This is a genomic window from Bacillus cereus group sp. N31, assembly GCF_016483245.1.
In the GTDB taxonomy this organism is placed as follows: Bacteria; Bacillota; Bacilli; order Bacillales; family Bacillaceae_G; genus Bacillus_A; species Bacillus_A toyonensis.
The window spans coordinates 1-57,671 of sequence record NZ_JAEHCH010000022.1 but is presented as its reverse complement, the minus strand read 5'-3'; the positions used below and the strand labels follow the sequence as shown (position 1 = coordinate 57,671).

Below are 57,671 nucleotides of genomic sequence, written 5' to 3'. Positions count from 1 at the left end.
GACTTGAAGAAGATTTTATAGGTAAAGACGTTGAGCTATATATGCCGAATTCGCGTATAAAAGAAGTATTGCAAACGGGAGAGGTACAATTAAACGAAGAACAAAATATTTACGGAATCACGATTGTGACGAATCGTGTTCCTTTATATGTAAAAGGAGAAATAGTTGGCGCGATTGCAACATTTCGTGATAAAACAGAGATTAGAAAACTAGCAGAGGAACTAACTGGTATTAGGCTATATGCGGAAGCATTACGGGCACAATCTCATGAGTTTATGAATAAAATGCATGTCGTATTAGGGCTTACACATATGAAACAATATGAAGAATTACAAAAGTATATAAGTGGCATGGTATCAGAGCATCAATATGAAATTGGTGGAGTTATGAAAAGAATAAAAAGTCCAGTATTTGCTGGTTTTTTACTAGGTAAACTTAGCTATGCTAGGGAGAAAAATATTAAGTTAATTATAAGTGAAGATTCTTACTTGCCGGAAATATATGATGAAAGTATTACTCATGAACTTATTACGATTGTAGGGAACTTAATAGATAATGCATTAGAGGCAGTGATACATTGCAAAAAGAAACAAGTTGAAATTGGGGTACAATATCAGAATACATTAACTATTACAGTGCAAGATACGGGGAAAGGTATAGAAGAAGACGAAGTGGATGCATTATTTACAAAAGGTTATTCCACAAAAGGGGATAATCGCGGTTATGGTTTGTATCTTGTAAAAGAAAGTATACAGCGAATAAATGGGGAGATTCACATTTCCTCCTTATTAGGAGAGGGAACAACGATAACAATTGAAATACCTAAAGGTAGGGATGAGAAGCAAATATGATTAAAGTTTTAATTGTAGAAGATGACCCGATGGTAGCAATGTTAAATACACATTATTTAGAGCAAGTAGGAGGATTCGAACTTGTTCAAGCAGTTAACTCAGTAAAATCGGCGATAGAAGTATTAGAGAAATCACGATTAGATTTAGTCTTACTTGATATTTTTATGCCTGAAGAGACTGGGTTTGAGCTTTTAATGTATATTCGGAATCAAGAAAAAGAAATCGATATTATGATGATTTCAGCTGTACATGATATGGGGAGTATTAAAAAAGCATTACAATATGGCGTAGTAGATTATTTAATTAAACCATTTACATTTGAACGATTTAAAGATGCATTAACTATATATCGAGAAAAACTTACTTTCATGAAAGAACAAAAAAAAATTAGTCAATCGGAATTAGATTCGTTAATTTTACAAAAAGAAAAAAGAGAGCCTACTGTCAATAAAGAGCTCCCGAAAGGATTAACGAAGCAAACGTTGCAATTAATTTGGCAGAAGATCGAGTCGCTGAATGGACGAGCGTTTACAACAGATGAAATGGCACAATTAGTAGGAATTTCAAGAGTTTCTATTCGAAAGTATGTAATGTTTTTGACTGAAATTGGAGTGTTAGAAAACGAAATGGTGTATCAGCATGTGGGAAGACCTGTAAGTAAATTAAGATGTGTTGATCAAAATAAAATAGGTTTTTACGTATAAGCGACTTATTATAAGTCGCTTATACTTTTTTTAATTACAAAACCAATTACAAAACTTACAAAAACTATTTTTACTATTGAAAGCGTTTTAATATTGTTATTAAGAAAACAAGGGGGTGCCATATGGGAATTCAAAAGAATGTGGAAGCGGTATCATTTGCTGAAGGAAATGAATTGAAAAATGAATCTTTCGCTTCTAAAATTATGAACGTTAAAATCGGTGTTATACCTTTACCGTTATATGTAGTATTGGCTGCTATTATTTATGGGGCATCTGTATATAATAAATTGCCAGCAGACATGATTGGTGGTTTTGCAGTTATTATGATCATGGGTATTTTCTTAGGTGACATTGGGATGAGAATTCCGATTTTAAAAAATATCGGTGGTCCAGCAATTCTCTCATTATTTATTCCATCATTACTTGTATTTTTTAACTGGATGAATCCAGCTTCAATGGAAGCTGCGACTATGTTAATGAAAAAATCGAACTTTTTATATTTATATATTTCTTGTTTAGTAGTCGGAAGTATTTTAGGAATGAATCGTAAAGTGTTAGTACAAGGTTTCGTTCGTATGTTTATTCCTTTAGTAGTAGGAACGTTAGCTTCTGTAGCAGTAGGATTGTTGGTCGGTTCACTATTCGGGTTTGAAATGAAGCATACATTCTTCTTTATTATCGTACCAATTGTGAGCGGTGGTATTGGAGAAGGGATTTTACCATTGTCATTAGCATACAGTGACATTTTAAATGAATCATCAGCAACATTCGTATCACAGCTTATTCCGGCAGCTATTATTGGGAATATGTTTGCAATCGTGAGTGCAGGGTATATGAAGCGTTTAGGTGAGAAGAGACCTGAGCTTAGTGGTAATGGTGTATTAGTGAAAACAGACAATCAAGCAGAATTATTAAAAGAACAAAATACAGAGAAGCCAATTGATTTCTCATTAATGGGAGCAGGTTTATTAATTGCATGTACGTTCTTCATCTTCGGAGGATTTGCTTCTAAGTTCATCGGTATTCCTGGGGCAATCATTATGATTTTCTCAGCAGCACTTGTGAAATACTTTAAACTAATGCCAGCAAAAATGGAGCAAGGAGCATTCCATTTATATAAATTTATTTCAAAGAATTTAACTTGGCCGTTAATGGTCGGATTAGGATTGCTATATATTCCGTTAAAAGACGTAGCGGCAGTTCTTTCAGTGGGATATGTTGTTGTTTGTGCATCGGTTGTTCTTACAATGGTAGCATCAGGTTTCCTTATAGGAAAAGTGATGAAAATGTATCCAGTTGAATCAGCAATTGTAACTGGATGTCATAGCGGTTTAGGCGGAACTGGAGATGTTGCTATTTTATCAGCTTCAAATCGTATGGAATTAATGCCTTTCGCACAAATTTCGACGCGTTTAGGCGGGGCAGCAATGGTTGTAACAGCGACAATCTTATTAACAATGTTTTCATGATCAAACAAGCTAGCTATATTCATATAGCTAGCTTGTCAAATTAAGGGGAGATTATAAGTATGTTAGAAAATCAAATTAATGAAAGATCATTGTTATTGCATAAAGAGTTGGTAGGGAAAATTGAGATTACAAGTAAGGTAGAAGTTAATACAGCGGATGACTTAAGCCTGACTTATACACCAGGTGTAGCGGAGTCTTGTAAAGCAATTGCAGCAGATGAAGAAACAGCGTATGACTATACAGCAAGAGGAAATATGGTTGCAGTTGTTTCAGATGGAACAGCAGTACTTGGTTTAGGGAATATTGGACCGAAAGCGGCTATGCCTGTTATGGAAGGGAAAAGTATTTTATTTAAAAAGTTTGCGAATGTAGATGCTTTCCCGTTATGTTTAGGGACGACGAATGTGGATGAAATCGTTACCCTTGTGAAAAATTTAGAACCTACATTTGCAGGTATTAATTTAGAAGATATTGCAGCACCACGTTGCTTTGAAATTGAAAAACGATTAAAAGAAGAAACGAATATCCCTGTATTCCATGATGATCAACATGGAACAGCTATTGTCGTCTTAGCAGCTGTTATTAATGCATTAAAAGTTGTAAGTAAACAAATGGATAATGTGAAAATTGTTATTAACGGTGCGGGTTCGGCAGGAATTGCAATTGGAAAATTATTATTAAAAGCTGGTGCAAAACACATTACGTTAGTTAGCTTAGAAGGTATTGTTTGTGAAGGTGAAACATGGATGAACGAAGCGCAAATTGAAGTTTCAAAGAAGACAAATCGAGAATATGTGCGTGGAACATTAAAAGAAGCGATTCATCAGGCTGATATCTTTATTGGCGTATCTGCGCCTAACGTATTAACGAAAGAACTTGTAAAGACGATGAATGAGAAAGCGATTGTGTTTGCAATGGCAAATCCAATTCCAGAAATATTCCCAGAAGATGCATTAGAAGCTGGAGCTGCTGTAGTTGGAACTGGTCGTTCTGATTATTCAAATCAAGTAAATAATGTATTAGCGTTCCCTGGTATATTCCGTGGTGCTTTAGATGTACGCGCGACTGATATTACAGAAGAGATGAAATTAGCGGCAGCATATGGGATCGCTAACATAATTACGGACGAAGAGCGTAGTGCGAACTATGTAATTCCAAATCCATTAGATAAAAGAGTTGTTCCGAATGTTGCAGAAGCAGTAGCGAAAGCAGCCATAGATTCAGGTGTGGCACAAATTACGAAAATGCCAAGTTATAAATAGTAAAAAGCAGTGCCTTCAAGGCACTGCTTTTTTGAGGTAAGAAATCAAAATAATGAAGAAGTGTAGAGTTATTCGTGCTCCCGCATTATTTATCCCGTCCAAAATTCAGTGGATGCAAGGAAGTAGATTAGTTTTGACAACTTACTCAACAGTGATTACAAATTGATCATAATATTTTTCATTCACATATATATTTAATACCCATAATCCGGATGTAGGTAGCGATATAGTGAGAGGGAGTTCGTTTGTAGTAGAATCGATTGTATTTGAAGTAGTCCAAGTTTGTTTGGAAGTTTCTTGTTGATAGAGTATTGGTGTTGGAGTTACAGATCCTTGTTTTAGCGCGATAATAGATAAATTTCCAGTTGGTATTTCAGGGTCTAGAAAGTACCACATAATTTCATTTTGTTCATTTGCGACAATAGGTGTATCAGCAATTGCAATTCTTCTTTCAATCCCCTTTAAAGGTATCTTTCCGTCTACGAAGGAGGGCGCTTCTTCCCAATTTACATCTTTTAAAACACTAAGATGAAAAAAGGAAGGTGCGTTAACCTGAGATGATGATATTACTATGGCTTCTTTTTTTAGTGCTTTTGAATCAGGTTGAGCCTGTGTGCATCCAGTGATGAGAAAGGAGAAAAGTAGCATAGTTCCGATTTTTTTCATGGTGCCACGCTCCTAATTATTATTGTTAGTGTAATTGTATTTGCTAGATAGCGGGACAATTCCTTTAAAGTATAAAAAGAGGTCGTAAGTTTTGTACGACCTCTTTTGACATTTTTTTATATTTGTTCAGTTGTGTAGGTTGGCTCGGTCTCTTTTTGAGGCATCGTCAAAAAAATAACAGACAGAACGATACATACGCCGCCTAATAATTGATATGATCCAAACGATTCATTTAGCCAAGTGATTGAAACGATGGCTGCTACAAGTGGTTCAATACTAGATAAAATACTTGTTTCTGTTGCTGCTAAATATTTAAGACTACCAATATAAAGAAGGAAAGAAAGGGTCCCACTAATAATGATAAGAATAAGCATAGAAAAAGTTTTTAGTGTAAGAGTTTGTGAAAATTGATTCCACCCAAATGAACGATTATAAATAAGCAGTGCAATTCCTCCGATTAACATCCCCCAGCCAATTACTACAGTTGTTCCGCATTCTTTAATGAGAGAAGCTGGATGAAGGGTATAAAATGCAAATCCAATTGCCGTTAATAGTCCGAAAATAATGGCTGCTTTGGATAAAACAATATTTTCGATTGAGCCATTTGTAATAATAAAGTATGTTCCTGTTAGCGCAGTTATAATTGCAAGTAGTTGCATAGAAGTAGGGGATTTTCTTTGCTGAAATGCAACATACATTGTAATAAGAACAGGGCCTAGAAATTGAAAGAGTGTTGCTGTGACAGCATTACTAATATGAACTGTTTCGATAAAGGCATATTGCGCACCGAGCATGCCAAGAATAGAGAAAATAATAAGCTGTATAGAATGTCTAGGATGTTTCCAAATTTGAAATATGTTTTGTTTCTTTATTAGTAGGATAGACAAAATAAATACTCCTGCAAGCAACAAGCGAATTGTTAAAAAATCAATTGATGATACGTTCGTATGTTGAAATAGCCATTGAATCATCGGTCCAGATAATCCCCATAATGTGGCTCCTGTAATAATCATAATGAGTCCAATACGTCTACTTTTGTTCATAATCATGCATCTCCTCTTTAGTATTTGATTTTTTATGTGTGACATGATAAAAGGAATTATATATAAAATCTGGTACTGTAAGAAGTATCAGGTTTTAGTTTTATTAAGGGGTCAGATATTATGTTAGAATTAACGCCTAATTTAAATATGAATAGTAAGAAGGCATTGTATGTGCAGTTGTATGAGTATATAAAAAAAGAAATTAAAAATGGAACGATTCTATCTTTTACGAAGTTACCGGCTAAGCGAAAGTTAGCAACACATTTACAAGTAAGTAAAAATACAGTAGAGGCAGCTTACGAGCAATTACTTGCAGAAGGTTATATTGAATCAATTTCGAGAAAAGGTTATTTTGTATGTAAGATTGAGCAAATGGTTCATGTAGAAGAAAACGAAGAGAGAATAGAAGAAATACCCTTTCAGGAGAGGGATTATAAATTTGATTTCACACAAACAGGAGTCGATACAAATGCTTTTCCGTTCAACATGTATCGGAAAATTATAAATGACGTATGGCAGCCTCATAATAATGAGTTGCTCTTTCTTGGTCACCCACAAGGAGAATGGAGCTTAAGAGAAGAAATTGCGAACTATTTGTATGAATCTAGAGGTGTGCGTTGTGCAGCTAGTCAAATCGTATTAGGAGCGGGAACACAAATATTAGTGAAATTACTGTTTCAATTATTAAAGGGAAGTAATTATGCAGTTGAAAACCCAGGATATCATAGAAAAATGGTTGTTTTTGAACAGGGAGAAAAAAGAGTTCAAATGTTATCTTTGGATAGAGAGGGAATTTGTATTGTAGATTTAGAGAATAGCGATGCGAACGTTGTATTTGTTACTCCTTCTCATCAGTTTCCATGCGGAATGATTATGCCTATTATGAGAAGGATGCAGCTTTTACAATGGGCGAAGAAAGAAGAAGGTAGGTATATTATTGAAGATGATTACGATAGTGAATTTCGCTATTCGGGAAAACCTATACCGGCACTGCAAGGGTTAGATACAGACGGGAAAGTTATTTATATGGGGACGCTATCGAAAGCATTGTTGCCATCATTACGGATGAGCTATATGGTGTTACCAAAGAAATTGATTAAAAAGTATCAACAACAATATTTATTTTATACACAAAGTGTTTCAAGAATGGATCAAGAAGTGATTAGAAGGTTTTTAAATGAAGGATATTGGGAAAAACATATTCATAAAATGCGTGTCGTCTATCGAAAGAAGAGAGATCGACTTGTTTTTGAACTAGAAAAGTACTTCTCAAATCGTGTTGAAGTGATAGGAGAAGATTCAGGATTGCACATTTTATTAAAGGTGCATAATGGAATGCGGGAAGAAGAATTAATTAAAGAAGCTGCGAAACATAGTATCAAAATATACCCTGTGTCTACGTACTATAAAGACGGTACTGCACCTGAAAATATAGTGCTACTTGGATTTGCGATTTTATCAGAAGAAGAAATTGCGAAAGCGATTCAATTATTAAATAAGGCATGGTTTATAAAAAAGTAAAAAAACATCCTCATAATATGAGAGGATGTTTTTTATTATTTATTTTCATCTAGGAATAAGACCATATGCTCTTCATCCCAATATTGTCCGTTATATTTCAGTGAACGTTCTTGTACACCAAACGTTTTAAAGCCTAATGACTCATAAAGTTTCTTCGCACCATCGTTTCCGACAACAACATCAAGCATAACTTGTTCTACGTCTAAAGATTTAGCAAGCTCAAGACATTCTTTAATAAGTGCTTTTCCTGCTCCAAGTCCGCGTGCTTTTGGAGACACGTATACAGAACCAATTTTTGCTTTATGTTCTTGTTTTACATATGGTTTCGTTTCCAGTGTAGCAACTCCGATTAATTTGCCGTTTTTAAATGCACCTAGTGTATAGTTTTCGTCTTGTGCTAATTTTTGTGCTTTATATTCAATAGCACACTCTTTATTAATAATATCTTCATAAGAAGAGCTGAAAGCCTCAGGGTTTTGCTTTAATCCTTCTACGCGAAGTTCTAAGTAAATTTCTGCTTCGTCTTTTGTTAATACATGGATATCCAATTATATCACCCTCCAGATCTTTGACAAATGTACCTTTATTTTATATTGAAATAAGAATAATTTCAAAAGCTTAGCTTATAAGGGCAGATTTTATGAACAAAATAACACCAGTAGTGTTTACTACTACTGGTGTTTTCACACGCATCTTATTCAAAAGGAATCTCGATTATAAAGTTTGTTCCCACTCCTAATTGGCTTGTTACTAGAATGGAACCGTTATGCAATTCTACAATTTCCTTTGCAACAGCCAGTCCGATACCTTTTCCTCCAGTAGCCCTCGTTCTGGATTTATCAACACGGTAAAAGCGATCGAAAATATGCGGGATATCTTCTTCTGGAATACCTTCACCTTCATCTTGTACACTTATTGTAAAATAATCTGCTTCCGTTAGTACACGTATTGTTATAGTAGTATTTTCTGGTGAATGCTGATAAGCATTATGCAATAAATTTAACATAACTTGTTCCATGCGTCTTTCGTCTATGCAAACTTCTAAATCGTTTTTACAATATACATGAAGTTGCATTTGTTTGTTCGTTAATGTTGTTTTTGTTTTTTCAACCATTCTTTCTAAAAATGGTTGAAGAAGCATCGTTTGTTTTTTAATAACAAATTGGTGTTGTTCTAATTGTACAAGCATAAATAAATCTTGTACGAGATCGGTTACACTATCCGTTTCGTCCTCAATGATTTGTAAATATTCTTCGCGTTCTTCTTGCGTTAAAGAGTCTCTCTTTGCTACCTTTGCATAACCTTTCATATAGGTTAATGGAGTTAATAATTCGTGAGCAACACTAGCGAGGAATTCATTTCGTTCTTTTTTCATATACGTAAGTTCACTCGATAAATCTTCAATCGTTTTTGCTAAACTTCCAAGTTCATCATTTCGTTTAATTCCTAATTGAATTGGCTTATTTAATTTTGAAATTTTTTCGGTCGCTCTTTTCATTTTTATAAGCGGCTCTGTAATAACTCGAGAAAAAACAAAGACAGAAATCGTTGTTAAAATAATTGTTAAAATACTGATGATAAGAAATTGGTCCATGAGTTTAATTAACATATTTTCTAAAAAAGATGTCTTTAATAACATATGTAAGTTACCTTGAAATCCAGTTATTTCAAGTGGGCTTACTGTTGAGATGAATTTCGATTTTTTCCAGTTTTTTTCTACGATCACCCCGTTTTGGGGGATATTTTTCGTTTTGCAAATAAGTTGTTTTTGCATTTCTTTTGTTACGGGTTCTGAGGTGGAAATAATTTTGCCGTTCTTGTCAGTTATAATGATAGTGGTATCGGTGTTAGCAATTAATTCTGAGCCAATTAATTCTTCAGCTGCATGCTCGATAGTGAACTCTTGATACCAAGGGCGTTTAGGTCGTTCGGTGTTTGGTTTTTGTTTAGAATATTCATTCCATGTTGCACGGTTTACAATTTTGTCACGATACCGATTGCCTTTTTCTAATAGAGCACCTGTTTCTTCTGTAATCCGCATTTTTGAAATACTTTTGTAAAAGGATACGAAAGCAATTGTTTCAATACATAAAGCTAATATTAAAAAGTATGTCCCAATTTTAAGTGAAAGTTTACTCATTTTCCCACCATACCTTATTCATAATAAAGGGTCAGTGGTATGATATTTCCACTGACCTAAGTAATTATTCACTTTTCCATTTATATCCGACTTTATAAACGGTTTCTAAATAATCCTCGACTGGAAATCCTTTTTTACGTAATTTATCACGGATATTGCGAATATGCGAATCAATCGTTCTATATTCGATGTCTGTTTCATAGCCCCAAATTTTTTCGATTAAATCATCTCGGCTGTAAGCACGGTTTGTATTTTGTAAAAACAGTCCAAGTAATGAAAATTCGATAGGAGTTAGTGAGATTTTTTCGTCATACACTGTGACAGTATGTTTCGTTTTATCCCACTCAATACCATTGAAGCTAACAAAGCCATCTTTCTTTGTCCGGCGTAATATAGCTTCAATACGTGCGACTAATACATGCTCATCAAATGGTTTTGTGATATAGTCGTCTGCTCCCATAGTAAGGCCTTTAACCATATCGTAATTTTGATTACGAGCTGTTAGCATAATGATTGGAACGTTGGAAATTTGACGGATTTGATAGCAAGTATCCCATCCATCCATATTTGGCATCATAACATCTAATAAAATAATATCGAATTTTTTTTGCTCGATTAATTCCAGCGCTTCAAGGCCAGATTTAGCTTTCATACAAAAATAGCCGCGAGGGCTTAAGAAAAGATCTAGCAATCGTAACATACGTTCTTCATCGTCTACTAATAAAATTTTTACCATAATCTTGTGCACCCCAAACTATTCATTCTACTTGTATAGTTTACATGAAAATAATAAAAAACTCTTTTTATGTGATTGAATGGATGGCTGATTTTTTCGCTCAGGGCAATTGACATAAAAAATGCACTAGTTTTGCACAACTATTATTTATAATAGAAAACGTAGCGACACAAATACCCTATGTTGCGACATAACGTCATGTCATTTTATTTATAAAATGACAATTCCATTCTATTGTGTATGTGAGATAGAGAGGGTTTTCGTATTCACCTCGCATCGGATAAGAAAAATTTCCTATCTCACACTTTTTTTAAAAGGAGATAATACACATGAATCCAAAAGAAGAAATTTCAAAAAAAGAAAAGCAAGATCGTAATACGGTTGTAATGTGTGTTGCCGTATCTATGATTATTATTATAAGTTGCGTAAATAAAATTTTGGGAATTTTATAATATATAAAAGCTGATTACTTGTTAACAAGCAATCAGCTTTTTTTATTTTATCCGATTGGTGTGGAGTAATAACTAGTGGGGGAATGACCTCCTGGATTAAAGTTCTACTTTATCAAGAGGCATATTTTTATATAATAAACCAAGGTAAAATTGCTAATCCAGAAGTTACCATTGCTGTAGCACATATTAAAAAGATAGCTCGTTTTTTTTGTTTCATGTCACATTCTCCTCTACATATCAATTGAATGCTGTTCGTTCATTTTATATTTTTAGTATAGTGAATGGAAAGGATTGGTACGATCGATAAAGGTGACATGAAGATTACATTGTTGTAATGAAAAAAGCATCTTTCTTAATAAGAAGATGCTTTTAGAAAACTATCCCGCTATTTGTGGATTAATAATCAGTGGGGATAGACACCCCCCACACCAATTAAAGTTTCATTTTATATTGAAGTATTAATCATTTAAGAATAAAACCATATGTTCTTCGTCCCAATATTGACCGTTGTGCTTTAATGAACGTTCTTGCACGCCGTAAGTTTGGAAACCTAATGACTCATATAGTTTTTTTGCGGCATCGTTACCAGCTACAACATCGAGCATAAGTTGTTCTACATGTAATTTATCGGCATTTTCAATAATTGCTTTAATTAGAGCTCGTCCTGCCCCAAGGCCACGTGCTTTTGGGGAAACAAAAACGGAGCCGATTTTTGCTTTATGTTCTTGTTTAATGAATGGTTTTGTTTCTAAAGTAGCAATACCAATCAAATCGTTATCGTTGAAGACACCTAGAGTATACTTATCCGGATTGCTTAATCTTTTTGCCATAGCAGCTACAGGATTTTCATGTTTAAGAACATCTTCATAAGAAGAGCTAAAAGCTTCCGGGTTCTTCGTTAAACCTTCCATACAAACTTTTAAATATATTTCTGCGTCCTCTGTTGTTAATAAGCGAATTTCCATAGTTGTAACCTCCTTGGTGGATTTCAAATAAATCCATTACTTTTATAAGATTGAGTATGCGTTTTTTAGCAGTCTCTTTTAATTTGTAAAAGAATGAAAAGATATATGCTACAATGTTTTGATTTAATTGTGTAATGAAATTATATATTAACTTTATTAACTATTCAAGTCTTTAATATATTACATTTTTATAACTAAAATAACTCCTCGATTGAGGAGTTATTTTTTAAACATTCAATTGATAGCCATCAATTCGTTTTGGATGTGTGTAAATATTACAAGAGTCATTTCTAATAAATCCTACGACTGTAATGCCTAAGTCATGAGCAAGTTGCAAGGCTAGTTTTGTTGGAGCGGATTTAGATAGAACAATTTCACAGCCGATTTTTGAAACTTTGAGTAAAATTTCAGATGAAATACGTCCGCTAAATGCGATAATTTTTCCTTTAACAGATATATCATTACGTAAACAATAGCCGTATATTTTATCTAATGCGTTATGTCTTCCGATATCCATTCTTGATATAAGGATATTGTTTCGATCACATAGCGCAGTATTGTGAACACCGCCGGTTTGGCGAAATGTAGTGGAAGATTGTTGTAAGGCATTCATTAAGTAAAAGCATTCTTCAGGAGTAATTTTTACATGTATATCATGTAAATCTTTTGCTTTTGCGGCGTCGTTTACGAAAATAAAACCTTGTCTACCTTTTCCGCAGCAAGAAGTGATGTATCGTTTATTATATAAAGTTTGATAGAGTGGATTCACTTTTGATGATTTTACATGGACAATTCCGTTCTCTTTTTGAACCCATATTTCTTCAACATCTTTATAGGAAGAAATAATTCCTTCAGAAATTAAAAAACCAACTACCATATCTTCAATGTAATTTGGTGTGCATACAACTGTTACGTATTCTTCACCATTTAATTTAATAGTAATAGGAGATTCTGTAACAATCTCATCAACTTGTTTTGAAAATGAGCCAGATTGATAGCGTACAATCGTATATGTCTCTTGCGTAAACTCCATATTAAATTCCCCTTTTATATGTATTTTTCTCCCACATTTATCATAAAACATTGAAAAAATAAAAACACCTATTAGCAGAGAAATCACAGATTATTTTGGTTATTATTGTATATGTACGATATAATAGAACTGTAGAATAGTGACATTTTCAAGCTTTCGTAGTTATACCTTATAACATCAAGAATCGACTTCATAAGAAAAGGATTTCAGCAGAGCGTTTCAAAAATATGTACAGTAATTTATTTATGAAAACGGATTCATAAATATGTTTTACAGTTGGTTGTAAGGAGAGGGGAAACTATGGCAGAACAGACAGTCCGTGTAACCGTTGATAGTAAAGAATTTGCTGCATCAGGTGAAAAGACGATACTACAATTGTTTAACGAGAGTAACTTGGAACATCCTCAAATTTGTCATGTACCAGAAGTAGATCCAATTCAAACTTGTGATACATGTATTGTAGAAGTAGATGGGAAGTTAATGCGTGCTTGTTCAACGCAAATAGAGAACGGTATGCATATTGAAAGACAGTCGCAGCGCGCAAAAGAGGCGCAGACTGAGGCGATGGATCGAATATTAGAGAACCATTTATTGTATTGTACTGTTTGTGATAACAATAATGGTAACTGTAAAGTGCATAATACAGTGCATATGATGGAAATTGAAGAACAGAAATACCCGTATGAACCGAAAGTAAGTGCATGTGAAGTGGACATGTCACATCCGTTTTACCGGTATGATCCAAATCAATGTATTGCTTGTGGACAGTGTGTAGAAGTATGTCAAAACCTACAAGTCAATGAAACTATATCGATTGATTGGAATTTAGACCGCCCGCGTGTTATTTGGGACAATGGTGTAAGTATAAATGACTCGTCTTGTGTGAGTTGTGGGCAATGTGTAACAGTTTGTCCATGTAATGCGTTAATGGAAAAAACAATGCTAGGTGAAGCTGGGTTTATGACAGGATTAAAACCAGATGTGTTAGATCCGATGATTGATTTTGTAAAAGATGTAGAGCCAGGATATAGCAGTATTTTAGCAGTTTCAGAAGTGGAATCTGCGATGCGCAAGACGAAGGTTAAAAAAACGAAAACAGTTTGTACATTTTGCGGTGTAGGTTGCTCGTTTGAAGTTTGGACGAAAGACCGTCACATTTTAAAAGTACAACCTGTTTCAGATGCACCGGTTAATGGTATCTCTACATGTGTAAAAGGCAAATTTGGATGGGACTTTGTAAATAGTGAAGATCGCATTACAAAGCCATTAATTCGCCAAGGAGATATGTTTGTTGAAGCTTCTTGGGAAGAAGCTCTTGAAGTTGTTGCATCTAACATGCAGCATATTAAATCAGAATACGGCAGCGATGCATTTGGGTTTATTTCTTCTTCGAAAGTAACGAATGAAGAGAATTATCTTATGCAAAAACTAGCTCGTCAAATATATGGAACAAATAATGTAGATAACTGTTCCCGTTATTGTCAATCTCCAGCAACAGACGGCTTATTTAAAACTGTCGGTATGGGCGGGGATGCTGGAACAGTGAAAGATATCGCTGAAGCAGGTCTTGTTATTATCGTTGGTGCGAATCCGACAGAGGGACATCCTGTACTTGCGACGCGTGTGAAACGTGCTCATAAATTACACGAACAAAAATTAATTGTAGCAGACCTTCGTAAACATGAAATGGCTGAGCGTGCGGATATATTTGTTCATCCGAGTCAAGGAACTGATTATGTATGGCTTGCTGGTATTACGAAATATATTATCGATCAAGACTGGCATGATAAAAAGTTCTTAGCTGAAAATGTAAAGAACTTTGATGAATATAGCAAAATGTTAGAAAAGTATTCGCTTGATTACACAGAAGAAATTACGGGTATTTCTAAAGGGAACCTGAAAGAAATGGCTCGTATGGTATATGAAGCAGATGGTACTTGTGTACTTTGGGGAATGGGGGTAACTCAAAATACAGGAGGTAGTACAACTTCAGCTGCAATTTCAAATTTATTACTTATTACGGGTAACTACCGTCGTCCCGGTGCAGGTGCATACCCATTAAGAGGACATAATAACGTACAAGGCGCTTGTGATATGGCGACCTTACCGAATTGGCTTCCAGGTTATCAAGCGGTATCTGATGATACGCTCCGTGCTAAATTTGAAAAAGCGTACGGTACGACGATTCCGAAAGAGCCAGGATTAAATAATATTGCAATGTTACTTGCGGCGGAAGAAGGAAAACTGCGCGGTATGTATGTTATGGGTGAAGAAATGGCTTTAGTAGATTCAAATGCGAACCATGTGCAACATATTTTAGCGAATTTAGATTTCCTTGTTGTTCAAGATATGTTCTTATCAAAAACAGCTCGTTTTGCTGATGTTATTTTACCGGCAGCACCGAGCTTAGAAAAAGAAGGGACGTTTACGAATACAGAACGTCGTATTCAAAGATTATATGAAGTATTGAAGCCGCTTGGTGATTCAAAACCAGACTGGTGGATTTTACAAAAAGTAGCTCGTGCACTAGGCGGAGATTGGAATTATGAAAACCCAAGTGAGATTATGGATGAAATAGCATCGCTTGCACCGTTATATTCTCAGGCAACATATGATCGTTTAGAAGGATGGAATAGTTTATGTTGGGGTAGCCATGATGGTAGCGATACACCGCTATTATATGTAGATGGATTTAACTTCCCAGATAAACTTGCTCGTTTATCATTAGATGAATGGGTACCACCAGTTGTGGCGCCGGATGAGTATGATTTACTATTAAATAATGGTCGTATGCTAGAGCATTTCCATGAAGGGAATATGACGAATAAGTCGGCTGGTATTTTATCTAAAGTATCTGAAGTATTCGTTGAAATTTCACCTGAACTTGCTAAAGAGCGTAATGTGAAAGATGGTGGTCTTGTAGAATTAGCATCGCCGTTTGGTAAGATTAAAGTACAAGCACTTGTTACAGACCGTGTAACGGGAAATGAGTTATATTTACCAATGCATGCGACAGTAAATGAAGAGGCTATTAATATTTTAACAGGAACAGCGACAGACATTTATACGTGTACACCAGCTTATAAACAAACGATGGTGAAACTGCGCGTATTACGTGAAAAAGGAAATCGTCCATTACCATCTTCAAACCCGCGAGATAAAAAACGCCATCCACAAAATGGTGTTGAAATTCAGCAAAAATGGCAAAGAAAACAATACGTATCACTGGTGGACTAGGGGGCGGAGATAGTGGCAAAAGAAATTACGTTAATTAAAAAGAAAGTTGTAACAGAAGAAGAGAAGAAACAGCAATTAGCAGAGGAACTGTTCACGGAATTAGCGAATAACCGTGAAGCAGTTGAGGAAACGATGCAATTACTAGCGCAATTACAGAAAGCTGGTATTTTAGATGCGGCGATTAGTTTACTTGCTGCGAAAGAAGATGTTTCGAAAATTGCTGTTGAGCAATTAAATCGTGAACCAGTGAAAAATGTACTGAACAATATGATGGGGGCAGGAGAGGCTTTATCTTCAGTTGACCCAGAGGTAACAAAACAAATCACATCGAGCTTAGTTACTGGATTGCAATTTGCAACAGATGAATTAAATAGTGGTAAAAAAACAAAAGTGATGGATTTCTTTAAAGTATTAAAAGATCCAGATATCAATAGAGCAATCACATTCGGTTTTAGCTTTTTGAAAGCATTTGGGCAAGGATTAGAGAAAAAATAGAGTAGATGAAGAAAGTGATGGGAAGTAGCCATCACTTTTTTCATTATAGGTATAAGAGTGTTCATGTTAAGCGGAATATATTATTATTAAAAAGATGGATTAGAAATGGAAATGTGGAATCTATCTCAAATATCGTTTTAGAATGTGGAGGAATATATGCAACACCGTAAAAGACTATCTATACCAGGAGTAATGAGCCATTCCTTTCAAACAGTAAAATTTGCTTTTTGGAATGTATTAACCTTTCAACTTGCTTATAAATTGTTAGCAGCGATTGTATTTGTTCCACTGTTTGGGATCATTTTTAATAAATTATTGTATTTTGGTGGTTACGCAAATGCGACAAATGATGAATTATTAGCATTTTTGAAAACACCATACGGCATTTTGGCAATCGTAATTTTATCATTGTTAGCACTGTTTCTTATCTTTACGGAATTTGCGGTGCTTATTATTATTTCGTATTTCGCTCATAAAAGACAAAAGGTGAAATTACGTCCGATTTTATATAAAACAGTAACGTACTTACCTACGCTTTTCACATATTGCTTACCGGGATTTATTTTATATGCTGTCGTATTGTTACCTCTTTTAAATATGGGATATGAAACGGCATTAATTCCGCAAATCCAAATTCCTAACTTTATTACAGGAGAACTGTTTAAAACGACGATGGGACAAGTAGGCTATTACACGTTCTTTGCCGTAGTTGCGTATTTGAACCTTCGCTGGATTTTCGTTCTACCTATTGTTGTTTTAGAACAAAAGCCGTTTCGCACAGCAGCGCGTAAAAGTGCAGCTTTAGTAAAAGAAAGCTTTTTTAAAGTACTATTCTTTTTAGTAGGTTTTTTTATTTCAATAGGAATTGTTTATATTGTGTTTTTTGGAATATATTTATTGTGTCTATGGGGTGTGTATGAATTTACAAACCCAGAAGGAACATTTGCTTTATTAGCTGAATCAACGATTTCTGTATTCCTAACAAGTACATTGTATTTATTTAGCTTTATCGTTACACCATTTTATATTATGGCTATAACAAGATTGTACTTACAAAAGGTTCCGGTTGAAGATGTTTTATTAGAAGAAGGATTAGATTATTCGAAAACGAAAGCGGATAAATGTTTTTTCCAAAAACATCGTTGGAAATTTATTAGTGTATATATTGTAGGGATTATTACGGCCGGAATGGTCGTTGCCTTCATTGTAACGTTTATTTCAAATTCGTATAAAGAACCGATTATTATGGCGCACCGCGGATATATATCAAAAGGGGTAGAAAATACGAAAGAAGCTGTGCAAGGTGCTATTGATGCAAAAGCAGACTACGCTGAAATAGATGTATTACAAACGAAAGACGGTGAGCTAGCGGTTATACATGACTTGAAGTTAAAACGTCTTGCAAATGCCAATGTGCATGTGTCAGATTTAACGATGGATGAATTAAGACAGCTTACTCTTAGTCAAGATGGATTTTCAGGACAAATAAGTACACTTGATGAAATCATTAAGCTTGCAAAGGGGAAAATCAAACTCAATATTGAAGTGAAGCTTCATGGGGGCGAAAAAGACTTTGTAAATAAAGTATTAAAAGCGATTAAAGATAATGAATTTGAGAAGCAATGTGTAATTCAAACGTTACACTATCCACTCATTAAAGAGTTTAAGCGTGCAAATTCAGATATAAGAGTAGGATATATACTGTATGCAAGTAGAGCTAACTTAAAGAATGTAAAAGCTGACTTTTATGTAGCAGAAGAATACATGTTAAATAAGAAATTAGTAAAAGAAGCAAGGAAGTTAAATAAGCCAATTTACGTATGGACAGTAAATGATATGGAGAGTTTAAAGGCATATTATAAGTTAAACGTAGATGGTATCATTACCGATTATCCTGAAGATGCACGTGAAACAATTAAGGAGTTAAAAGAGCAAGAAGCGGAAGAAAGTGATCTGTTTGATAAAATTACTGAAACAACAGATGATTTGTTTTCAAAGTTATTTATAAGTTATCCAGCTGCTGGCTAAATGCCAGCAGCTGTTTTTTTGTAAAAAGAATATATTTCTAAAGTATTGTGTAAAGTAATAACTGTATATGTATACGTCTTCATTTGGAGTTTTTACATTGTTATATTATTGTCAAATAATAAATGATTACTGCTTATTTTGAAGGGATATAATAAAAATAGAGTAATAGATAATGAAATAGAACGAATTTCCTAATAGAATCAATGTTTTATATATTTACACTATTCTAAATATATAAACTTTAGAAAAATGATATGTTAGCGTTTTCATAACTTTTAAGTTATGCTAGAATAAGGACATAAGTTATTAATTATTACAAAAAGAAAAAAGACTTTCTTTTTTCTGTTAATTATAAGGGGGCATTTCATTATGCGTATTGGGGTACCAGCAGAAATTAAAAACAACGAAAACCGTGTGGCAATGACACCAGCTGGTGTTGTACATTTAATTCGTAACAATCACGAAGTATTTATTCAAAAGGGTGCAGGTTTAGGATCTGGTTTCACAGATGCTCAGTATGTTGAAGCGGGAGCAAAAATTGTTGATACAGCTGAAGAAGCTTGGAACATGGAAATGGTTATGAAAGTTAAGGAACCAATTGAAAGCGAATACAAACACTTCAGTGAAGGTTTAATCTTATTCACATACTTACACTTAGCTCCAGAACCAGAATTAACAAAAGCTTTAATCGAGAAGAAAGTAGTAGCTATTGCGTACGAAACAGTACAATTAGAAAACCGTTCATTACCATTACTTGCACCTATGAGTGAAGTAGCTGGTCGTATGGCTGCACAAATTGGTGCACAGTTCCTTGAGAAAAACAAAGGCGGTAAAGGTATCTTACTTGCAGGTGTTCCAGGGGTTAAACGTGGTAAAGTAACAATTATCGGTGGTGGACAAGCTGGTACAAATGCTGCTAAAATTGCAGTTGGACTAGGTGCGGATGTAACAATCATCGACTTAAGTGCAGAACGTCTTCGTCAATTAGATGACATTTTCGGAAACCAAGTAAAAACTTTAATGTCTAATCCTTACAATATTGCAGAAGCTGTAAAAGAGTCTGATCTTGTAATTGGTGCAGTATTAATCCCAGGTGCAAAAGCGCCAAAACTTGTAACAGAAGAAATGATTAAATCAATGGAACCAGGTTCTGTTGTTGTAGATATCGCGATTGACCAAGGTGGTATTTTCGAAACAACTGACCGTATTACAACTCATGATAACCCAACTTACGAAAAACACGGTGTTGTTCATTATGCAGTTGCAAACATGCCAGGTGCGGTTCCACGTACATCAACTCTTGCATTAACAAACGTAACAGTACCATATGCAGTACAAATTGCTAACAAAGGCTACAAAGCTGCTTGCCTAGGCAACACTGCATTATTAAAAGGTATTAACACATTAGATGGCTATGTAACATTTGAAGCTGTTGCAGAAGCTCACGGTGTAGAGTACAAAGGTGCTAAAGAATTATTAGAAGCAGAAACAGTATCTTGCTAATAGAAGCATTATACAAAACAAAATCGAACAATATATAAAACAACATGATAAGAGCTAAGAGATAATACCTCTTAGCTCTTCTTGGCAAAAGGGGGCATTCATCGTGGCCAACCTATTTAAAAAGAAATCCGTTACGCAATTGTTAGGGGAAAGTAAAAGTAAAACTTTAACGAAAACGCTAGGGGCATTTGACCTAACAATGCTAGGGATTGGTGCGATAATTGGTACAGGAGTTCTAGTATTAACTGGATTAGTAGCAGCAAGAGATGCTGGTCCGGCGGTTATTTTTTCATTTATGATTGCAGCAATTGTTTGTGGATTTGCAGCTTTATGTTATGCGGAAGTTGCGTCTACACTTCCTGTTTCAGGTAGTGTGTACACATATTCGTATGCAACAATTGGTGAGTTTGTTGCCCATTTAATGGGATGGACATTGTTATCCGTATATGTCGTAACGACTGCCGCAGTAGCTGGTGGATGGACGGGTTATTTCCATAACTTAGTGAGTGGATTGGGACTTGAAATTCCAAAAGCATTGCTAACGATTCCAGCACAGGGTGGTATGGTAAACTTACCAGCAGTTATCGTTACGTTAGTGATAACTTGGTTATTATCACGAGGTACGAAAGAAAGTAAGCGTGTGAATAACATAATGGTATTAATTAAAATTGGTATTGTTGTTTTATTCATTGCAGTTGGTGTATTCTACGTGAAACCAGAAAACTGGATACCATTTGCACCTTACGGTTTAAGTGGAGTGTTCGCAGGGGGAGCAGCAGTATTCTTTGCTTTCTTAGGATTTGATGCATTAGCAACTTCTGCTGAAGAAGTAAAAAATCCACAACGTGATCTACCAATTGGTATTATTGCTTCGTTAGTTATTTGTACAATCATTTATGTTGTAGTTTGTCTCGTTATGACAGGTATGGTTTCTTATAAGGAATTAGATGTACCTGAAGCTATGGCATATGTGTTAGAAGTTGTAGGACAAGATAAAGTGGCTGGTGTAATTGCTATTGGAGCTGTAATCGGTATTATGGCTGTAATTTTCGCTTACATTTATGCGACAACGCGTGTATTCTTCGCAATGAGCCGTGACGGTTTATTACCAAAATCTTTTGCGAAAATTAACAAGAAGACTGAAGCGCCAACATTTTCAGTGTGGTTAACGGGAATTGGTAGTGCTTTAATTGCTGGATTTATCGATTTAAAAGAATTATCGAATTTAGCGAATATTGGAGCGTTATTAACATTCGCCATGGTGGGTGTAACTGTTATCATTCTTCGTAAAACGCATCCGAAATTACAACGTGGATTTATGGTACCACTTGTACCGATCTTACCGATTATTTCAGTTGCATGTTGTCTATTCTTAATGGTAAATTTACCATTAAAAACATGGATATACTTCGGTGTTTGGTTAGCAATCGGAGTAGTTGTATACTTTGTTTATTCGAAAAAACATAGTCATTTAAAAGATGATGGAAGTTCGCAGGATAATTTAGAACAAGCTAATTAAAGGGATATAAATAGTAAGCCTTTTGCGTCTAGGGAGCGCACAAGGCTTTTTCTTTTGGATAAGGAAGGAAATAAATGTTAAATTGTCGAATTTTTATGTCGGAATATGAAAAAAGGGGAGGAAGAGGAATGTTAGAAACGAAAGTTGTTGTTGGAGCAGAGGGGTATAATAATAACCCTGGTTGGTTACATACGAATGAAGAAAAATTAAATTTATTGCGAAGAGAAACTTGGCTTGATCAGTTTCAACCTAATTCTTTATCAGCAATTTTAGCGGAACATGTATGGGAGCATTTATCGTACGAAGAAGGAATCGAAGCGGCAAAAATTTGTTATGAGTTTTTAAAGGAGGATGGATATATTCGTTGTGCAGTGCCAGATGCATTTTTCCCAGATGAAGAATATCAGCAAGGTGTACAAGTAGGTGGACCAGGGCCATTAGATCATCCAGCAGCAAGTCATAAAATCGTTCATAACTATAAAACAATCACGTCCATGTTTGAATCGGCAGGTTTTCAAGTTAGGATTTTAGAATACTGTGATGAGAATGGTAAGTTTCATTATAATGATTGGAATGAGAAAGATGGTTTTATTTATCGCTCGAAACGTTTTGATCATAGAAATCAAGATGGTACATTAAAATTTGCTTCGTTAATTGTGGATGCAGTGAAACTTTAATCAGTGGGGGTTCTTCATCTCCTGCTGATTATTAGCCTTTAACAATCGGGCTTTTACGGGTAGCTAATGTAGGGGAAATAAGAGAAGGATGCACGATAGTTTTCGTGCATCCTTTTTGTATGAAGAGTATGATAGGTGCGGAGAATATTGATATGTATATGTTGAAATATGAATGGAATTGTCAAAAAAATCTTTCGGATTTTATTGACACATATGAGTAGGCGCTCATATAATAAAAGTATAAGATATATGAACAGTTGTTCATATGTTCAATTAAAGAGGTGAGCTATAATGGCTGAAAATAAAGTAGAAACACCGCAGGAAACTTGTTCTCAAACGGTAATTCATGAGGAAGTCGTGGATCAAGTGAAGCAAACAATTCCGACTGATGAAAGTTTAAGTAAAGTAGCAGAACTATTTAAAGTATTAGGTGACCGTACGCGTACGAGAATATTACATGCATTATTTGAAGCTGAAATGTGCGTTTGTGATTTAGCTTATTTATTAGGAATGACACAATCGTCTATTTCACATCAGCTACGTGTGTTAAAGCAAGCGAAACTTGTAAAGAATCGTAAAGAAGGAAAGGTCGTTTATTATTCGTTAGCTGATCAGCACGTAATTCATATCTTCGAGCAAGCGTTTGAACACGTAAACGAGGAAGAATAAAAACGCGAGGAGGGAGAACGATGGCAGAAGCATTAGTGAAAAAGAAACTGATGTTAGAAGGTTTAGATTGTGCGAACTGTGCAATGAAAATTGAAAAAGGCGTTGGGAATATAGAAGGAGTAAATTCTTGCTCTGTAAACTTTGCAACAAAGACGATGGTTTTAGAAACAGCACAAAATAAAGAAAATGAAGTTGTGACAGAAGCAAAACAGCTTGTTACAAAGTTAGAACCACATATTAAAGTGCAAGAAGAGCAAAAAAATAAAGCTGCAAAAGAAGTTTTTATATTAGAAGGTTTAGATTGCGCGAACTGTGCAATGAAGATTGAAAATAAAGTTAAGGAAATGCCGACAGTTTCAGAAGCAAATGTTGATTTCGTATCAAAGAAATTACGGGTAGAAGTTGCGAATAAAAGAGAGTTAGAATCGACTGTAGAAGATATAAAAAATGTCGTTCAAAAGTTAGAACCAGATGTGAAAGTTGTTCGTGAAGAAAAGAGCGGTCATGACCACGGGCATAGTCACGATCATGGTGAAGCAAATGTGAAAAAGATGATAGGGCGATTAGTAGTCGGTGGAATTTTGACAGGAGTTGCTGCCTTAGCTGATTTACCACAAATGATAACAATTCCGTTATTCGTCCTTGCATATTTATTAATAGGTGGAGATATCGTTTGGAGAGCAGTAAGAAATATAACTCGCGGCCAAGTATTCGATGAAAACTTTTTAATGGCAATTGCAACTGTAGGAGCTTTTGCAATTCAACAATATTCAGAAGCTGTTGCGGTAATGCTATTTTATCAAGTAGGGGAACTATTCCAAAGTATTGCAGTAAATCGCTCTCGAAAATCAATTACTTCATTAATGGATATTCGTCCTGATTATGCGAATGTAAAGGTTGGAAATGAAACGAAACAAGTATCACCGGAAGATGTACAAATCGGCGATTATATTATCGTAAAACCGGGTGAGAAAGTACCATTAGACGGAAAAGTAGTCGAGGGAACATCAATGATGGATACTTCAGCACTTACAGGTGAATCTGTACCGCGTGAAGTAGAAGTTGGTAATGACGTATTAAGTGGTTTTGTAAACCAAAATGGTGTATTAACAATTGAAGTTACAAAAGAATTTGGTGAATCTACTGTATCAAAAATTTTAGATTTAGTTCAAAATGCAAGTAGTAAAAAAGCACCGACAGAAAACTTTATTACGAAATTTGCGCGCTATTATACTCCTGTTGTAGTTATTACAGCAGCGATCATGGCGTTTATTCCACCGCTTATTTTAGAAGGTGCTACATTCTCCGAGTGGATTTATAGAGCGTTAGTATTCTTAGTTATCTCTTGTCCATGTGCGTTAGTCGTATCCATTCCTCTTGGATTCTTTGGAGGTATCGGTGGTGCATCCAAAAGTGGGATTTTAGTAAAAGGAAGTAACTATTTAGAGGCATTGAATGATGTGAAATATATCGTCTTTGATAAAACAGGTACATTAACAAAAGGTGTCTTTAAAGTTACAAAAATGGAGCCAAGTGAAGGTACTACTAGTGAAGAACTGTTAGAGTATGCAGCGTTTGCAGAAGTATATTCAAATCATCCAATTGCACAATCTATTCGAAATGCATATGGAAAATCAATCGATGAAAATGCTATTGAAGACTATAGTGAAATTTCTGGTCATGGTACAGTTGTAAAAGTACAAGGAAAAGAAATTTTCGCAGGTAATGCTAAATTAATGAGAAAAGAAAATATTGAATTTAAGCAACCAGAAACAGTAGGTACATTAGTTCACGTTGCTGTAGATGGTAAATACGCAGGTTATATTGTTATCTCAGATGAGGTAAAAGAGGATTCAAAACAAGCGATTCAAAAGTTAAAAGAACTAGGTATCAAGAAGACAGTGATGTTAACTGGGGATGCAAAAGCAGTTGGTGAAGCTGTTGGAAAAGAATTAGGTTTAGATGAAGTTCACGCAGAACTACTACCACAACAAAAAGTAGAAGAGATTGAAAAAATTGATGCGGCTAAGCGTGGAAAAGAAAAAGTTGCTTTCGTTGGTGATGGTATTAACGACACGCCAGTATTAGCACGAGCGGACGTTGGTATTGCTATGGGTGGCTTAGGATCGGATGCAGCGATTGAAGCTGCAGATATCGTTATAATGACTGATGAACCTTCAAAAATTGCAACAGCTGTTAAAATTGCAAAACGCACAAGAAGTATTGTATGGCAAAATATTATATTTGCATTAGGTGTAAAAGGATTAGTTTTATTACTTGGTGCTTTTGGTATAGCGACAATGTGGGAAGCTGTTTTCTCAGATGTGGGTGTGACGTTAATTGCAGTATTAAATGCAATGCGTGTACTACGAGTGAAAGATTTATAAAAAGAGGGCGCAATTGCGTCCTCTTTTTTATCGGTTATTTTGTTGAAAGTGACTCAATAAAATAATATCAAATATTATTTTAATTTTTAATAACGCAATATTAAATTTTACAAATAAAAAATATTCACCTTGTTATTTTAATATATTTTTTACAAATATTCATATAGTATTGAAAAAACAGAGAAGGAGGAAACTTCTCTGTTTATTTTTGTATGTTTTTTTCAACTTGTTCACGAACAGTTTGAATATAATTCATTTTATGATCCCAGCACTCTTGGCTTAAATCGACAGGATACTCTTCGGGGTTTAAAGTTCGCATGTATTCTTCCCAAAATAGAGCGAGACTCTGTTCGTTATACTTTTGAATATCTAATATACTTGGTAGTTCGTATGTTCTTTCACCGTTAACGAAAATGTCTTTATGCAGTTCACGTGCTTCAAAGTTTGTTACGAATTTACTTATATATGTGTGAACAGGGTGGAACATTTTTAAGCGTTCTTCTTTTTCAGGCTCTTCAGAATCTAACGCAATATAATCGCCTTCAGCATGATTATTAACCCTGTTGACTATACGATAAATTCGTTTAAGCCCTGGAGTTGTAATCTTTTCAGGGTTAGATGAAATTTTAATCGTGTCATTTAATTTCCCGTCAGTATCTTCAATCGCAACTAGTTTGTAAACAGCCCCTAATGCTGGTTGCTCAAAGGATGTAATTAATTTTGTTCCAACACCCCATACGTCAATTTTTGCTCCTTGAGATTTAAGGTGCATAATTGTGTATTCATCTAAATCGCTAGAAGCGATAATTTTTGTATTTGTAAACCCAGCCTCATCTAGTAATATTCTTGCTTTTTTAGACAAATAAGCCATATCACCACTATCAAGACGAATGCCATAGAAATCAATACGATCTCCAAATTCTTTTGCAACACGAATCGCATTTGGAACACCAGATTTTAATGTGTCATATGTATCGACGAGAAAAACACATTTTTTGTGAGTTTCAGCGTATTTTTTAAACGCGACATATTCATCGCGATACGCTTGAACGAAAGAGTGAGCATGTGTGCCGGCTACAGGTATCCCGAAGCGTTTTCCAGCACGAACGTTGCTTGTAGATGAGAAACCGCCAATAAAGGCAGCACGTGTTCCCCAAAGGGCAGCATCAAATTCATGAGCACGTCTTGTGCCAAACTCTAAAAGTTCATCGTTATTTGCAGCATGCTTCATACGAGCAGCTTTTGTTGCAATTAATGTTTGGTAATTCACAATGTTTAAAAGGGCAGTTTCAATAATTTGTGCTTCACCGAGTGGTGCATCAACACGTAATAAAGGCTCGTTATTGAATACAACTTCACCTTCTTGCATACTACGAATGACCCCAGTGAATTTCATATTTTGTAAATAATGAAGGAATTCTTCTTCAAATTGTAATTCTGCTAAATAAGCGATATCGCTCTCGGTAAAACTGAAATTTTCTATGTACTCTACAATTTTTTCAAGACCAGCAAAAACAGCGTAGCCATTCTCAAATGGAAGCTTTCGAAAATATAAATCAAAAACAGAACGGCGATTATGAATACCATCTTTCCAATATGTATAAGCCATGTTGATTTGATATAAATCTGTATGTAAGGCATAACTATCGTCTTTATAATAATTCATTGCGAAAACACCTCCGTAATTTGGTTATAGTATACCAATTTTACGACGTTCGTAGCAAAGAGGAGATATTGATGTGAAGTCAAGAGAGAAAAAAATGAAATAATGCATATTTTTTAGAAAATTAACATTTATCAATTTATATTTCTTTAAATTTTATGTATTATTAGAGTAATGGGGGTAATGAGAATGGAGGAGGACAATGCAACAAACATTAGAAAAAATAGGCAAACAAGTCTTTTATAAACGGCTACAGCAAAAAATGACACAAGAAGAATTATGTCAGGGCATTTGTTCTGTCTCATACTTAAGTAAGATCGAAAATGGAAAGATCGAAGCATCAGAAGAAATTCTACAATTGCTCTGCGCAAGATTAGAGATTGCTGTAACGGATTTAAGAGATGTAGAAGAAGATGTGAAGGGGAAGCTGGATGAATGGTTGAATGCACTAGTTCATTTGGATAAGCAACAAGTAGAACGCATATATGAAGAGTTGCAAGGTGAAATGAAGCATGTTTTGGATTTTGAAATTATAAATTATTATAAACTGCTGTATACACGTTATTTAATGATGAAGCGGGATCTCCCTGCTGTTGAAGAAGAATTGGACGGATTGAAGAAAGTGTATAAGAAATACTCGCCTTTTCAGAAGATGTTATATACGTATAATAAGGCATTATTATATTCTGTGCAGTACAAATATACGCAAGCGTTAGAGTATTTGTTAAAAACAGAATCGATGGCGAAAGAGTTAGGATATTATGAAACAGGAATATATTATAATTTAGCATTGACATATAGTCAGATGGAAATAGATCATATGACATTATACTTTGCTAATGTGGCATTAGAAGGTTTTAAAAGCGAATATAAATTTAGAAATATAATTAATTGTAAGTTTTTAATTGCGTTTAGTTATACTAGAAAAAAACAATATAATGAAGCTATGGAAATCTATAATCATATCATAAGAGAAGCAACTTCTTTTGCTGATAAAGATAATATTCTTTCTATTGCTTTAAATAATATTGGTTATCTGTACTACCGACAAAAAAATTATGCCAAGGCGAAAGAGTATTATATAGAATGCTTAAAATATAAAAAAGAAGAGGATATGAATTATATTGATGCCATGTATGAGCTCTCGTTGCAGTGTATTCAATTAGGAGAACTTGAGGAAGCGGCTGAATGGATTGAAAAAGGTATCCTTGCTGCAAGGAAAGATGAGAGATACAAAGGGATGTTATATTTATTGTTAAATTTAAGATATAAATATTTTGAAGAAAGAGACCTCTATAAAAAATTTCTAGAAACAGAAGTAGTTCCTTTCTTTAAAACAGAGGAAAATATAAAAGATTTAAAGAAAGTATACTTAGAACTAGCTGAATACTTAGAAGAATGCTCAGATTTTAAAGAAAGTAATCGCTATTATAAATTAGCAATTACTTTATTAGAAGAATAAAGAGGAGGGATAGTATGAAAAAGTTAATTGCAGGAACATTTGTGGTTATGGCAATTGCAGCTGTAGTATTGGATATTCAGTATGCTTGGAAGCCAGATACTCTAGGGCAAGAAGCTAAAACAGTTGAACAAATTAATTTATAAAAAAAACCCTTTCCTAACGGAAAGGGTTTTTTCAATATTTGTTCCTCAAAATTCTACAAAACTTGAGAAAATAATTATTTGAATTTTTAGTATATTAATAGTGGAAACATAATGCTAATATGAAACTACTCTTTTTCAAAAAAATTTTTATTAGGGGGAAGGTTCATGAAAAAGAAAAGTTTAGCGTTAGTGTTAGCGGCAGGAATGGCAGTTACTACATTTGGAGGGACAGGCTCTGCGTTTGCAGATTCAAAAAATGTGCTCTCTACGAAGAAGTACAATGAGACGGTGAAGTCGCCTGAGTTTATTTCTGGTGATCTAACTGGAGCAACTGGCAAGAAAGCAGAATCTGTTGTGTTTGATTATTTAAATGCAGCAAAAGGTGATTATAAGCTAGGGGAAAAGAGTGCGCAAGATTCTTTCAAAGTGAAACAAGTGAAAAAAGATGCTGTAACTGATTCAACAGTAGTACGTATGCAACAAGTTTACGAAGGAGTACCTGTATGGGGTTCTACTCAAGTAGCTCACGTAAGTAAAGATGGTTCTTTAAAAGTATTGTCTGGAACAGTTGCACCTGATTTAGACAAGAAAGAAAAGTTGAAAAATAAAAATAAGATTGAAGGCGCAAAAGCGATTGCAATCGCGCAGCAAGATTTAGGTGTAACACCGAAATATGAGGTAGAACCGAAAGCGGACTTATATGTATATCAAAACGGTGAAGAAACAACATATGCATACGTTGTAAATCTAAACTTCTTAGATCCGAGCCCAGGAAACTACTACTATTTCATTGAAGCAGACAGCGGTAAAGTGTTAAATAAATATAATAAACTTGATCATGTAACAAATGAAGATAAGTCACCAGTTAAGCAAGGTGCTCCTAAACAGGAAGCAAAAGCTGTTGTAAAGCCAGTAACAGGAACGAATAAAGTGGGAACTGGTAAAGGTGTATTAGGAGATACGAAATCGCTTAATACAACGTTATCTGGATCATCTTACTACTTGCAAGATAATACGCGCGGGGCAACAATTTTCACATATGATGCGAAAAATCGTACTACATTACCGGGAACATTATGGGTAGATGCAGATAATGTTTTCAATGCAGCGTATGATGCAGCGGCAGTAGATGCTCATTACTATGCAGGTAAAACATATGATTATTATAAAGCTACATTTAATAGAAACTCTATTAATGATGCAGGAGCACCATTAAAATCAACAGTTCATTACGGAAGTAAGTATAATAATGCATTCTGGAACGGCTCACAAATGGTATACGGAGATGGTGATGGTGTAACATTCACTTCATTATCTGGTGGAATTGATGTAATTGGTCACGAATTAACGCATGCTGTTACGGAAAATAGCTCGGATCTAATTTATCAAAATGAATCAGGAGCGCTAAATGAAGCAATTTCTGATATCTTTGGTACTTTAGTAGAATACTATGATAATCGTAATCCAGATTGGGAAATTGGTGAAGATATTTACACGCCTGGTAAAGCAGGAGATGCACTTCGCTCTATGAGTGATCCAGCGAAATATGGTGACCCAGACCATTATTCTAAGCGTTACACTGGTACTAGTGATAACGGTGGGGTTCATACGAACAGTGGTATTATTAACAAGCAAGCTTATTTATTAGCAAATGGCGGTACGCATTCTGGTGTAACTGTAACTGGTATTGGTAAAGATAAATTAGGTGCGATTTACTACCGTGCAAATACACAGTATTTCACGCAATCTACTACATTTAGTCAAGCTCGTGCTGGTGCAGTACAAGCTGCAGCGGATTTATATGGTGCTAGCTCTGCAGAAGTAAATGCAGTGAAGCAATCATTTAGTGCTGTTGGTGTAAACTAAGGATTTAAGGGATAGATATTAATAAAATACTTCAAAAATAAAGAAGGAGCCTATGCTCCTTCTTTATTTTTTTCTCCATTTTTTCCACAAATAGAACAATCCAATGCAACCTGCGATTGTTACAATCCACTTTGCTTCATTTGTTCCATTCATAACATGATATGCCGAATATACTTCAATCAATAAGGCCGGTATTTTACCTATTGTACTGGCAATACTGAAGGAGAGTAATGACATTTTCCCTAGAGCTGCAAATAAAGTCACGATACTTGATGGGATGAAAGGTATCAATCGAAACGATAGAACGAGTAGAAAGGCCTCTCTACCTTCTACATAAAGAAGACGCTCTACCTTTGGATACTTATTTACTTTATCGTGAGTGAACTTTTGAAGGCCTATGCGATAAATATAAAACGAGATAATAGCCCCTAATGCTTCGCCTGCGATCGAAATGAGTGTGCCATTTGTAACACCAAATAGCTGTATATTAATGGCGGTTAAAAAGATGCTAGGGATAAAACCTAAAAGACTGATGATGATATTGATTAAGATGCTAAGTGGAATTGCGATTGAATAGTATTCTGTTAGGAAATTTTGAATCGTTTCTGCCATATTATAAAATCCTTTATCTTTTTTTGCATTACACCATATTTCGAATGGATAGGCAAGGAGAAATTTACATAATGTAGAAAACGTTGACAGAACGACGTTTGTATACCGTATATAGGTATTGGGTATATAAAAATGGGGGTATATTATAATTTATTGAAAAACACTGCATAAACCCTATTTTTAAAGGGTTTATGCAGTGTTTTAAATGGTGTTTTAATTCGGGAAATAATTAGAAAATCATAGGGGTATATTTTAAAGTAGGTGAAAAACAGTGGTTTGATGAAGATAGAGTGGTAAATATAGCAAAATAGCTGAAGAGTTTAAAAAATGTATGTGTTTTTTCGTTGTGAAATTGACTTTTAGTGAAGTTACGATAATAATCATGGAAGAGGTGATATGATGAAACGAATAAATAGTCTTTTCTTCAGTAGTTTACTGGCATTGATGCTGATCTTAAGTGGATGTGCAGGAAAAGAACAAAAAACTGAGAAACAAACAGGGAATCAAGGTACGTCAGTAGAAAAAATTAGTGATAATATTTTAGATGAAATGGAAGGGCCGCCTAAAAATGGTCATACGATTGAAAGGCATGTAGGAAAATCAGAAGAGGATTTGAAGAATCGTTTGAAGACAGATAAAGTATCAGCGGCAAGTACATACTATGATAAAGAAACAGCGACGAAAGCTGTAAAAGATAGTTTGAAGCAACATGATAAAGAAATTCAAGATTGGTTAAAAAATTCTAAAGAGGCTCGTCTCGTATTAAATACAACTCATTCATTCCCGGTCGGGAAAACCGTAATAAAGAAAAATATGAATGTAAAAGATAAGTTAGTAAAAACTGTTACTGTTTTAGCGAGAGATAAGTCAGGAGATTTAGGATATAAGATTATTACTTCTTATCCATCTGACAAATAAGAAGGGGGAGTACATATGTATACGACATTACAATACTTTCTTAAATCATACTGTACGTTAAGTATTCATGAGGATGAAATAGTAAGCGTGATGGCAGAGTTTATAGAGCAAGAAGATGAAGAAATTGTTTTGAAATTACGCGATGAATTAGTATATATGAAGAACAAGAACGCGTGGGAAGAAGCGTGCGTACTAGCTGCGAAGCAAGGGAATCGTATATGGTCTTTAGAAGAAACGAAGGATCATCTTGAAACTTTTTTACTATTACTGCAAAAGAAAAAGGCGTGAGTAGATCACGCCTTTTTCTTTATGCTTTTTGAAATTTGTCCGTTTGATAGTATCTCATTGTTTTGGGGCACTTTTATATACGCTTTTTGAAATTTGTCCATTTGATAGTACTTCGCCGTTTTGTGTTACTTTTTTATACGTAACCGCTGTTATTTTATCATTAGTTCTACTAATTACTTGAGAAGAAACTTCAACATTTTTACCAGTATTTGTACCGAAAATGCGTGTAGTAATACTACCTCCATTTGAAAATGCTTGAATATAAATATGATTACCTGTATTGTTTTTAAATTTTAAATCCGGACCATAGTCTGCCACTGCTGCATCTTGCCCAAGTGGTAAATAATTTACAGGCATAGAATGATTACTTCGAGAAACAATTCCTAAATCTGCCCTTAAAGCTGCGCTATATAAAGTACTGCTGACTTGGCAAACGCCTCCGCCTGCACTTTGTATAACTTTACCTTGTGAATATACTGCGGCAGATTTATAACCATGTGCAGCATCAGTTACACCAACACGGCCATTAAAACTAAACGTTTCATCAGGTGCAACAATAACTCCACTTAAAGTATTAGCTGATTTATTTACGTTAAAGGATTGATTACCATTACGGCCAGCCATTGGAGTAGAGTACTCAGCAATTACTTCTTTAATCCCCATTTTCTGTATATCTTCTGTAGAACGTTCTGGTTTTATTAATGTAACCGGTAATGTAACATCTGATTTACCAGTAGTAATAGCTTCGTTTGTTAAATCGCGTAGTTTGCCTTTATCAATTTTTTCTCCGTTTTGACTTTGACTAACATTTACAGTAGAGCCTTCAATACTTAATTCTGCATTAACAGGATTTTTTAATGTTTCATTATATTTATCTTTTATAAAGGTTTCATAAGCTGTTGTATTTAATTGTGGTGTTAATTTATAGTCACGTTTTAATTCATCGTTTTCAGCTTGCTTCCGCATTTTGTAACGACTCATTACGTTTCCTTCTTGTTCTTTAAAGATTTTGTTTACGATATCTTTCTCTTTATAATTTATACCTAAATCTTTCCATATGTAAGTTTGTTTATCATCTTGGAATATGTAGGTAAGGGATTTTTGATCTAATTCATTAATTTTTTGATTAATAATTGCTTGAATATCTGCTTTATTTTTTCCATCAAGAGAAATACCTTCAAACGTAGTATTTGGTAATGCGGTGTTATTTAATTGATTATTTAATTTGGATACATATTGATATCCACCAATACCGCCTACACAAAGTAATATGCCCCCTGCAATTGCAGAACCGATCAGTATTCTACTTAGCTTCATTTATTTCCCCCCAGAAATTTGTGTATAAATATATGTATTACATTTTTTGTATAAAAATGATGAAAATAACAGTATGTAAGTTCTAGTATACTATTATTTCCACTGTGTGTGTAATGTTTTTATAAAAAATGTTACACTGTTGTAATAATTGTCTCTTTTTGTCACAATATGCATGAAAAATTTGTTGGAAATTATAATAAAAAGGCTGTCTAGAAAAATCTAGCAGCCTTTTTATTATAATTTTTTATGCTCATTTTTATTCGTAACACCGAGATGTTCTTGAAGTGTTGTCGATATATTATTGACGCTTTTTTCGTTTGGAACGTAATAATAAATACCATCTATATATTTATCTGTACCTTCCACTTGAAATTTGTCCATTTTTAAACTTGAATCCATTGAATTTTTTGCAATTGTCATCATATCATCAAAAGTTAAATTTGTTTTTAAATCATTATCGACAGCATCTAGTAGGCCACCGATTTTATTAATGGAATTAAGAGATAGTGCTTTTTCGGCAATAGCTTCTAAAACAAGTTGTTGTCGTTGACCGCGCATATAATCGCTATCGATGTGACGAGTTCTAGCTAGTGCAAGTGCCTCTTCTCCGTTTAAATGTTGACGTCCTTTTTTAAGATGAATTGCATTTGCTTCGTCTTTACTATTTTGTTCTGTAAACTCAACAGGAACATCGACAGTAATACCGCCAAGGGAATCAACGATTTTGATAAAGGATTTAAAGTTAAATTTTACGTAGTAGTCAACAGGAACGTCTAAAAAGTTCTCTACTGTATCAATCGTGCTGTCTACACCGCCGAATACGTGTGCATGTGTAATTTTATCGTATTTATCACGTGACTTAATGTAGACGCGTGAGTCACGTGGAATGCTTACAAGTTTAACGGATTTATCGTTTTTATTAATGGTTGCAAGTAATAGCGCATCCGTACGAGTTGCTTTTCCATAATTTTTTTCTCTAATATCACTTTCATCAACACCCATAATAAGTACGGAAATGTTATCAGTCATAGGTTTAACTGCTTTTTCACGTTTGTTGGATTTATCTCCTCGACCTAGTTCAGAATAAGCGTTATTTAAAATGGATTTTGCTTTACTGTATATATGGAAGGAGTAACCTCCTGCTCCAAGTGCTACAATTAGTAATGGAATAAGAAGGAACCAAAGTAGGCGTTTTTTCTTTGAGCGTCCTTTTTTGGCTCGCATATTGTTGTTTGTGTCGGATTTCATCATTTTTTCTCCTTTAAAACTATCAAAGTGTATACATCTAGGTGTATTAAAACACATAAAAAATATTTTACGCTAAATAAAAGCGATTGTACATGTATAAAAAATAGATGTCTTGATTATTTATCCCGCATTAACGGGCAGTAAAACTCCCACCTCAAAGTCCAGCGAATGCAAGGAAGTTAGGTGGGAGTTAACTGCCCGTAAAAGCCCGATTGGTGAAGGCTAATACTCAGAGGGGGATAGTCCCCTCTGAGTAAAGTTTCACTTTATAAGACACCTATTCGTTATTGTATACAAAAGATAGGGATAAGAAAATGATAAAATTTTACCTAATTACAACATAATACTTACGATAATTGCAGATAAAATACTAACGAGAGTAGCTCCATATAGTAATTTAAGCCCAAACCTTGCCACAACATTTCCTTGGTCTTCGTTTAACCCTTTTACTGCACCGGAAATAATTCCAATAGAAGAAAAGTTGGCAAAAGAAACGAGGAAAACAGAAATGATACCAACTGTACGGGGAGAAAGGCTATTGGAAATTTTACTAAGATCCATCATTGCTACAAATTCATTCGTTACAAGTTTCGTTGCCATAATGCTACCAGCTGCGACAATTTCAGAACTTGGTACACCAATAAGAAATGCAATAGGTGCAAATACGTAGCCGATTAATTGCTGAAAAGTAATGCCGAATATAATGAGGAATAGGTCATTAATGCAGCTAATCAATGCTACGAATCCGATGAGCATGGCGCCAACGACAATGGCTACCCGGAAACCATCAAGAATATATTCGCCAAGCATTTCAAAGAAACTTTGCTTTTCACCTTTTATTTCCAAAATATCTTCTTCATCTTTAACGTCGTAAGGGTTAATGATGAGTATGATAATAAAACCGCTAAATAAATTGAGAACGAGTGCGGTTACTACATATTTAGGTTCAATCATCGTCATATAGGCACCTACGATAGACATAGATACTGTTGACATGGCTGATGCACAAAGTGTATAAAGACGGTGTTTTGGAATTTGTGCTAATTGCTTTTTTACCGTAATAAACACTTCTGATTGGCCGACAATAGCGGAAGCGATGGCATTGTAAGATTCTAATTTCCCAAGACCATTTATCTTGCTAAGAAAGAAACCAATCCAATGAATAAAAAATGGTAGTATTTTGAAATGTTGTAATATACCAATTAAGACGGAAATAAAGACAATCGGTAATAATACAGTAAGGAAAAACGACATCTCACCTTTATTTGCAAGACCGCCAAACACAAAGTTTATACCATCAGCAGCATACTCGAGTAGCTTTGTGAAAAGGCTGGAAATGAACCGAATAAGTATGAGACCAATTTCTGTATTTAATAATAAATAGGTTAAAATTAACTGTATAATAAGCATGATGAAAATAGGTTTGAATTTAATGTGTTTCTTATTATTGCTAGCAATATAAGCAAGGAAGAAAACGACGATAAGTCCGACAAAAAAAGTGATAAATTTCATAGTAAGCCCCCTAAAAGAGATGTTCTGCTATATATGTTTTTCATTTCAAGGGAGAATATGCATCTTTGGTAAAGAAAGGAATAGAGAAATCATGAATATATGTAAAGTGCATCACGTTGCAATTATTTGTTCGAATTATGAAGTGTCAAAATATTTTTATACTATAATATTAGGTTTTAAAGTGATAAATGAAGTATATAGAAAGGAACGCGATTCTTATAAGTTGGATTTATGTGTAGGAGAAGAGTATCAAATAGAATTATTTTCATTTCCAAGTCCGCCTGAGCGCCCAAGTTTTCCAGAAGTAGCTGGCCTTAGACATTTAGCATTTGCAGTTATAAATATAGAAGAAGCTGTGACGCATTTGAATCAATGTGGTGTTGAGACGGAATCGATACGTATTGATGAAATAACGGGGAAGAAATTCGTCTTTTTCCAAGATCCTGACGGTTTACCTTTAGAATTATATGAGGTTTGAAAATTGGTGAATTTTATATAGGGTTGCTTTCTAATAATTGAAGAAACTAAAGTGAAACTTCTTTTTAAAAGGAGGTGTAACTTTAGCTAAGAAAGCTAAAGGACATATGTGGATATTTTAAAATTATTGATGGTAGCCATTCTTATTGCATTAACAGCTTTTTTTGTGGCTGTTGAGTTTGCAATTATTAAGGTGCGTAGCAGTCGCATTGATCAACTCGTTACTGAAAAACGACGAGGTGCATTGGCTGCTAAAAAAGTAACTGCAAATTTAGATGAGTATTTATCAGCATGTCAGTTAGGTATTACGATTACTGCGTTAGGGCTCGGGTGGTTAGGAGAGCCGACTATAAAACATTTACTCGAGCCATTGTTCTTAAAGTTACAATTATCTCCTGCCATTGCTAGTACAATTTCATTTATTATTGCCTTTGCAGTGATTACATTTTTACATGTTGTTATTGGGGAACTTGCCCCAAAAACATTAGCTATACAAAGGTCAGAGCAAGTTAGCTTATTATTATCGAAGCCACTTATTTATTTTTACCGAGTTATGTATCCGTTTATTTGGGCTTTAAATGGTTCGGCAAGGCTTGTAACAGGTTTATTTGGATTACATCCAGCTTCTGAACATGAAGTAGCTCATTCAGAAGAAGAATTAAGGTTAATCTTATCGGAGAGCTATGAGAGCGGAGAGATTAATCAAAGGGAATTTAAATACGTAAATAATATTTTTGAATTCGATAATAGAGTAGCAAAGGAAATTATGGTACCTCGTACGGAAGTTGTAGGATTATATGAGGACGAGCCGTTTGAAACACATATTACAGTAATTGCGCAAGAAAAATATACGAGATATCCTGTATTTGGTGAAGATAAAGATGAGATTATCGGAATGGTTAATGTAAAAGATTTATTTATTCGTTATATGGATGGCAATCGAGAGGAAGAGTGCTCGATTACACCATATACAAGGCCAGTTATTGAAGTATTAGAAAATATCCCAATTCATGATTTGCTATTACAAATGCAAAGAAGGCGAATTCCGTTAGCTGTATTATATGATGAATATGGTGGTACAGCAGGCATTGTCACGCTAGAAGATATTTTAGAAGAAATTGTTGGAGAAATTCGAGATGAATACGATGAAGATGAACACCCGCCTATCGAACACATAAGCGAAGGATGTAAAATTGTAGAGGGAAAAGTGCTTATTAGTGAAGTAAATGATTTATTTGGCATACATTTGGTTGCAGATGATGTAGATACAATTGGTGGTTGGATCATGGTACAAAAACAAGTCGTTGCTGAAGGGGATGTTATTGAGAAACATGGCTTTTATTTTAAAGTCCTTGAAAAGGATATGCATCAAATTAAACGAGTGGAGATAAAGAAAGTAGAAGAATGATTTTCTATAAACTTTAATAAAAAGGATATATAGAAAATTAAATGTTTGCGCTTTCAAAAGAGGTACTATATAGTGAAGGTGGATACTGAAAAATTCTTCTGAATAATACTCGTATTTTGAGATGGCGGATTTTTTAGATAAGGATTTAGAATGAAAAAAGTATAGGTGATGCAAATGATAGCAACGAAGGATATACGTATAGAAAAAGATTTTTTAGGTGAAAAGGAAGTACCAAGTGTAGCTTATTATGGTGTACAAACATTACGTGCCGTAGAAAACTTTCCAATTACAGGATATCGCATTCATCCGTCACTCATTACGGCAATGGCAATTGTGAAAAAGGCGGCGGCACTTGCGAATATGGATACCGGTTATTTAGCTAAAGATATTGGGCAAGAAATTGCGGAAGCAGCACAAGAAATTGTTGATGGAAAGTTCCATGATCAATTTATTGTGGACCCAATTCAAGGCGGTGCTGGAACTTCCATTAATATGAATACAAATGAAGTAATTGCGAATAGAGCATTAGAACGTATGGGATACAAAAAAGGTGAGTATGCGAAAATTAGCCCAAACACGCATGTGAACATGGCTCAGTCAACAAATGATGCGTTTCCAACGGGAATTCATATTGCAACTCTTATGATGTTAGAAGAGCTTCTTATTACAATGGAAGAACTTCATGCTGCTTTCCGTACAAAGGCAAAAGAGTTCGATCACGTCATTAAAATGGGACGCACACATTTACAAGATGCAGTGCCAATTCGCCTTGGACAAGAATTTGAAGCGTATAGCCGCGTGCTTGCGCGTGATATAAAAAGAATTAAACAGTCTCGTCAACATTTATATGAAGTGAATATGGGGGCGACAGCTGTTGGTACGGGATTAAATGCAAATCCTACGTACATTGAACAAGTGGTAAAACATTTACGAACATTTAGCGGATTCCCACTTGTCGGCGCAGAGCATTTAGTTGATGCAACGCAAAACACAGACGCATACACAGAAGTATCTGCGGCATTAAAAGTATGTATGATGAATATGTCTAAAATTGCAAACGATCTTCGTATTATGGCGTCTGGGCCACGTGTCGGATTAGCAGAGATTCAATTGCCTGCACGCCAACCAGGTTCATCTATTATGCCAGGTAAAGTAAATCCAGTTATGGCAGAAGTAATTAATCAAGTTGCTTTCCAAGTAATTGGTAATGATCATACAATTTGCTTGGCTTCAGAAGCAGGACAATTAGAATTAAACGTAATGGAGCCTGTGCTTGTATTTAATTTAATTCAATCTATTAGTATTATGAATAACGGATTCCGTGTATTCCGAGAATACTGTATTAAAGGAATTACAGCAAATGAAGAATTGCTGAAGCAATATGTTGAGAAAAGTGTTGGAATTATTACAGCAGTTAACCCTCACATTGGTTATGAAGCAGCATCTCGCATTGCTCGCGAAGCGATTGAAACAGGGAAATCTGTTAGAGAGTTATGTTTAGAGCATGGTGTACTAACAGAAGAAGAATTGGATATTATTTTAGATCCATTCGAAATGACTCACCCTGAAATTGCTGGAGTTTCTTTATTAAAGGATAAAGTGAAACTTTAATCAGTGGGGGAGCATCCCACGTTAATGCGGGATAAAAAAATGTAATGTAAAAAACACCGATCCATTTGGATCGGTGTTTTATTTTTAAAAGATATTAAATACAGCATTTAATTGAAGTAAGCTAATAATAGCTAAGAAGATTAAACTATATTTCATCACTGTTTTAAATAGAGCAGATTCTTTACCAACTAGTCCAACTGCCGCACAAGCAACTGCTATGGATTGTGGTGAAACCATTTTTGCTATTGTGCCACCAACTACGTTTAATGAAACGAGAGTAGATGGGACGATGTTTAATTGATCGGCAGTTACTGCTTGAAGTGGTGCGAATAGTGAACCACTAGATACTACTGAACCAGTAATGAATACGCCAATCCATCCTAAGATTGGAGAAAGAATAGGGAATGCATTTCCAGTAGAAGAGAATGCAAGTCCAAGTGTAGATGACATACCAGAGTAGTTCTCTACGTAAGCTAAAGCGATAACGCTACAAATTGTATATACTGGAACCTTTAATTCTTTTATTGTTTCAATCATTAATTCTTTAATCATTTTGCCGTTTACACGGTAGACGATAAGTGAAACGATAATTGCTAATACAATCGCAGTAGTTGTAGAAGAGAATACATCTAGTTTGAAAATCGCTGCGAAAGGTGTATCAGCTTTTGTGATTGGTGCAGTTTTTATAACTTGATTATGAAGACCAGGAAATTGAATGTTAAATACTAAGTTTGCTAATGGACCATCCGGAGCAAATAAAGCTTTAATTGGTTTTAAATTAAAGATTGTTACAAATGCAGTTAAGAATACGAATGGAGACCAAGCATATAAAATTTGATTGAATGTATGAGACTCTTTTTCTTCTTGTTTTTCTTCTTTAGCAGAAGATTTTGGTTGCCAAACACGTAAGAATAATGCAAGAGCGACCATACTTATGACTGCTGCGAAAATATTAGTAAGTTCAGCGCCTAAGAAGTAAGTTACAACGAACTGAGTAATTGCGAAAGAAACACCACTTACAAGAATACCTTGCCAAGTTTCTTTAATGCCTTTAAATCCATCTACCATTGAAACAAGTAAGAACGGTAAAACAATGCTAATGAATGGCAAAATGTAAACTGCTTGACGACCGACAGTTAATGCATCTATTCCAGTTAATTGTGCAGGTACTGTAACTGGAATACCCATAGCCCCCATAGCACCACCAGCGATGTTAGCTACTAAGCAAATACCCGCTGCTTTTAATGGATTAAAGCCCATACCTACAAGTAATGCAGCTGTAATAGCAACCGGAACACCGAAACCAGCTGCGCCTTCTAAGAAAGCGCCGAAAGAATAAGCGATTAATAATACTTGTAAACGTTGATCATTTGTAATACTTGAAATGCTATCACGAATGACATTGAATTGTTCTGTTTTAACAGTTAATTTGTAAAGGAAGATAGCTGCGATAACGATAGTACAAATTGGATAAAATCCAGATAAAACACCAAATCCGGCAGATGCTACTGCTGCAGTTGTAGGCATTTTATAAACAAATATAGCAAGAATAATAGCAACAATTACACTGTAAAGACCAGCCATGTAACCTTTCATTTTGAATCCCACTAAACAAATAATGAAGCAAAAAATTGGAAGTGCTGCGATTAGTGCAGATAACCAAATGTTGTTTAATGGGTCATAAATTTGTGTCCAAGTACTCATAATAATGACAACTCCTATCTATTATATGTGAAGAAATTCACATTATTTGTGAAACAATTCACAATCAACTTACATGCTTAGTATATTCTCCTTCAACACTATTGTCAACGTAAAAAAGTATAATTATTCCATAATAGTGTTAAAAGAAAGCTTTGTTCATAAAGTAGACAAAAAGCGCACTTAAATGTATTTGAGTGCGCTTTTTAAAGTGAAACTTTATTCAGTGAGTATTTTGTTCATATGTCATTGTCCCAATAGGTGTATAGTAGATGCCGTCTTTTGTATCGAATATAAAGTTTGATATATTGCACTTATCTGTCCTGTTTGATCTAGTGGGGGAAGGAGTGGTTTATTTCATTATGAGGTTTTGAATAACGTTCCAGCCAAATGTAATATGAATAAAAAATAAGAAGCAAATTCTTAATACTAGAGCATCTCTTTTTACTGAAAATTCCTTTTAGTGTAACAAAGAGGTTAAGTATACTCCAACTACTTTACGGAAGTTTATCAATTATAGACGGTATTTTACAATATCATTACTTTGCGTTTCAATGAGGTGAAAATATAACAAAAAGCCTGATAAAACAACGTTTGCAAGCAAAGTATTTGTAGCCCTTTGTTTTGCTTTTTCGTTATATCATATAGTATAATATTCAAAATCAGTAAGGATTTTTTCCTGAATTCTATGCTGATAAAGGTGGAAAAAATTTTCAGCGTTATAGGTTGATAAAGTTATGTCGTAACAGGAAATATAAGAACAGATATATAAATAAATAAAAAGAAAATAAAAACGAAAATGAGGGGAACTTTATGAGCCAAAATCAATTCGAATGTCGTATTTCAGAAGAAGATGTACAAATGTTAAGAGCGTTAGCGCATCCGTTGCGTCTACGCCTAGTAATGGAACTAATGCAACGTGGAACGTGTAATGTAACACAACTACAGGAAGTATTAGAAATTCCGCAATCAACGGTTTCACAACATTTAACGAAGTTAAAGCAAAATAAGGTAGTACGCTTTGAGAGACGAGGATTAGAAGTGTATTATCAAATCCATAATGATAAAGTAAGTGCAGTAGTAAAAACATTATTTTCTTAAAATTTGAATATTATGGAAAAAGACGTGTGGAATATACGTCTTTTTTTATTTGTCAGAAAGGTAGCGATAGAGTAAATATTAACATGTGAGGAAGAAATGACTATCAATCAACATGCTGCCTTACGGAATATATTCTAAAAGGAAAAGAAAAAATACAAAGGAGTGTAGTAAGCAAAAGGAGGGATAGTAGTATGGATGTGCAACGTGTGAAACAAATCTTATCTTCTTCAAGTAGAATTGACGTTACATATGAGGGCGTACCAGTATGGATTGAGAGCTGTGATGAGCAGAAGGGGAGTGCCCAAGTGTATGACGTATCTAATCCTGGTGAGAGCGTTCATGTGGACGTGACGGCTTTAGAGGAGAAATAATAAAAAAGACGCTTCTAATTTTAGAAGCGTCTTTTTGTTATTCCATCATATGTGCAATTTTCTTAGAGAACATAAGAAGTACTAATCCTAGTACGATTACGATAACACCGATGCTTGCAAATACTTCTAAATATCCTAAAGATTGAGTGAAAGCAGCTAATTGTCCTGCTAATAAGTTTGCAAAGCCAGTACCAGCTAACCATACACCCATTAATAATGATGCTAATTTAACAGGAGCGATTGCACTTACCATAGATAATCCAATTGGTGATAAGAATAGTTCACCGATTGTGTGGAACATGTAAGTGAATACAATGAATAGTAAGTTTGCTTTCATTGTAATGTTACCTTCATCGCTACCAGTTTTTAGAACAGCTAAAGTTAAAACTAAGTACCCGACTCCTAGTAAAATCATACCAAAAGCCATTTTTGTAGGGATTTTTAAATCACCATTTTTTGTTTTTGAAAGTTTAATCCATAATGCAGAAACTGGTAATGCTAATAAGATAATGAATAATGGGTTTACAGATTGGAACCAAGGTGTTGGAATTGTAAATCCACCAATTGTACGATCTACGAACTTATCTGTGTAAAGTGTTAAAGAACTACCAGCTTGTTCAAATCCTGCCCAGAAGAATACAACGAAACAAGTTAAAATTAAAATTGCAACAGTACGTTTTTTCTCTTGTGGTGTTAAAGGTTTTTTCTCAACAGCTTTTGCATTTTGTTCTTTAGATTTTTTACCCACAACTGTTGTTCCAGCTGATCCTAAGTAACGAGGTGCTAATAAGTTAAATGCAATCTGCCCAATAATCATACCGATACAAGCTGTTAAGAAACCGTATCTGTAATCTGCGAAGTAACCGCAAATGAATGGAGCGATAAGAGCTCCTAAGTTGATTCCCATGTAGAAGATAGTGAAGGCACTATCACGACGAGAATCGTTGTCGCTATATAATTGACCTAATAAAGTCGAAATATTTGGTTTGAAGAATCCGTTACCGATAACTAATAATCCTAATCCTAAAAATAGTCCAGTTTTCGTATTCATTGAAAATAGTACGAAGTTACCAATCGCCATAATGATACCGCCAATAGTAATGGCGTGTCGTTTCGTAATGAAATGGTCAGTTAACCAGCCACCAATAATAGGTGTGAAATATACAAGCATTGTGAAAATACCGTAAATTTGAACTGCAACTGCTTTATCAAAGCCTAAACCGCCGCTTACTAAGCTCGTTGTTAAATAAAGAACTAATAAGCCACGCATTCCGTAATAACTAAATCTTTCCCATGCTTCTGTAAAGAACAACAAGTATAACCCTGGTGGATGTTTTTTTGGTGATTGTTGCTCTCCAGCTTTGTCTAATTTTAAAGCTGCATCCATTTTTGTTTCCCCCTAATCCTGTATAACGGATATTTATGTAATCATTTTAATTTACAAAATATTTAGAAGTCAATAGAATTATATGGAAATAGAAAGAAAATTTCTAAAAAAGTTCTATTTTCTTCAACCGTTATTGTATTTTGCCCTGAAAACTCGATAATAAGCGTTTTCAAATGTAGTAATTGAATTCTAAACGAATTTAAAATAGTGATTAATCAGAAAATTTAGATTAAAATATTTATTCTGATATAGAGAAAATATATTCTATTTACTTTTATAATATAACATATTGGGAATAAAAATACAAAATGAAATAATGTGACACTTCAGTGAAATGAAAAAACCAGCTCCATAAAAGAGGGGAGCTGGTTAGAATAAATTTATTTAACGAAGCGTTTTTCAATGTCGTCTAGTAGCAAGTTAGCAGCCATTACACCGCCAGCTGTATTCCAAATAACATCGTCAACTTTGTATGCTTTTCCGTTCTTTACTGCATTTAAGTTTTTAAATAGAGGATCGTTTATATATTCTTTTTCTAGATCAGAACCTTTTTTCTCATTGCCTTTATCGAATGTGAAGTAGAATAATACATCGCCATCCATTGCCGAAATACGTTCTTTAGATACGTTACGCTCTGCAAAATCATCTTTATTTTGATCACCAGGACGTTTAAATCCAAGTTCTTTTAAAATAACACCAGAGAATGTATCACCGTGATAAATACGAACATCACCAGGCATAAAGCGTACCATAGAAATTTCTTGATTTACTTTATCACCAAGTTTGCCTTTTAAATCTTTCATACGTGTTTCGTAATCAGCTAAAACCTTTTGGCCTTCTTTTTCTTTATTTAATGCTTTTGCATAAAATTTGAAGTTATCTTTCCATTCACCACGTAATGTTTCTGAGAACACAGTAGGTGCAATTGCTTTTAGTTGTTCGTACACTTTTTCGTGGCGCATTTTGTTACCAATAATTAAGTCTGGTTTTAAAGAAGCAATTGTTTCAACGTTAACTTGTCCTTCATCACCAACAACTTTTACATCTTTCATTTTATCCTTAATATGTGGATACCATGGGTCACCAGTCCAAGACTTTACAGCACCAACTGGTTTCACACCTAATTCAAGTAAAGCTTCAGTTCCTTCATTTGTTAAGATAACTACACGTTTTGGATTAGCAGGAACTTCTGTTTTACCCATTGCATGTTCTACAGTAACCACTTCTTTTTTATTATCTTCTTTTGTAGATTCTTCTTTGTTATTTGATTTTCCACAAGCACTTAAAAGCATTGAAAATGCTAGTAAAAATACAAATACTGTAAACGATTTTTTCCGCATGAAATTCATTATGTACCCCCTACATGTTGAGAATATTTTTCAATAGCAAGCATGATATTAAGCCTTTATCTTTTGATTGTCAATACATATGGCTGAAAATAATTCTCATTTCCGTTGACAATGAGAATTAAGTTGAAATACACTAACAACGTATCATTATACATTGAAGGGGAAACGCTGCATGTTATTAAAAACAAATCGAGCAAAATGGATTGGATTATTTGTTGGAATCATTGCAGTCGTTATTTGTATTTGGGGAAGTATTATTTTCGGATATACAAATACGAGTTGGAAACTAGCATTGGATGCTTTTTTTCATTTTAATGGTTCCAATGAACATATTATTATTCAAAATGTACGTCTGCCTAGGGCGTTAATTGCAGCTAGTGTTGGTGCTAGTTTAGCCATTGCAGGCTGTCTTATGCAAACTTTAACTAAGAATCCACTTGCTTCACCAGATTTTATTGGATTAAATTCAGGCGCTGCGTTCTTCATAGTTGTAGCAATTGTTATCTTTTCCGTGACGTCATTATCGGCTTTCACGTGGATTGCCTTTTTAGGAGCGGCAATTGCAGCTGTACTTGTATTTGCTTCTAGTTCTTTAGGAAAAGAAGGGACGACTCCTCTTAAGTTAACATTAGCAGGTGTCGCGATAAGTGCTTTATTTTCATCATTAACACAAGGGTTGCTTGTTTTGAATGAAAAGGCAATGGAAGAAGTATTGTTTTGGCTTGCCGGATCTGTACAAGGAAGAAAAATAGAAATTTTACAATCTGTATTTCCGTATTTATTAGTAGGATGGATTGCCTCTCTTATGATGGCAGGGAAAGTAAATACATTGATGATGGGAGAAGATGTTGCAAAAGGTCTCGGACAACGAACAATTTTAATGAAATCATTCGTACTACTCATTATTGTATTGTTGTCGGGTGGTTCAGTTGCGGTTGCTGGCCCAATAGGATTTATAGGAATTGTAACTCCGCATTTTGCCAGATTTCTTGTTGGAGTTGACCACAGATGGAGAGTGCCCTATAGCGGATTGTTAGGTGCAATACTATTAATCTTAGCGGATATAGCCGCAAGATATGTCATTATGCCACAAGAAGTACCAGTAGGGGTTATGACAGCATTTATAGGGGCCCCATTCTTTATTTATATTGCACGTAAGAGAGGGCTTAGCAAATGAAGAAGTATATCCCGTTTCGTATAGGAAAAGATGGATTCTCGTTTTTAATGTATAAACGAGCTAGTCTCGTCTTGGTGAGTTTATTAGTAATTTTAATAGGATTATTTTTTGCAAGTGCAGGTATGGGAGATATGAAGATTGCTCCTTATGACGTATGGCAAGCGATTACTGGAAATGGCGATGCGATGTCAAATATGGTTGTAAATAAGTTTCGTATGCCGCGTATTTTAATTGCGATCCTTGTAGGAATTGCACTTGCTGTAGCAGGTTGTATTTTACAAGGGCTTGTTAGAAATCCGCTTGCTTCCCCTGATATCATTGGAATTACAGGTGGTGCAAGCGTAGCAGTTGTACTCTTTTTAGCTATATTTAGTGATAAAAACAATGCGCTAACAGTAAGCATTCATTATATGCCGCTCGCAGCTTTTGCTGGAGCGACGATTGTAGCGCTTTTTGTATATTTATTTGCATGGAAAAATGATGGCTTATCACCGATTAGTCTTGTTTTAATTGGTGTTGGATTTTGGGCGTTAACGAAAGCGGCAACAACGTTATTTATGTTATTAGCACCAATTTATCAAGCGAGCCAAGCAAATGTATGGATTACAGGTACTGTTTACGGCTCTTCATGGCAAAATGTGATGGTACTTGCGCCTTGGGTTCTCATTTTAACGGTAATATCCTTTATCGCTGCTAGACATTTAAATGCACAAGAGCTAGGGGATGATATAGCGGTAGGGCTTGGTGTTCCTTTAACGAAGTCGCGTGTATTTATGTTATTACTTAGTACAGCTTTAATTGGTGGGGCCGTTGCCTTTGCCGGAGGGATTGGATTTGTTGGTTTAATGGCACCTCATATTTCGCGAAGATTAGTTGGTTCTTTATACGGTGCATTACTCCCAGTTGCAGCTATTGTCGGTGCAATTTTAGTACTCGCTGCGGATTTAATTGGGCGCACAATTTTCACACCACTTGAAATTCCAGCAGGGGTATTTACATCAGCAATTGGTGCACCTTATTTTATTTATTTACTTTATAAAAGTCGGAATTCATAAAGGGAGATGAATATGCAAAAAGCATTGGAGACGAAACGTTTGACGCTGTCTTATGGTGAAACAATTATTATCGATGAGTTGGATTTAGAAATTCCAAAAGGTGAAATTACAATCTTCATCGGTTCTAACGGTTGTGGAAAATCAACTTTATTACGTTCACTAGCTAGATTATTGAAGCCAACAAATGGTGACATTTTGTTAGATAATCAAGCGTTACAAAGTATGCAAACGAAGCAAATTGCTCGTCAAATGGCAATCTTACCGCAAGGACCTCAAGCACCAGAAGGGCTTACAGTATTGCAACTTGTAAAGCAAGGACGTTATCCATATCAAACTTGGTTAAAGCAATGGTCAGAAAAAGACGAGGAAATGGTACAGAAGGCACTTGCAGCAACAGGTATGACAGAATTTGCTGAGCGGGATGTGCATGCTCTTTCAGGTGGGCAACGTCAACGTGCTTGGATTGCAATGACGCTTGCACAAGATACAGACATTATTTTACTGGATGAGCCAACTACATATTTAGATATGACTCACCAAATTGAAGTGCTAGATTTATTATTCGAATTAAATGAAACAGAGCAACGAACAATTGTTATGGTATTACACGATTTGAATTTGGCATGCCGTTATGCAGACAACATTGTAGCTATTCAAGATAAACGAATATATGCACAAGGTAAACCAGAAGAAGTTATTGACCAGAAGTTAGTTCGGGATGTATTCCGTATGGAGTGTCAAATCAGTACGGATCCGTTGTTTGGAACACCACTATGTATCCCGCACGGAAGAGGAAGACGATTAGTTAAAGAAGTTGCTCAAGCAATGAGATAACGAAAAAAGACGATGGGGATTCATCGTCTTTTTATTTTTTGCAAGAAAATAATAGAAAGAGGGGAATTCGTAAACGTCGTTCATATTCCTCTTCACTTTGAAAATAGGTTTGATTTGGTGTAGCTTCTTTTAGATTTATAATGGTAAATCCGGCTTGCTGTAATAATGTGAAATACTCTTCCGTTGTACGATGATATTTAATAACTTCTTGGTCAATCCATGGTTCAACCCGTTTGCCTAGTTTAAAATAATCATCGACGAACCAGCTCGTTCTTTTACCACTCGTTTGCAAGCTTTCAAATGAAGAGGTAATAACAGGATGTTGAACGCTAAAGATGAAGGTTCCATTTGTTTTTAAAGTTTTGTACACATTTTGAAAAATGATATGAAGATGTTCAATATAATGTAAAGCGAGTCTAGATGTGACTAAATCAAAAGTGGATGGGGAGTATGTATAATCTTTGAGGTTTATCAAATGAACAGATCCATTTTTATTTTCTAGTTGTTTTTTAGCTTTTTCATACATAAGCTGAGAGCCTTCAATGCCAGTGTAAGAGTGGCATCCGTTTTCTAATAATTCCTCGCCAAACTTAGCATCGCCACAACCTAAATCGAGAATTTGTTTTCCTTTTACATCACCAATGAGTTGAAAGAATGCTGGCTTTTCAATGGATTCATTGGGGCTATTTTCGCGGTATCTTCGTTTCATATATTGCTCAAAAAACGCTTCGTTATTATATACATCAGATTCTGTAAATGCCATGTTTGAAGCCTCCCTAAATATTTTTTTAATTCTATCAAATATGGAATGTAAATGATAGATTTCTTGTAATGAATCATATATAATTAAAATTTGTAAGCGGTTTCTTTAAACTATTTTTCTATAATAAATTCTGAAAACGTGTTAAGCTAGTAGAGGGATTATTAGAACTATTAAGACAATAATCCGCTTACATGAACGATGGGAGGCTTCACGATGTCTAGTAAAACACTTGCGAAATTTTTAGAAGAAAATTTAGAGGATTTAAAATCAAAGGGGCTTTATAACGTAATTGATCCGCTTGAAAGTCCAAATGGACCGATTATTACAATTGGCGGCAAAGAATATATTAACTTATCTTCAAACAACTATCTTGGATTAGCGACTGATAATCGCTTACAAGAAGCAGCGATTGGTGCAATTCATAAGTACGGTGTTGGAGCAGGAGCTGTTCGTACAATTAACGGTACTTTAGATTTGCATATTAAATTAGAAGAAACAATTGCAAAGTTTAAACATACAGAAGCAGCAATTGCTTATCAATCAGGATTTAATTGTAATATGGCAGCGATTTCAGCTGTTATGGATAAAAATGATGCGATTCTTTCAGATGAATTAAATCATGCATCTATTATTGATGGTAGTCGTCTATCAAGAGCGAAAATCATCGTTTATAAACATTCTGATATGGAAGATTTACGCCAAAAAGCAATCGCGGCGAAAGAATCAGGTCTTTACAATAAATTAATGGTTATTACAGACGGTGTTTTCTCAATGGATGGAGATATTGCAAAATTACCAGAAATTGTTGAGATTGCAGAAGAGCTAGATTTAATGACATATGTAGATGATGCACATGGTTCAGGGGTACTTGGAAAAGGTGCAGGTACTGTGAAGCACTTCGGTCTTTCTGATAGAGTTGATTTCCAAATTGGTACATTATCAAAAGCAATTGGGGTAATTGGTGGATATGTAGCAGGGAAACAAAACTTAATTGATTGGTTAAAAGTTCGTTCACGTCCATTCTTATTCTCTACAGCATTAACACCAGCTGATGCAGCAGCTTGCATGAGATCAATTGAAATCTTAATGGAAAGCACAGAGTTACACGATCGTTTATGGGAAAATGGTCGCTATTTAAAACAAGGGTTAAAAGAACTTGGCTTTAACATCGGAGAAAGTGAAACGCCAATTACACCTTGTATTATTGGTGATGAAGTATTAACACAAGAATTTAGTAGACGTCTAAATGAAGAAGGCGTATATGCAAAATCTATCGTGTTCCCAACTGTAGCTAAAGGAACAGGACGCGTTCGTAATATGCCTACAGCAGCTCATACGAAGGAAATGCTAGATGAAGCAATTCTTAAATATGAAAAAGTAGGGAAAGAAATGGGCATCATTTAAGTAACGACATCTTTTGAATAGCTTGCAAATGAGGAGTGGGGAAAATGAAAAAAATTCTAGTAACCGGTTCTTTAGGGCAAATTGGTTCTGAACTAGTAATGAAACTTCGTGATGTATACGGCGCATCAAACGTTATTGCAACAGATATTCGTGAAACAGATAGTGAAGTAGTAACGTCTGGTCCATTTGAAACGTTAGATGTAACAGATGGGCAAAAACTACATGATATTGCAAAGCGTAATGAAGTAGATGCAATTATTCATTTAGCAGCTTTACTTTCAGCAACAGCAGAAAAAAATCCGTTATTTGCTTGGAATTTAAATATGGGTGGACTTGTAAATGCATTAGAAGCAGCTCGTGAATTAAACTGTAAGTTTTTCACGCCAAGTTCTATCGGTGCATTCGGTCCATCAACGCCGAAAGATAATACGCCACAAGATACAATTCAGCGTCCTACTACGATGTATGGGGTAAACAAAGTAGCAGGAGAATTACTATGTGATTATTATCATCAAAAGTTTGGCGTTGATACGCGCGGTGTACGTTTCCCAGGCTTAATTTCTTACGTAGCTCCTCCAGGAGGCGGAACAACTGACTATGCAGTTGAAATTTATTATGAGGCGATTAAAAAAGGTGCATACACCTCATACATTGCTGAAGGAACGTACATGGATATGATGTATATGCCAGATGCTTTACAAGCGATCATTTCATTAATGGAAGCTGATTCAAGTAAGCTAGTGCATAGAAATGCGTTCAACATTACAGCAATGAGCTTCGAGCCAGAGCAAATTGCAGCATCAATTCGTAAACACATTCCGACGTTTACAATGGATTACGCAGTAGATCCAGCTCGTCAAACAATCGCTGATAGCTGGCCAAACTCTATTGATGCAACAGCAGCAATGAAAGAGTGGGGCTTTAAAGCAGAATACGATTTAGACAAAATGACAACGGACATGTTGGCTAAGTTAAAAAAAAAGCTCACAGCTGAGTTAGTGATGAATTAATAGGAAGGGTCGATTCTTAGGAATCGGCTCTTCATTCTTTTTGAGAGGGTGAAAATAACATGCAAAGAGTTGATGTCGTATATGCACTAATACATGACGAAGAAACAGATAAAATATTAATGGTACATAATGTAGAACAAAACGTTTGCTCATTGCCAGGCGGGGCTGTTAAAAAGGGTGAAACGTTAGAGGAAGCTCTAGTAAGGGAAGTAAAAGAAGAGACAGGTTTAACTGCTATGGCAGGTGGACTTGTTGCAATCAATGAAAAATTCTTTGAAGAATCCGGGAATCACGCACTACTTTTTACATTTCGAGCGAAAGTACTAACGGGCGAGCTACATGCAGAAGATGAGAGAGAAATTTCTGCGATAGAGTGGGTGGAGCGAACAATCGCAAATGAACGATTCCCATTCTACGATGGAGGATTCGAGTCATTGTTAGAAGTAGCCATTCCATACAAGTTTCAACCAGAAAAAAAGTAATTGAACGAGAAAAAAGGAGCCAAAAGGCTCCTTTTTTCTATTCAATCGTCTTCAGTAATAGTTTTTTCAGCAATGGTTTAATCTTCAATCGTAAATCTTCAGCATGATTTGCAACTAAGAAGTGATGATTATAAATGTTTTTCATTAATTGATAAGTCGCTTCTTTCGCTTCGCCTTCTTCGATGAAGATACCGATTACTTCCATACCACTTTTACGAGCGAGTTTCACAGCTTCATGCGTATCTAAAATTCCGTCTTGTTGATAGTCTAGGGCAGAAGGTTCACCGTCTGTGAAGACTAATAGAAATTTATGTTTTTCTGGTCTTTTCGCAAGCTTTTCAGAAACGATACGAATAATATATCCGTCGCGGTTATCTTCTTCTTCACGAAGTTGCATAATTTCTGGACCAACGTTTGGTAACGTTGAGTTTTTGTAATTTACAACCTCATGGATAACGTTCGGTTTATCTTCAGGTTTAGCACTAGAAGCATCTTCCCAAAATCCGCTAATAGCGTGCGGGATTTTTAAAGATTTCAACGCTTCATGGAATAAGACAACACTCTTCTTCGTTTCTTCCATTTTGTTATACATAGAACCAGAACAATCCACTAATAGTTGGAATGCAACGTCGAGCTCTTGCGATTCTTGTCCTTTTTTATAAAACATGCGCGGCTGCTTTTCAGTATAAATACGAAGGAATTTCTTCCGAAGTCTTCCGTAGTATTTATCACTATTTGCATTCGTTTTATTTTCAATCGTTTTTTCGATAATTTTCTTTAATTCTTTTACATCTTTATTAACGACTGATTTGATAGCTTGGTAATCTTTTTTCTCGTCAGGATTTGATTTGCGAGCTTCTTTAAATGTATGAGAGGCACCTACATTATACTTACCATATGCACCCTCGCTTTGGCTAGAAGCGTGTGAAGCTCTTGCTTCTTCTGTATCAGCACCATCAAAGTTGGATTGTGTACTTTTTTGAGAAGTACCTTGTACAGAACCAAGTGCTTGATCGCCATCTTCTGATTCACGAGCAGTATCACCCATCATGTTTGTTTTTGTTCCGCTTTCTAATTCAAAGCGTAAAAAGTTCTCGTTTTCGTTATTTTTATTTTCACGATGCCATGTGGAGAAGCTTTCATCCATTTTGTTTTTATTGTCATCGTCATCTATGAGCTGCGTATCATCATTTGCTAAATCTTCAACGCGGCAGTTCTTTTCATCTGCAATGACAGATAAATAAAGCGGAGCATGTCCGAAATAATTGTTAAGCATATCATTTTCAAGAAGCTCCTCTAAGCGGTAGCGAATTTTCTCAACGATATACATAATATCTTCGGTATTACGGGCTTGGAATGTCTCATGCAAAATTACTTCAATTTGCTCGAAATATTCATTAGTAAACATTTCATATTTATCGCTCGTTAATGAAAGGTAACATAGACAAAATAGACGATCACCGTGATAGTTACGAACGCGGTTTATTTCATTTTGTGAGCCGAAGTAATTGCGGTACATTTCTTTTCGGCGTTTAAAAATATGTTTCGTGCCAGGTCGTAAGTTTTTTACGATTTCCTCGACACGTAAATCTTCTAATAGAACAAATAATTGTGTTAAGAACTTCTTTAGGGGCGATTCTTGTAATTCAATCGCGTAAGAACGAATTAAAGCCATGTCCGAGTAATGTTTATTACCAAGTGCTTTTAAGAACACTTCGCTTTTTAATCCGATTACTGTATCTTCTTCTTTTCGATCATCCCAAAAGTGACTAATGACAACCTTTTTTTCAATTTCGTCGTAGTATGCTTTATAGCCATATTCAAGATAGGCATCGTCTTCTTTTAGAAGGGCATACATTAAGTTTTCCATTTGTAGAAACAGCGACGCATCAATTTTTTTGTCACTAAAAATTTGTCTCATGAATTATCCCTCAAAGAAATAACTTTCTGCTAATTCACGGACAGTCATTTGTTCTGTTTCATCATTTAATTTCGCAATAATGCTTCGCTCAATAGCACGCATAACAGGAATATATACACCTAAATCGCATGCGTCGATAATACCACGAATACTTGCTGCTTCTTCACTTACACGGCCATCACGAGCTAAAGGCATAAGGTCGCTTGCAAATGCAACGAACTTTTCAATTGTTGCAACATCATTTAATTTTGATTCAGATAGTAATAGTTCTTTTAATGTGTCACCTTGAATATAAGGAACTTCAATAATAACAAAACGGTTTTTTAATGCTTCGTTTAGTTCACTTGTCCCAACGTAACCTTCGTTAATCGCAGCAATTACGCGATATTCGTCATCACCGTATACAACTTCTTGTGTAAATGGGTTTGTAATCATTTTACGGTAATCTAGTGCACCGTGAAGAAGTGGTAACGTTTCAGGTTTTGCCATATTGATTTCATCAATATATAGGAAGTGACCGTTCTTCATTGCTTTCATAAGAGGACCGTTAACGAACGTAACTTCAGATGCTCCGTCTTTCGTTTGTAATGTGTTGTATCCTAAAATACCTTCCACATCTAAATCGACAGAACAGTTAATGCTATGCATTGGTTTTTGGAATAAAGAAGAAAGAGTTTCCGCTAGTACCGTTTTACCACTACCAGTTGGTCCTTTTAATAGAATATTTTTGCCAAGAAGAAGTGCCGTAATAGCATCTTCGATAATGCTGTTATCAGATGCTTTATATATTTTAGTACCGATTAAATGAGCATTTTCACCAGCTTCTTGTTTATTCTTTTCATGAATTGTAGAAAGCTGCTGTTTTAAATCAGAATGTATATGAAATTGTTCTAACATGTATTTCCCACCTAACATTATTTTCATAAAGTAATACATCTTATGATAACTTGTTTTAATATGGTATGCAAAGAAAAGGAGAAGGGGGAAATATAAAAGAAAAAGCAATCAATATCACATTGATTGCTTATAGTAAAGGAGAAATCAGTCGCATAAAGGACTCTAATATTCTTTTTTTGATACTTCTTTTTTGGAATGAGTTCCATTTAATTTCAGTAGAGTGTTTAAAGTCTTCTTCAAAATCGCGTTTAATATCATGAACGGTTTCTGATTCATAGAGTACGCTAATAATTTCATAATTTAATTCAAAGCTACGTACATCCATATTTGCTGTTCCGATTGTTGCAATTTTATCGTCAACGAGTACAATCTTTGCGTGCATAAATCCATCTTTATAGCTGTAAATAGAAGCACCGGCTTTTAAAAGTGGAGTGAAATAGGATTGAGATGCTTGATCGCTAATAATACTATCACTCTTACCAGGATATAAAATGCGTACATCTATGCCAGATATCGCACTTAAGCGTAATAATGTTAAAGTTTCTTGATCCGGAATAAAGTATGGTGTAGCGATCCAAATAGATTTTTTGGCTGAGCCCATAACAGCTAGTAATGTATTACGAATGCTTTTATCATCTGAGCTTGGTCCACTTGCTACAATTTGCACCGCACCTGTTGCATCCAGAATTTCTTTTCCTGGGAAGTATTGTCTATTCATAAATTGATCCCAAGAATAAGTATTCAATCCACTAGACGCATAAAGCCAATCTTCTAGAAAGATGGCTTGTAATTTATACAATGCTTTTCCTTCTATTTTTAAATGGCTATCACGCCAAACAGGGAATTTTTTTGAGCGACCAAGATATTCATCACCTACGTTAAGCCCTCCGGTAAAACCAATTTCTCCATCTACAATGACGATTTTACGATGATTACGATAATTAACTGTCTCCAGTAACCAAGCTGAAAAAATAGGGTCAAATTCGACAATTTCAATTCCAGCTTTTTTCATAGGTTGTAAAAATCGTCGTCTTAACGTATTACTTCCGAGTCCATCATAAAGGAAGCGTACAATAACACCCTCGTTTGCCTTTTGTATTAAAGCATCTCGTACTTTTGTACCAATCTCATCAGATTTATAAATATAGTATTGAATATGTATGTGATGTTTTGCATTCTCGATTGCTTGCAAAATTTCTGAAAAGGTTTGATCGCCGTTTGTTAAAAGTTTTGTCGTCGTTCTATCTGCGGCAGGCCCGCCTCCAAATTTTTGTACGACTTCTGTTAAATGTATGGAACGTTCATGTAATGGGACTGTGAGTGATAATTCTAGTCGTCTTCCTTCTAATATTTCGCGGAATAATTTTCTTTGTTCTTCTGAACGATGGAGATGTTTTTTTCTTCTCCAACGGCTACGCCCGAAAATAGAGTATAAAAGTACACCTACAACGGGAAGAAGTGCTAATACTAAAAACCAAGCTAAAGTACTTTGGGGAGATCTATTTTCTATAAAAATAACGAATGAAATTCCTACGATTGTGATGGACCATAGAGCACCGACAAACGTATATAACGAAATAACCGATGTATTTAATAGGAAAAGAACGATAGATACGATTGTAAATATTAATAATAATTGAACGATAGGTTTCTTCATTTCTATATAATTCCTCTAATCTTTCTTAAATATAGACTTCTTAAATAGAAGATATAATCTGACATCCTTATTATAAAGTGTTTTGTTTTTTTTACAAAATATAGACATTTGTCCTATACTTTCCGCATTTGTCCTACATACAGTATATTGTTACGTTGTTATCCCGCTATTTGCTGGGTAGTAAAAATCCCATCTCAAAATTCGATGAGTGCAAGGAAGTTAGGCGGGAAATGATTGTCCATAAATGCCCGATTGATTTGGGCTAATAATCAGTGGGGGAGGGACAAAGCCCGCGCCGATTAAAATTTTACTTTATATAGCAAAAGGGATGAATAAAATGTATGGTCGTCCAATTGGAGGATTTGGTCATGGCGGATATGGTTATCCATATTACTCGAATTATGCTTATTATCCAGATTACCAACAAGATCCGTATTATTCATACAATATTAAAGTGAGGAAATTGAAAGGGAGAGGTGAATAATGAATTATATAGAAAATAACGGAGTGTATTATCGCAATCATCATGGAGGACACCATCATAATGGCGGACATAATCATCATGGAGGACACAACCATTATGATCATCACCATCATCATCACGGTGGTGGATGGGGCTGGGGGGGCGGCGGCTCATGGGGCGGCGGATTTTTCCCAGGAAGTTTTGCGGGAGGTATGTT

The 57,671-nt window shown here is 35.0% G+C and carries 50 protein-coding genes and 1 pseudogene (1 of these 51 running past the window's edge); 32 read left to right on the top strand and 19 right to left on the bottom strand.

Going from position 1 to position 57,671, the window contains the following annotated elements:
* The 4 genes from JDS81_RS22585 to JDS81_RS22570 all read left to right on the top strand — a co-directional run.
* Nucleotides 1–851 carry the 3' portion of a sensor histidine kinase gene (locus JDS81_RS22585; RefSeq protein ID WP_000746368.1) on the top strand. Its footprint begins 754 nt before the window's first position, so only the last 851 of its 1,605 coding nucleotides appear in the window; the start codon falls outside the window, past its left edge; its stop codon occupies nucleotides 849–851.
* On the top strand, nucleotides 848–1,555 hold the full coding sequence (locus JDS81_RS22580) for a response regulator (protein WP_097953054.1): 708 nt from the start codon (nucleotides 848–850) through the stop codon (nucleotides 1,553–1,555). Before JDS81_RS22585 ends, JDS81_RS22580 begins: the two co-directional genes overlap by 4 nt.
* 122 nt (nucleotides 1,556–1,677) lie before the next feature.
* Nucleotides 1,678–3,024 carry a 2-hydroxycarboxylate transporter family protein gene (locus JDS81_RS22575; RefSeq protein ID WP_000512713.1) on the top strand — a complete coding sequence of 449 codons (1,347 nt, stop codon included), beginning with the start codon at nucleotides 1,678–1,680 and terminating at the stop codon, nucleotides 3,022–3,024.
* Nucleotides 3,025–3,083: 59 nt separating this feature from the next.
* Nucleotides 3,084–4,286 (top strand): NAD(P)-dependent malic enzyme, encoded by a 1,203-nt coding sequence (locus tag JDS81_RS22570; protein WP_000892431.1) that lies wholly within the window; start codon nucleotides 3,084–3,086, stop codon nucleotides 4,284–4,286.
* Between the two features lie 141 nt (nucleotides 4,287–4,427).
* Here the strand turns inward: JDS81_RS22570 and JDS81_RS22565 are convergent, their stop codons facing one another.
* Nucleotides 4,428–4,952 (bottom strand): DUF4871 domain-containing protein, encoded by a 525-nt coding sequence (locus JDS81_RS22565; RefSeq protein ID WP_097953053.1) that lies wholly within the window; start codon nucleotides 4,950–4,952, stop codon nucleotides 4,428–4,430.
* A 116-nt stretch (nucleotides 4,953–5,068) separates the two neighbouring features.
* Nucleotides 5,069–5,995 (bottom strand): DMT family transporter, encoded by a 927-nt coding sequence (locus JDS81_RS22560; protein ID WP_097879016.1) that lies wholly within the window; start codon nucleotides 5,993–5,995, stop codon nucleotides 5,069–5,071.
* 120 nt (nucleotides 5,996–6,115) lie between these two features.
* Here JDS81_RS22560 and pdxR point away from each other — a divergent pair, with 120 nt between their 5' ends.
* Nucleotides 6,116–7,516 carry a MocR-like pyridoxine biosynthesis transcription factor PdxR gene (gene pdxR / locus JDS81_RS22555; protein WP_097953052.1) on the top strand — a complete coding sequence of 467 codons (1,401 nt, stop codon included), beginning with the start codon at nucleotides 6,116–6,118 and terminating at the stop codon, nucleotides 7,514–7,516.
* Between the two features lie 35 nt (nucleotides 7,517–7,551).
* Here pdxR and JDS81_RS22550 read toward each other — a convergent pair whose 3' ends face one another.
* The 3 genes from JDS81_RS22550 to JDS81_RS22540 all read right to left on the bottom strand — a co-directional run bounded on the left by JDS81_RS22550 (nucleotide 7,552) and on the right by JDS81_RS22540 (nucleotide 10,392).
* On the bottom strand, nucleotides 7,552–8,064 hold the full coding sequence (locus tag JDS81_RS22550) for a GNAT family N-acetyltransferase (protein ID WP_000351217.1): 513 nt from the start codon (nucleotides 8,062–8,064) through the stop codon (nucleotides 7,552–7,554).
* A gap of 146 nt (nucleotides 8,065–8,210) precedes the next feature.
* Nucleotides 8,211–9,656: a HAMP domain-containing sensor histidine kinase gene (locus tag JDS81_RS22545; protein ID WP_097953051.1), complete on the bottom strand. Its 1,446-nt coding sequence runs from the start codon at nucleotides 9,654–9,656 to the stop codon at nucleotides 8,211–8,213.
* Nucleotides 9,657–9,720: 64 nt separating this feature from the next.
* A complete protein-coding gene (locus JDS81_RS22540; RefSeq protein WP_000238941.1) occupies nucleotides 9,721–10,392 on the bottom strand; it encodes a response regulator transcription factor in 672 nt (223 codons plus the stop codon).
* Between the two features lie 329 nt (nucleotides 10,393–10,721).
* Between JDS81_RS22540 and JDS81_RS30770 the strand changes: the two genes are divergently transcribed.
* Nucleotides 10,722–10,844: a hypothetical protein gene (locus tag JDS81_RS30770; RefSeq protein WP_001068390.1), complete on the top strand. Its 123-nt coding sequence runs from the start codon at nucleotides 10,722–10,724 to the stop codon at nucleotides 10,842–10,844.
* 458 nt (nucleotides 10,845–11,302) lie between these two features.
* Here JDS81_RS30770 and JDS81_RS22535 read toward each other — a convergent pair whose 3' ends face one another.
* Together JDS81_RS22535 and fdhD are read right to left on the bottom strand one after the other, a co-directional pair.
* A complete protein-coding gene (locus tag JDS81_RS22535) occupies nucleotides 11,303–11,809 on the bottom strand; it encodes a GNAT family N-acetyltransferase (protein WP_087949286.1) in 507 nt (168 codons plus the stop codon).
* 226 nt (nucleotides 11,810–12,035) lie between these two features.
* The gene (gene fdhD / locus JDS81_RS22530; RefSeq protein ID WP_000397291.1) at nucleotides 12,036–12,842 is read right to left on the bottom strand and encodes a formate dehydrogenase accessory sulfurtransferase FdhD; all 807 of its coding nucleotides are present in this window, start codon (nucleotides 12,840–12,842) and stop codon (nucleotides 12,036–12,038) included.
* Nucleotides 12,843–13,142: 300 nt separating this feature from the next.
* Here fdhD and fdhF point away from each other — a divergent pair, with 300 nt between their 5' ends.
* From fdhF to JDS81_RS22490, 8 genes are all read left to right on the top strand, one after another.
* Complete coding sequence (gene fdhF, locus JDS81_RS22525) at nucleotides 13,143–16,079, top strand: formate dehydrogenase subunit alpha (RefSeq protein ID WP_097953050.1); 2,937 nt, start codon at nucleotides 13,143–13,145, stop codon at nucleotides 16,077–16,079.
* Between the two features lie 12 nt (nucleotides 16,080–16,091).
* Nucleotides 16,092–16,574: a helical membrane plugin domain-containing protein gene (locus tag JDS81_RS22520; RefSeq protein ID WP_097953049.1), complete on the top strand. Its 483-nt coding sequence runs from the start codon at nucleotides 16,092–16,094 to the stop codon at nucleotides 16,572–16,574.
* Nucleotides 16,575–16,730: 156 nt separating this feature from the next.
* Nucleotides 16,731–18,602 (top strand): glycerophosphoryl diester phosphodiesterase membrane domain-containing protein, encoded by a 1,872-nt coding sequence (locus JDS81_RS22515; RefSeq protein WP_097953048.1) that lies wholly within the window; start codon nucleotides 16,731–16,733, stop codon nucleotides 18,600–18,602.
* Between the two features lie 369 nt (nucleotides 18,603–18,971).
* A complete protein-coding gene (gene ald / locus JDS81_RS22510; RefSeq protein WP_001219740.1) occupies nucleotides 18,972–20,105 on the top strand; it encodes an alanine dehydrogenase in 1,134 nt (377 codons plus the stop codon).
* A 103-nt stretch (nucleotides 20,106–20,208) separates the two neighbouring features.
* Nucleotides 20,209–21,624, top strand: a complete 1,416-nt coding sequence (locus JDS81_RS22505) for an amino acid permease (RefSeq protein ID WP_001284886.1) — start codon at nucleotides 20,209–20,211, stop codon at nucleotides 21,622–21,624.
* A 128-nt stretch (nucleotides 21,625–21,752) separates the two neighbouring features.
* On the top strand, nucleotides 21,753–22,301 hold the full coding sequence (locus JDS81_RS22500; protein WP_097953047.1) for a class I SAM-dependent methyltransferase: 549 nt from the start codon (nucleotides 21,753–21,755) through the stop codon (nucleotides 22,299–22,301).
* Between the two features lie 291 nt (nucleotides 22,302–22,592).
* A complete protein-coding gene (locus tag JDS81_RS22495) occupies nucleotides 22,593–22,970 on the top strand; it encodes an ArsR/SmtB family transcription factor (protein ID WP_000829679.1) in 378 nt (125 codons plus the stop codon).
* A gap of 20 nt (nucleotides 22,971–22,990) precedes the next feature.
* Nucleotides 22,991–25,357 (top strand): heavy metal translocating P-type ATPase, encoded by a 2,367-nt coding sequence (locus JDS81_RS22490; RefSeq protein WP_097953046.1) that lies wholly within the window; start codon nucleotides 22,991–22,993, stop codon nucleotides 25,355–25,357.
* Between the two features lie 202 nt (nucleotides 25,358–25,559).
* On the opposite strand, the gene JDS81_RS22485 is transcribed toward JDS81_RS22490, so the two are convergent.
* Entirely contained in the window at nucleotides 25,560–27,023 is a 1,464-nt protein-coding gene (locus JDS81_RS22485; protein WP_001110357.1) for a nicotinate phosphoribosyltransferase, read from the bottom strand.
* Between the two features lie 199 nt (nucleotides 27,024–27,222).
* Here JDS81_RS22485 and JDS81_RS22480 point away from each other — a divergent pair, with 199 nt between their 5' ends.
* From JDS81_RS22480 to JDS81_RS22470, 3 genes are all read left to right on the top strand, one after another.
* Nucleotides 27,223–28,482 (top strand): helix-turn-helix transcriptional regulator, encoded by a 1,260-nt coding sequence (locus JDS81_RS22480; protein WP_001187940.1) that lies wholly within the window; start codon nucleotides 27,223–27,225, stop codon nucleotides 28,480–28,482.
* 14 nt (nucleotides 28,483–28,496) lie between these two features.
* On the top strand, nucleotides 28,497–28,625 hold the full coding sequence (locus JDS81_RS22475) for an NprX family peptide pheromone (protein WP_000733136.1): 129 nt from the start codon (nucleotides 28,497–28,499) through the stop codon (nucleotides 28,623–28,625).
* Between the two features lie 165 nt (nucleotides 28,626–28,790).
* On the top strand, nucleotides 28,791–30,491 hold the full coding sequence (locus JDS81_RS22470; RefSeq protein ID WP_097855205.1) for a M4 family metallopeptidase: 1,701 nt from the start codon (nucleotides 28,791–28,793) through the stop codon (nucleotides 30,489–30,491).
* Nucleotides 30,492–30,554: 63 nt separating this feature from the next.
* On the opposite strand, the gene JDS81_RS22465 is transcribed toward JDS81_RS22470, so the two are convergent.
* Nucleotides 30,555–31,103 (bottom strand): TVP38/TMEM64 family protein, encoded by a 549-nt coding sequence (locus tag JDS81_RS22465; RefSeq protein WP_000852219.1) that lies wholly within the window; start codon nucleotides 31,101–31,103, stop codon nucleotides 30,555–30,557.
* 399 nt (nucleotides 31,104–31,502) lie between these two features.
* On the opposite strand from JDS81_RS22465, the gene JDS81_RS22460 reads away from it, so the two are divergent.
* Nucleotides 31,503–32,021, top strand: coding sequence for an RNase A-like domain-containing lipoprotein (locus JDS81_RS22460; RefSeq protein WP_000822375.1), 519 nt, complete (start codon nucleotides 31,503–31,505; stop codon nucleotides 32,019–32,021).
* Between the two features lie 15 nt (nucleotides 32,022–32,036).
* A complete protein-coding gene (locus tag JDS81_RS22455; protein WP_000288801.1) occupies nucleotides 32,037–32,309 on the top strand; it encodes a hypothetical protein in 273 nt (90 codons plus the stop codon).
* A 54-nt stretch (nucleotides 32,310–32,363) separates the two neighbouring features.
* Here JDS81_RS22455 and JDS81_RS22450 read toward each other — a convergent pair whose 3' ends face one another.
* The 3 genes from JDS81_RS22450 to JDS81_RS22440 all read right to left on the bottom strand — a co-directional run bounded on the left by JDS81_RS22450 (nucleotide 32,364) and on the right by JDS81_RS22440 (nucleotide 36,386).
* Nucleotides 32,364–33,626 (bottom strand): VanW family protein, encoded by a 1,263-nt coding sequence (locus JDS81_RS22450; RefSeq protein WP_097953045.1) that lies wholly within the window; start codon nucleotides 33,624–33,626, stop codon nucleotides 32,364–32,366.
* A gap of 234 nt (nucleotides 33,627–33,860) precedes the next feature.
* Nucleotides 33,861–34,877: an LCP family protein gene (locus JDS81_RS22445; protein WP_002105716.1), complete on the bottom strand. Its 1,017-nt coding sequence runs from the start codon at nucleotides 34,875–34,877 to the stop codon at nucleotides 33,861–33,863.
* Between the two features lie 330 nt (nucleotides 34,878–35,207).
* The gene (locus tag JDS81_RS22440) at nucleotides 35,208–36,386 is read right to left on the bottom strand and encodes a NupC/NupG family nucleoside CNT transporter (RefSeq protein ID WP_000668851.1); all 1,179 of its coding nucleotides are present in this window, start codon (nucleotides 36,384–36,386) and stop codon (nucleotides 35,208–35,210) included.
* 91 nt (nucleotides 36,387–36,477) lie between these two features.
* Here JDS81_RS22440 and gloA2 point away from each other — a divergent pair, with 91 nt between their 5' ends.
* The 3 genes from gloA2 (at nucleotide 36,478) to aspA (ending at nucleotide 39,882) form a co-directional block, all read left to right on the top strand.
* Nucleotides 36,478–36,864 carry an SMU1112c/YaeR family gloxylase I-like metalloprotein gene (gene gloA2 / locus JDS81_RS22435; RefSeq protein ID WP_097953044.1) on the top strand — a complete coding sequence of 129 codons (387 nt, stop codon included), beginning with the start codon at nucleotides 36,478–36,480 and terminating at the stop codon, nucleotides 36,862–36,864.
* 108 nt (nucleotides 36,865–36,972) lie between these two features.
* Complete coding sequence (locus tag JDS81_RS22430) at nucleotides 36,973–38,271, top strand: hemolysin family protein (RefSeq protein ID WP_000353290.1); 1,299 nt, start codon at nucleotides 36,973–36,975, stop codon at nucleotides 38,269–38,271.
* Nucleotides 38,272–38,445: 174 nt separating this feature from the next.
* Nucleotides 38,446–39,882: an aspartate ammonia-lyase gene (aspA, locus tag JDS81_RS22425; RefSeq protein WP_097953043.1), complete on the top strand. Its 1,437-nt coding sequence runs from the start codon at nucleotides 38,446–38,448 to the stop codon at nucleotides 39,880–39,882.
* Between the two features lie 84 nt (nucleotides 39,883–39,966).
* On the opposite strand, the gene JDS81_RS22420 is transcribed toward aspA, so the two are convergent.
* On the bottom strand, nucleotides 39,967–41,586 hold the full coding sequence (locus JDS81_RS22420) for a lactate permease LctP family transporter (protein WP_097953042.1): 1,620 nt from the start codon (nucleotides 41,584–41,586) through the stop codon (nucleotides 39,967–39,969).
* A gap of 810 nt (nucleotides 41,587–42,396) precedes the next feature.
* On the opposite strand from JDS81_RS22420, the gene JDS81_RS22415 reads away from it, so the two are divergent.
* Together JDS81_RS22415 and JDS81_RS22410 are read left to right on the top strand one after the other, a co-directional pair.
* Nucleotides 42,397–42,684, top strand: a complete 288-nt coding sequence (locus tag JDS81_RS22415) for an ArsR/SmtB family transcription factor (RefSeq protein ID WP_000081428.1) — start codon at nucleotides 42,397–42,399, stop codon at nucleotides 42,682–42,684.
* 191 nt (nucleotides 42,685–42,875) lie between these two features.
* Nucleotides 42,876–43,055: an acid-soluble spore protein H gene (locus JDS81_RS22410; RefSeq protein ID WP_000383125.1), complete on the top strand. Its 180-nt coding sequence runs from the start codon at nucleotides 42,876–42,878 to the stop codon at nucleotides 43,053–43,055.
* A gap of 37 nt (nucleotides 43,056–43,092) precedes the next feature.
* On the opposite strand, the gene JDS81_RS22405 is transcribed toward JDS81_RS22410, so the two are convergent.
* Both JDS81_RS22405 and JDS81_RS22400 read right to left on the bottom strand, forming a co-directional pair.
* On the bottom strand, nucleotides 43,093–44,442 hold the full coding sequence (locus JDS81_RS22405; protein ID WP_000338302.1) for a peptide MFS transporter: 1,350 nt from the start codon (nucleotides 44,440–44,442) through the stop codon (nucleotides 43,093–43,095).
* Between the two features lie 380 nt (nucleotides 44,443–44,822).
* The gene (locus JDS81_RS22400; RefSeq protein WP_097953041.1) at nucleotides 44,823–45,791 is read right to left on the bottom strand and encodes an ABC transporter substrate-binding protein; all 969 of its coding nucleotides are present in this window, start codon (nucleotides 45,789–45,791) and stop codon (nucleotides 44,823–44,825) included.
* A gap of 172 nt (nucleotides 45,792–45,963) precedes the next feature.
* Here JDS81_RS22400 and JDS81_RS22395 point away from each other — a divergent pair, with 172 nt between their 5' ends.
* The 3 genes from JDS81_RS22395 to JDS81_RS22385 are packed head-to-tail and all read left to right on the top strand — an operon-like array spanning nucleotide 45,964 to nucleotide 48,857.
* On the top strand, nucleotides 45,964–46,968 hold the full coding sequence (locus JDS81_RS22395; protein WP_000925228.1) for a FecCD family ABC transporter permease: 1,005 nt from the start codon (nucleotides 45,964–45,966) through the stop codon (nucleotides 46,966–46,968).
* Nucleotides 46,965–48,023, top strand: coding sequence for a FecCD family ABC transporter permease (locus JDS81_RS22390; protein WP_000760041.1), 1,059 nt, complete (start codon nucleotides 46,965–46,967; stop codon nucleotides 48,021–48,023). The genes JDS81_RS22395 and JDS81_RS22390 overlap by 4 nt, the downstream gene beginning before the upstream one ends.
* Before the next feature lie 12 nt (nucleotides 48,024–48,035).
* Nucleotides 48,036–48,857, top strand: coding sequence for an ABC transporter ATP-binding protein (locus JDS81_RS22385; protein WP_001167946.1), 822 nt, complete (start codon nucleotides 48,036–48,038; stop codon nucleotides 48,855–48,857).
* Nucleotides 48,858–48,888: 31 nt separating this feature from the next.
* Here JDS81_RS22385 and JDS81_RS22380 read toward each other — a convergent pair whose 3' ends face one another.
* Nucleotides 48,889–49,620, bottom strand: coding sequence for a class I SAM-dependent methyltransferase (locus tag JDS81_RS22380; RefSeq protein ID WP_000885937.1), 732 nt, complete (start codon nucleotides 49,618–49,620; stop codon nucleotides 48,889–48,891).
* A gap of 213 nt (nucleotides 49,621–49,833) precedes the next feature.
* On the opposite strand from JDS81_RS22380, the gene JDS81_RS22375 reads away from it, so the two are divergent.
* From JDS81_RS22375 to JDS81_RS22365, 3 genes are read left to right on the top strand one after another with little or no spacing between them, the layout of a single operon-like run.
* Complete coding sequence (locus tag JDS81_RS22375; protein ID WP_000095899.1) at nucleotides 49,834–51,024, top strand: glycine C-acetyltransferase; 1,191 nt, start codon at nucleotides 49,834–49,836, stop codon at nucleotides 51,022–51,024.
* A gap of 44 nt (nucleotides 51,025–51,068) precedes the next feature.
* Nucleotides 51,069–52,034 (top strand): L-threonine 3-dehydrogenase, encoded by a 966-nt coding sequence (locus JDS81_RS22370; RefSeq protein WP_097954866.1) that lies wholly within the window; start codon nucleotides 51,069–51,071, stop codon nucleotides 52,032–52,034.
* Nucleotides 52,035–52,093: 59 nt separating this feature from the next.
* Complete coding sequence (locus tag JDS81_RS22365) at nucleotides 52,094–52,516, top strand: NUDIX hydrolase (protein ID WP_097954867.1); 423 nt, start codon at nucleotides 52,094–52,096, stop codon at nucleotides 52,514–52,516.
* A 37-nt stretch (nucleotides 52,517–52,553) separates the two neighbouring features.
* Here the strand turns inward: JDS81_RS22365 and JDS81_RS22360 are convergent, their stop codons facing one another.
* From JDS81_RS22360 to JDS81_RS22350, 3 genes are all read right to left on the bottom strand, one after another.
* The gene (locus tag JDS81_RS22360; protein ID WP_001248839.1) at nucleotides 52,554–54,437 is read right to left on the bottom strand and encodes a vWA domain-containing protein; all 1,884 of its coding nucleotides are present in this window, start codon (nucleotides 54,435–54,437) and stop codon (nucleotides 52,554–52,556) included.
* Nucleotides 54,438–54,440: 3 nt separating this feature from the next.
* Nucleotides 54,441–55,334 carry an ATP-binding protein gene (locus JDS81_RS22355; RefSeq protein ID WP_000892990.1) on the bottom strand — a complete coding sequence of 298 codons (894 nt, stop codon included), beginning with the start codon at nucleotides 55,332–55,334 and terminating at the stop codon, nucleotides 54,441–54,443.
* Between the two features lie 127 nt (nucleotides 55,335–55,461).
* On the bottom strand, nucleotides 55,462–56,991 hold the full coding sequence (locus JDS81_RS22350; protein WP_000743022.1) for a cardiolipin synthase: 1,530 nt from the start codon (nucleotides 56,989–56,991) through the stop codon (nucleotides 55,462–55,464).
* Nucleotides 56,992–57,328: 337 nt separating this feature from the next.
* On the opposite strand from JDS81_RS22350, the gene JDS81_RS22345 reads away from it, so the two are divergent.
* Together JDS81_RS22345 and JDS81_RS22340 are read left to right on the top strand one after the other, a co-directional pair.
* A complete protein-coding gene (locus JDS81_RS22345; protein ID WP_000274355.1) occupies nucleotides 57,329–57,475 on the top strand; it encodes a hypothetical protein in 147 nt (48 codons plus the stop codon).
* Nucleotides 57,475–57,671, top strand: a pseudogene (locus JDS81_RS22340) (cobalt transporter); the annotation flags it as partial. The gene JDS81_RS22345 and the pseudogene JDS81_RS22340, both read left to right, overlap by 1 nt.

Bases quoted from the DNA above. Each gene is read 5' to 3' on its own strand.
- JDS81_RS22490 (WP_097953046.1), top strand. From the start codon at position 22,991: ATGGCAGAAGCATTAGTGAAAAAGAAACTGATGTTAGAAGGTTTAGAT.
- JDS81_RS22405 (WP_000338302.1), bottom strand. From the start codon at position 44,442: ATGGATGCAGCTTTAAAATTAGACAAAGCTGGAGAGCAACAATCACCA.
- JDS81_RS22445 (WP_002105716.1), bottom strand. From the start codon at position 34,877: ATGATGAAATCCGACACAAACAACAATATGCGAGCCAAAAAAGGACGC.
- JDS81_RS22515 (WP_097953048.1), top strand. From the start codon at position 16,731: ATGCAACACCGTAAAAGACTATCTATACCAGGAGTAATGAGCCATTCC.
- JDS81_RS22390 (WP_000760041.1), top strand. From the start codon at position 46,965: ATGAAGAAGTATATCCCGTTTCGTATAGGAAAAGATGGATTCTCGTTT.
- JDS81_RS22345 (WP_000274355.1), top strand. From the start codon at position 57,329: ATGTATGGTCGTCCAATTGGAGGATTTGGTCATGGCGGATATGGTTAT.
- JDS81_RS22500 (WP_097953047.1), top strand. From the start codon at position 21,753: ATGTTAGAAACGAAAGTTGTTGTTGGAGCAGAGGGGTATAATAATAAC.
- JDS81_RS22360 (WP_001248839.1), bottom strand. From the start codon at position 54,437: ATGAGACAAATTTTTAGTGACAAAAAAATTGATGCGTCGCTGTTTCTA.
- JDS81_RS22535 (WP_087949286.1), bottom strand. From the start codon at position 11,809: ATGGAAATTCGCTTATTAACAACAGAGGACGCAGAAATATATTTAAAA.
- JDS81_RS22565 (WP_097953053.1), bottom strand. From the start codon at position 4,952: ATGAAAAAAATCGGAACTATGCTACTTTTCTCCTTTCTCATCACTGGA.
- JDS81_RS22380 (WP_000885937.1), bottom strand. From the start codon at position 49,620: ATGGCATTTACAGAATCTGATGTATATAATAACGAAGCGTTTTTTGAG.
- JDS81_RS22485 (WP_001110357.1), bottom strand. From the start codon at position 27,023: ATGAATTATTATAAAGACGATAGTTATGCCTTACATACAGATTTATAT.
- JDS81_RS22365 (WP_097954867.1), top strand. From the start codon at position 52,094: ATGCAAAGAGTTGATGTCGTATATGCACTAATACATGACGAAGAAACA.
- JDS81_RS22575 (WP_000512713.1), top strand. From the start codon at position 1,678: ATGGGAATTCAAAAGAATGTGGAAGCGGTATCATTTGCTGAAGGAAAT.
- JDS81_RS22475 (WP_000733136.1), top strand. From the start codon at position 28,497: ATGAAAAAGTTAATTGCAGGAACATTTGTGGTTATGGCAATTGCAGCT.
- JDS81_RS22540 (WP_000238941.1), bottom strand. From the start codon at position 10,392: ATGGTAAAAATTTTATTAGTAGACGATGAAGAACGTATGTTACGATTG.
- JDS81_RS22460 (WP_000822375.1), top strand. From the start codon at position 31,503: ATGAAACGAATAAATAGTCTTTTCTTCAGTAGTTTACTGGCATTGATG.
- pdxR (WP_097953052.1), top strand. From the start codon at position 6,116: ATGTTAGAATTAACGCCTAATTTAAATATGAATAGTAAGAAGGCATTG.
- gloA2 (WP_097953044.1), top strand. From the start codon at position 36,478: ATGAATATATGTAAAGTGCATCACGTTGCAATTATTTGTTCGAATTAT.
- JDS81_RS22560 (WP_097879016.1), bottom strand. From the start codon at position 5,995: ATGAACAAAAGTAGACGTATTGGACTCATTATGATTATTACAGGAGCC.
- ald (WP_001219740.1), top strand. From the start codon at position 18,972: ATGCGTATTGGGGTACCAGCAGAAATTAAAAACAACGAAAACCGTGTG.
- aspA (WP_097953043.1), top strand. From the start codon at position 38,446: ATGATAGCAACGAAGGATATACGTATAGAAAAAGATTTTTTAGGTGAA.
- JDS81_RS22420 (WP_097953042.1), bottom strand. From the start codon at position 41,586: ATGAGTACTTGGACACAAATTTATGACCCATTAAACAACATTTGGTTA.
- fdhD (WP_000397291.1), bottom strand. From the start codon at position 12,842: ATGGAGTTTACGCAAGAGACATATACGATTGTACGCTATCAATCTGGC.
- JDS81_RS22480 (WP_001187940.1), top strand. From the start codon at position 27,223: ATGCAACAAACATTAGAAAAAATAGGCAAACAAGTCTTTTATAAACGG.
- JDS81_RS22400 (WP_097953041.1), bottom strand. From the start codon at position 45,791: ATGAATTTCATGCGGAAAAAATCGTTTACAGTATTTGTATTTTTACTA.
- JDS81_RS22580 (WP_097953054.1), top strand. From the start codon at position 848: ATGATTAAAGTTTTAATTGTAGAAGATGACCCGATGGTAGCAATGTTA.
- JDS81_RS22375 (WP_000095899.1), top strand. From the start codon at position 49,834: ATGTCTAGTAAAACACTTGCGAAATTTTTAGAAGAAAATTTAGAGGAT.
- JDS81_RS22545 (WP_097953051.1), bottom strand. From the start codon at position 9,656: ATGAGTAAACTTTCACTTAAAATTGGGACATACTTTTTAATATTAGCT.
- JDS81_RS22385 (WP_001167946.1), top strand. From the start codon at position 48,036: ATGCAAAAAGCATTGGAGACGAAACGTTTGACGCTGTCTTATGGTGAA.
- JDS81_RS22495 (WP_000829679.1), top strand. From the start codon at position 22,593: ATGGCTGAAAATAAAGTAGAAACACCGCAGGAAACTTGTTCTCAAACG.
- JDS81_RS22350 (WP_000743022.1), bottom strand. From the start codon at position 56,991: ATGAAGAAACCTATCGTTCAATTATTATTAATATTTACAATCGTATCT.
- JDS81_RS22415 (WP_000081428.1), top strand. From the start codon at position 42,397: ATGAGCCAAAATCAATTCGAATGTCGTATTTCAGAAGAAGATGTACAA.
- JDS81_RS22410 (WP_000383125.1), top strand. From the start codon at position 42,876: ATGGATGTGCAACGTGTGAAACAAATCTTATCTTCTTCAAGTAGAATT.
- JDS81_RS22395 (WP_000925228.1), top strand. From the start codon at position 45,964: ATGTTATTAAAAACAAATCGAGCAAAATGGATTGGATTATTTGTTGGA.
- fdhF (WP_097953050.1), top strand. From the start codon at position 13,143: ATGGCAGAACAGACAGTCCGTGTAACCGTTGATAGTAAAGAATTTGCT.
- JDS81_RS22465 (WP_000852219.1), bottom strand. From the start codon at position 31,103: ATGGCAGAAACGATTCAAAATTTCCTAACAGAATACTATTCAATCGCA.
- JDS81_RS22470 (WP_097855205.1), top strand. From the start codon at position 28,791: ATGAAAAAGAAAAGTTTAGCGTTAGTGTTAGCGGCAGGAATGGCAGTT.
- JDS81_RS22440 (WP_000668851.1), bottom strand. From the start codon at position 36,386: ATGAAATTTATCACTTTTTTTGTCGGACTTATCGTCGTTTTCTTCCTT.
- JDS81_RS22370 (WP_097954866.1), top strand. From the start codon at position 51,069: ATGAAAAAAATTCTAGTAACCGGTTCTTTAGGGCAAATTGGTTCTGAA.
- JDS81_RS30770 (WP_001068390.1), top strand. From the start codon at position 10,722: ATGAATCCAAAAGAAGAAATTTCAAAAAAAGAAAAGCAAGATCGTAAT.
- JDS81_RS22450 (WP_097953045.1), bottom strand. From the start codon at position 33,626: ATGAAGCTAAGTAGAATACTGATCGGTTCTGCAATTGCAGGGGGCATA.
- JDS81_RS22455 (WP_000288801.1), top strand. From the start codon at position 32,037: ATGTATACGACATTACAATACTTTCTTAAATCATACTGTACGTTAAGT.
- JDS81_RS22570 (WP_000892431.1), top strand. From the start codon at position 3,084: ATGTTAGAAAATCAAATTAATGAAAGATCATTGTTATTGCATAAAGAG.
- JDS81_RS22355 (WP_000892990.1), bottom strand. From the start codon at position 55,334: ATGTTAGAACAATTTCATATACATTCTGATTTAAAACAGCAGCTTTCT.